At 69.8% G+C, this 57,671-nt stretch carries 53 protein-coding genes and 3 pseudogenes (2 of these 56 running past the window's edge); 37 read left to right on the top strand and 19 right to left on the bottom strand.

Annotated features, from left to right (window positions below):
• From ACQPY0_RS42960 to ACQPY0_RS42910, 11 genes are all read left to right on the top strand, one after another.
• Positions 1-680 carry the 3' portion of an ABC transporter ATP-binding protein gene (locus ACQPY0_RS42960; protein WP_432974421.1) on the top strand. It extends 73 nt beyond the left edge of the window, so 680 of the gene's 753 nt are visible here — the last part of the coding sequence; the start codon falls outside the window, past its left edge; the stop codon is at positions 678-680.
• Positions 681-691: 11 nt separating this feature from the next.
• Positions 692-2,278, top strand: coding sequence for an ABC transporter substrate-binding protein (locus ACQPY0_RS42955; protein ID WP_432974419.1), 1,587 nt, complete (start codon positions 692-694; stop codon positions 2,276-2,278).
• A gap of 24 nt (positions 2,279-2,302) precedes the next feature.
• Positions 2,303-2,914, top strand: a complete 612-nt coding sequence (locus tag ACQPY0_RS42950; protein WP_432974417.1) for a cysteine hydrolase family protein — start codon at positions 2,303-2,305, stop codon at positions 2,912-2,914.
• Positions 2,914-4,338 (top strand): aldehyde dehydrogenase family protein, encoded by a 1,425-nt coding sequence (locus tag ACQPY0_RS42945; RefSeq protein WP_432974415.1) that lies wholly within the window; start codon positions 2,914-2,916, stop codon positions 4,336-4,338. The genes ACQPY0_RS42950 and ACQPY0_RS42945 overlap by 1 nt, the downstream gene beginning before the upstream one ends.
• 13 nt (positions 4,339-4,351) lie before the next feature.
• Positions 4,352-5,329: an aldo/keto reductase gene (locus ACQPY0_RS42940; protein ID WP_432974413.1), complete on the top strand. Its 978-nt coding sequence runs from the start codon at positions 4,352-4,354 to the stop codon at positions 5,327-5,329.
• A gap of 16 nt (positions 5,330-5,345) precedes the next feature.
• A complete protein-coding gene (locus tag ACQPY0_RS42935) occupies positions 5,346-6,956 on the top strand; it encodes an amidohydrolase (protein WP_432974411.1) in 1,611 nt (536 codons plus the stop codon).
• A gap of 16 nt (positions 6,957-6,972) precedes the next feature.
• Positions 6,973-7,578 (top strand): amino acid synthesis family protein, encoded by a 606-nt coding sequence (locus ACQPY0_RS42930; RefSeq protein WP_432974409.1) that lies wholly within the window; start codon positions 6,973-6,975, stop codon positions 7,576-7,578.
• Positions 7,575-8,168, top strand: a complete 594-nt coding sequence (locus ACQPY0_RS42925; protein WP_432974407.1) for an amino acid synthesis family protein — start codon at positions 7,575-7,577, stop codon at positions 8,166-8,168. Before ACQPY0_RS42930 ends, ACQPY0_RS42925 begins: the two co-directional genes overlap by 4 nt.
• Entirely contained in the window at positions 8,165-8,554 is a 390-nt protein-coding gene (locus ACQPY0_RS42920; RefSeq protein ID WP_432974405.1) for a carboxymuconolactone decarboxylase family protein, read from the top strand. The genes ACQPY0_RS42925 and ACQPY0_RS42920 overlap by 4 nt, the downstream gene beginning before the upstream one ends.
• A complete protein-coding gene (locus tag ACQPY0_RS42915; protein ID WP_432974403.1) occupies positions 8,551-9,303 on the top strand; it encodes a glutamine amidotransferase in 753 nt (250 codons plus the stop codon). The genes ACQPY0_RS42920 and ACQPY0_RS42915 overlap by 4 nt, the downstream gene beginning before the upstream one ends.
• A gap of 235 nt (positions 9,304-9,538) precedes the next feature.
• Entirely contained in the window at positions 9,539-10,438 is a 900-nt protein-coding gene (locus ACQPY0_RS42910; protein ID WP_432974401.1) for a hypothetical protein, read from the top strand.
• Positions 10,439-10,457: 19 nt separating this feature from the next.
• Here the strand turns inward: ACQPY0_RS42910 and cydD are convergent, their stop codons facing one another.
• From cydD to ACQPY0_RS42895, 3 genes are read right to left on the bottom strand one after another with little or no spacing between them, the layout of a single operon-like run.
• Complete coding sequence (gene cydD / locus ACQPY0_RS42905; protein WP_432974399.1) at positions 10,458-13,913, bottom strand: thiol reductant ABC exporter subunit CydD; 3,456 nt, start codon at positions 13,911-13,913, stop codon at positions 10,458-10,460.
• The gene (gene cydB / locus ACQPY0_RS42900) at positions 13,910-14,926 is read right to left on the bottom strand and encodes a cytochrome d ubiquinol oxidase subunit II (protein ID WP_432974397.1); all 1,017 of its coding nucleotides are present in this window, start codon (positions 14,924-14,926) and stop codon (positions 13,910-13,912) included. The genes cydD and cydB overlap by 4 nt, the downstream gene beginning before the upstream one ends.
• Before the next feature lie 10 nt (positions 14,927-14,936).
• On the bottom strand, positions 14,937-16,385 hold the full coding sequence (locus tag ACQPY0_RS42895; RefSeq protein WP_432974395.1) for a cytochrome ubiquinol oxidase subunit I: 1,449 nt from the start codon (positions 16,383-16,385) through the stop codon (positions 14,937-14,939).
• An 86-nt stretch (positions 16,386-16,471) separates the two neighbouring features.
• Between ACQPY0_RS42895 and ACQPY0_RS42890 the strand changes: the two genes are divergently transcribed.
• From ACQPY0_RS42890 to ACQPY0_RS42875, 4 genes are all read left to right on the top strand, one after another.
• The gene (locus ACQPY0_RS42890) at positions 16,472-16,840 is read left to right on the top strand and encodes a BlaI/MecI/CopY family transcriptional regulator (RefSeq protein WP_432974393.1); all 369 of its coding nucleotides are present in this window, start codon (positions 16,472-16,474) and stop codon (positions 16,838-16,840) included.
• Positions 16,837-17,775: a M56 family metallopeptidase gene (locus tag ACQPY0_RS42885; RefSeq protein ID WP_432974391.1), complete on the top strand. Its 939-nt coding sequence runs from the start codon at positions 16,837-16,839 to the stop codon at positions 17,773-17,775. The genes ACQPY0_RS42890 and ACQPY0_RS42885 overlap by 4 nt, the downstream gene beginning before the upstream one ends.
• Before the next feature lie 93 nt (positions 17,776-17,868).
• Positions 17,869-19,065: a sensor histidine kinase gene (locus tag ACQPY0_RS42880; RefSeq protein WP_432974389.1), complete on the top strand. Its 1,197-nt coding sequence runs from the start codon at positions 17,869-17,871 to the stop codon at positions 19,063-19,065.
• Positions 19,066-19,136: 71 nt separating this feature from the next.
• Positions 19,137-19,736, top strand: coding sequence for a response regulator (locus ACQPY0_RS42875; RefSeq protein WP_432995595.1), 600 nt, complete (start codon positions 19,137-19,139; stop codon positions 19,734-19,736).
• 22 nt (positions 19,737-19,758) lie between these two features.
• Here ACQPY0_RS42875 and ACQPY0_RS42870 read toward each other — a convergent pair whose 3' ends face one another.
• Together ACQPY0_RS42870 and ACQPY0_RS42865 are read right to left on the bottom strand one after the other, a co-directional pair.
• A complete protein-coding gene (locus tag ACQPY0_RS42870; protein ID WP_432974387.1) occupies positions 19,759-21,357 on the bottom strand; it encodes an alpha/beta fold hydrolase in 1,599 nt (532 codons plus the stop codon).
• 369 nt (positions 21,358-21,726) lie between these two features.
• Positions 21,727-23,082 (bottom strand): hypothetical protein, encoded by a 1,356-nt coding sequence (locus tag ACQPY0_RS42865; protein WP_432974385.1) that lies wholly within the window; start codon positions 23,080-23,082, stop codon positions 21,727-21,729.
• A 162-nt stretch (positions 23,083-23,244) separates the two neighbouring features.
• Here ACQPY0_RS42865 and ACQPY0_RS42860 point away from each other — a divergent pair, with 162 nt between their 5' ends.
• Positions 23,245-23,595, top strand: a complete 351-nt coding sequence (locus tag ACQPY0_RS42860) for a hypothetical protein (RefSeq protein WP_432974383.1) — start codon at positions 23,245-23,247, stop codon at positions 23,593-23,595.
• Positions 23,596-23,758: 163 nt separating this feature from the next.
• Here ACQPY0_RS42860 and ACQPY0_RS42855 read toward each other — a convergent pair whose 3' ends face one another.
• Positions 23,759-24,277: a hypothetical protein gene (locus ACQPY0_RS42855; RefSeq protein WP_432974381.1), complete on the bottom strand. Its 519-nt coding sequence runs from the start codon at positions 24,275-24,277 to the stop codon at positions 23,759-23,761.
• 188 nt (positions 24,278-24,465) lie between these two features.
• Here ACQPY0_RS42855 and ACQPY0_RS42850 point away from each other — a divergent pair, with 188 nt between their 5' ends.
• Positions 24,466-24,624, top strand: a complete 159-nt coding sequence (locus ACQPY0_RS42850; protein WP_432974379.1) for a hypothetical protein — start codon at positions 24,466-24,468, stop codon at positions 24,622-24,624.
• 71 nt (positions 24,625-24,695) lie between these two features.
• On the opposite strand, the gene ACQPY0_RS42845 is transcribed toward ACQPY0_RS42850, so the two are convergent.
• The 6 genes from ACQPY0_RS42845 to ACQPY0_RS42820 all read right to left on the bottom strand — a co-directional run bounded on the left by ACQPY0_RS42845 (position 24,696) and on the right by ACQPY0_RS42820 (position 33,030).
• On the bottom strand, positions 24,696-25,280 hold the full coding sequence (locus tag ACQPY0_RS42845; protein WP_432974377.1) for a hypothetical protein: 585 nt from the start codon (positions 25,278-25,280) through the stop codon (positions 24,696-24,698).
• Between the two features lie 464 nt (positions 25,281-25,744).
• Entirely contained in the window at positions 25,745-26,695 is a 951-nt protein-coding gene (locus ACQPY0_RS42840) for a hypothetical protein (protein WP_432974375.1), read from the bottom strand.
• 178 nt (positions 26,696-26,873) lie between these two features.
• Positions 26,874-29,561, bottom strand: a complete 2,688-nt coding sequence (locus tag ACQPY0_RS42835) for a bifunctional YncE family protein/alkaline phosphatase family protein (protein ID WP_432974373.1) — start codon at positions 29,559-29,561, stop codon at positions 26,874-26,876.
• Positions 29,562-29,640: 79 nt separating this feature from the next.
• A complete protein-coding gene (locus tag ACQPY0_RS42830; RefSeq protein WP_432974371.1) occupies positions 29,641-31,008 on the bottom strand; it encodes an ABC transporter permease in 1,368 nt (455 codons plus the stop codon).
• Entirely contained in the window at positions 31,005-31,946 is a 942-nt protein-coding gene (locus ACQPY0_RS42825) for an ABC transporter ATP-binding protein (RefSeq protein ID WP_432974369.1), read from the bottom strand. Before ACQPY0_RS42825 ends, ACQPY0_RS42830 begins: the two co-directional genes overlap by 4 nt.
• Positions 31,947-32,394: 448 nt before the next feature.
• Positions 32,395-33,030 (bottom strand): TetR/AcrR family transcriptional regulator, encoded by a 636-nt coding sequence (locus ACQPY0_RS42820; protein ID WP_432974367.1) that lies wholly within the window; start codon positions 33,028-33,030, stop codon positions 32,395-32,397.
• A gap of 132 nt (positions 33,031-33,162) precedes the next feature.
• On the opposite strand from ACQPY0_RS42820, the gene ACQPY0_RS42815 reads away from it, so the two are divergent.
• Entirely contained in the window at positions 33,163-34,653 is a 1,491-nt protein-coding gene (locus tag ACQPY0_RS42815) for an FAD-dependent oxidoreductase (protein WP_432974365.1), read from the top strand.
• A gap of 177 nt (positions 34,654-34,830) precedes the next feature.
• Here ACQPY0_RS42815 and ACQPY0_RS42810 read toward each other — a convergent pair whose 3' ends face one another.
• Together ACQPY0_RS42810 and ACQPY0_RS42805 are read right to left on the bottom strand one after the other, a co-directional pair.
• Positions 34,831-35,040 (bottom strand): ATP-binding protein, encoded by a 210-nt coding sequence (locus tag ACQPY0_RS42810; protein WP_432974363.1) that lies wholly within the window; start codon positions 35,038-35,040, stop codon positions 34,831-34,833.
• Between the two features lie 247 nt (positions 35,041-35,287).
• Positions 35,288-35,518, bottom strand: a pseudogene (locus ACQPY0_RS42805) (transposase); the annotation flags it as partial.
• A gap of 592 nt (positions 35,519-36,110) precedes the next feature.
• On the opposite strand from ACQPY0_RS42805, the gene ACQPY0_RS42800 reads away from it, so the two are divergent.
• Positions 36,111-36,632, top strand: a complete 522-nt coding sequence (locus ACQPY0_RS42800) for a transposase family protein (protein WP_432974360.1) — start codon at positions 36,111-36,113, stop codon at positions 36,630-36,632.
• Here the strand turns inward: ACQPY0_RS42800 and ACQPY0_RS42795 are convergent.
• The 3 genes and pseudogenes from ACQPY0_RS42795 to ACQPY0_RS42785 form a co-directional block, all read right to left on the bottom strand.
• Positions 36,625-37,797 (bottom strand): ISAs1 family transposase, encoded by a 1,173-nt coding sequence (locus ACQPY0_RS42795; protein ID WP_432974358.1) that lies wholly within the window; start codon positions 37,795-37,797, stop codon positions 36,625-36,627. The two genes, ACQPY0_RS42800 and ACQPY0_RS42795, sit on opposite strands and share 8 nt — an antisense overlap.
• Before the next feature lie 551 nt (positions 37,798-38,348).
• Positions 38,349-38,558, bottom strand: a pseudogene (locus ACQPY0_RS42790) (transposase); the annotation flags it as partial.
• Between the two features lie 280 nt (positions 38,559-38,838).
• The gene (locus ACQPY0_RS42785) at positions 38,839-39,201 is read right to left on the bottom strand and encodes a hypothetical protein (protein ID WP_432974356.1); all 363 of its coding nucleotides are present in this window, start codon (positions 39,199-39,201) and stop codon (positions 38,839-38,841) included.
• Between the two features lie 267 nt (positions 39,202-39,468).
• Between ACQPY0_RS42785 and ACQPY0_RS42780 the strand changes: the two are divergent.
• The 3 genes and pseudogenes from ACQPY0_RS42780 to ACQPY0_RS42770 all read left to right on the top strand — a co-directional run.
• A pseudogene (locus ACQPY0_RS42780) lies at positions 39,469-39,643 on the top strand (transposase family protein); the annotation flags it as partial.
• A gap of 190 nt (positions 39,644-39,833) precedes the next feature.
• Positions 39,834-40,205 (top strand): YciI family protein, encoded by a 372-nt coding sequence (locus ACQPY0_RS42775; RefSeq protein WP_432974354.1) that lies wholly within the window; start codon positions 39,834-39,836, stop codon positions 40,203-40,205.
• Positions 40,206-40,248: 43 nt separating this feature from the next.
• Complete coding sequence (locus tag ACQPY0_RS42770; RefSeq protein ID WP_432974352.1) at positions 40,249-41,475, top strand: RNA polymerase sigma factor; 1,227 nt, start codon at positions 40,249-40,251, stop codon at positions 41,473-41,475.
• A 98-nt stretch (positions 41,476-41,573) separates the two neighbouring features.
• Here ACQPY0_RS42770 and ACQPY0_RS42765 read toward each other — a convergent pair whose 3' ends face one another.
• Together ACQPY0_RS42765 and ACQPY0_RS42760 are read right to left on the bottom strand one after the other, a co-directional pair.
• Entirely contained in the window at positions 41,574-42,302 is a 729-nt protein-coding gene (locus ACQPY0_RS42765; protein WP_432974350.1) for an MBL fold metallo-hydrolase, read from the bottom strand.
• An 80-nt stretch (positions 42,303-42,382) separates the two neighbouring features.
• The gene (locus ACQPY0_RS42760; protein WP_432974348.1) at positions 42,383-42,979 is read right to left on the bottom strand and encodes a dihydrofolate reductase family protein; all 597 of its coding nucleotides are present in this window, start codon (positions 42,977-42,979) and stop codon (positions 42,383-42,385) included.
• A 73-nt stretch (positions 42,980-43,052) separates the two neighbouring features.
• On the opposite strand from ACQPY0_RS42760, the gene ACQPY0_RS42755 reads away from it, so the two are divergent.
• From ACQPY0_RS42755 to ACQPY0_RS42685, 15 genes are all read left to right on the top strand, one after another.
• Entirely contained in the window at positions 43,053-43,550 is a 498-nt protein-coding gene (locus ACQPY0_RS42755) for a winged helix-turn-helix transcriptional regulator (protein ID WP_432974346.1), read from the top strand.
• Positions 43,551-43,982: 432 nt separating this feature from the next.
• Positions 43,983-44,243 carry a hypothetical protein gene (locus tag ACQPY0_RS42750; protein WP_432974344.1) on the top strand — a complete coding sequence of 87 codons (261 nt, stop codon included), beginning with the start codon at positions 43,983-43,985 and terminating at the stop codon, positions 44,241-44,243.
• 348 nt (positions 44,244-44,591) lie between these two features.
• Positions 44,592-45,974 (top strand): aldehyde dehydrogenase family protein, encoded by a 1,383-nt coding sequence (locus ACQPY0_RS42745; RefSeq protein WP_432974342.1) that lies wholly within the window; start codon positions 44,592-44,594, stop codon positions 45,972-45,974.
• A 48-nt stretch (positions 45,975-46,022) separates the two neighbouring features.
• Positions 46,023-47,021, top strand: coding sequence for a ketol-acid reductoisomerase (gene ilvC / locus ACQPY0_RS42740; RefSeq protein WP_432974340.1), 999 nt, complete (start codon positions 46,023-46,025; stop codon positions 47,019-47,021).
• Complete coding sequence (locus ACQPY0_RS42735) at positions 47,018-48,025, top strand: DUF1152 domain-containing protein (RefSeq protein ID WP_432974338.1); 1,008 nt, start codon at positions 47,018-47,020, stop codon at positions 48,023-48,025. Before ilvC ends, ACQPY0_RS42735 begins: the two co-directional genes overlap by 4 nt.
• Positions 48,025-49,449, top strand: coding sequence for an amidohydrolase (locus ACQPY0_RS42730; RefSeq protein WP_432974336.1), 1,425 nt, complete (start codon positions 48,025-48,027; stop codon positions 49,447-49,449). Before ACQPY0_RS42735 ends, ACQPY0_RS42730 begins: the two co-directional genes overlap by 1 nt.
• Before the next feature lie 30 nt (positions 49,450-49,479).
• Positions 49,480-50,523, top strand: coding sequence for a BMP family lipoprotein (locus ACQPY0_RS42725; RefSeq protein ID WP_432974334.1), 1,044 nt, complete (start codon positions 49,480-49,482; stop codon positions 50,521-50,523).
• Entirely contained in the window at positions 50,516-52,042 is a 1,527-nt protein-coding gene (locus ACQPY0_RS42720) for an ABC transporter ATP-binding protein (protein WP_432974332.1), read from the top strand. The genes ACQPY0_RS42725 and ACQPY0_RS42720 overlap by 8 nt, the downstream gene beginning before the upstream one ends.
• Complete coding sequence (locus tag ACQPY0_RS42715; protein WP_432974330.1) at positions 52,042-53,205, top strand: ABC transporter permease; 1,164 nt, start codon at positions 52,042-52,044, stop codon at positions 53,203-53,205. The genes ACQPY0_RS42720 and ACQPY0_RS42715 overlap by 1 nt, the downstream gene beginning before the upstream one ends.
• Positions 53,202-54,419 carry an ABC transporter permease gene (locus tag ACQPY0_RS42710; protein WP_432974328.1) on the top strand — a complete coding sequence of 406 codons (1,218 nt, stop codon included), beginning with the start codon at positions 53,202-53,204 and terminating at the stop codon, positions 54,417-54,419. Before ACQPY0_RS42715 ends, ACQPY0_RS42710 begins: the two co-directional genes overlap by 4 nt.
• Positions 54,416-55,072, top strand: a complete 657-nt coding sequence (locus ACQPY0_RS42705; protein WP_432974326.1) for a GntR family transcriptional regulator — start codon at positions 54,416-54,418, stop codon at positions 55,070-55,072. The genes ACQPY0_RS42710 and ACQPY0_RS42705 overlap by 4 nt, the downstream gene beginning before the upstream one ends.
• A complete protein-coding gene (locus tag ACQPY0_RS42700) occupies positions 55,073-56,002 on the top strand; it encodes a DMT family transporter (RefSeq protein ID WP_432974324.1) in 930 nt (309 codons plus the stop codon).
• Positions 56,002-56,817 (top strand): cyclase family protein, encoded by an 816-nt coding sequence (locus ACQPY0_RS42695; RefSeq protein ID WP_432974322.1) that lies wholly within the window; start codon positions 56,002-56,004, stop codon positions 56,815-56,817. Before ACQPY0_RS42700 ends, ACQPY0_RS42695 begins: the two co-directional genes overlap by 1 nt.
• Positions 56,814-57,566, top strand: coding sequence for an SDR family NAD(P)-dependent oxidoreductase (locus ACQPY0_RS42690; protein ID WP_432974320.1), 753 nt, complete (start codon positions 56,814-56,816; stop codon positions 57,564-57,566). The genes ACQPY0_RS42695 and ACQPY0_RS42690 overlap by 4 nt, the downstream gene beginning before the upstream one ends.
• Positions 57,563-57,671: the 5' portion of a glycerate kinase gene (locus tag ACQPY0_RS42685; RefSeq protein WP_432974318.1), read on the top strand. Its footprint extends 1,001 nt past the window's final position; 109 of the gene's 1,110 nt are visible here — the first part of the coding sequence; it begins with the start codon at positions 57,563-57,565; the stop codon falls past the right edge of the window. Before ACQPY0_RS42690 ends, ACQPY0_RS42685 begins: the two co-directional genes overlap by 4 nt.

Genomic DNA, 57,671 nt, shown 5'->3' with positions numbered 1-57,671 from the left:
CGGCCCGCGAAGGCACGACCCTCGGCATCGTCGGCGAGTCCGGCAGCGGCAAGTCCACGCTCGTGCGCGCCGTCCTCGGCCTGCAGCGCCCCGACTCGGGCACGCTGCGCGTTCTCGGCCGGCCCGTCGACATGGGCCGCCGCATGCCCCGGGATCTGCGCCGGGCCGTGCAGCTCGTCCCGCAGGACCCGAAGCACACACTCAACCCCGCGCGGACCGTCCGCAGCTCGCTGTGGTTCCACATGGCGGCCCAGGGGATTCCGCGCTCGCAGCGGCAGTCCCGTGCGGCCGACGTCCTCGCGATGGTGGCCCTCACCCCCGAATACCTCCACGCCTATCCCAACGAGCTCTCCGGCGGTCTTGCCCAGCGAATCGCGATCGCGCGGGCACTGGTGGGTGACCCGAAGGTCCTCATCTGCGACGAAGCGGTGTCCGCCTTGGACAAAGGCGTCCAGGCCCAAGTGCTCAACGTGCTCTGCGACCTGCAACGCGAACGCCGGCTCTCGATCGTCTTCGTGAGCCACGATCTCGCGGTCGTCGAGCACATGTCCGACGAGATCGCCGTCCTGCGTTCGGGACGGGTGGTCGAGTCCGGACCCACCAACAGCATCCTCCGCGACCCCGCGGACCCCTACACGGCAGAACTTCTCGCGGCTCGTCACGCCACCTCCCCGGCCTGAAACGGAGCATCATGCGCCTCAGAACAGCGGGCCTCGCCGGCACCGCGCTCGCCACAGTCTTAGCCCTTGCCGCCTGCGCGGGCGGCGACGGCACCGCCGGCTCCTCGGCGAGCAGCCAGGTGCTGCGAATCGGCTCGAGCATGCCGTCCTTCCCCAACCTCGACACCGGTGGCATCACCAACGGCGGGTACGAGGGCCAGCGGCTGATCGGCAACAACATCTACGACGGCCTGACCCGCTGGGACGTGTCCGACACCTCCCAGCCCCGCAAGATCGGCCCCGGCCTGGCCACCGCGTGGAAGGTCAGTGCCGACAGCACGGTCTACGACTTCACCCTGCGCGAAGGCGTCACGTTCACCGACGGCACCCCGTGGAACGCCGACGCGGCGGTCTACAACTTCGACCGGTACATGAACAAGGCGAACCCGGCCTATTCCACGGCGGTGATCGGCAACTACCCGGTGCTGAGCCGGATCAAGTCGGTGGAGAAGACCGGCGACTACGGCCTGCGGATCACCGTGAACCAGCCGTACGCCTACCTGGTCGACGATCTCTACAACGTCTACATGGCGAGCCCGACCTCGCTGAAGAACAGCGGCGCCCAGGGCCAGTCGCAGCGCCCGGTCGGCAGCGGCCCGTTCAAGTTCAGCTCGATCAGCTCCCAGGAGCTCGTGCTCGAGAAGAACGACAAGTGGTGGGGCGGAGCGCCCAAGCTCAGCAAGATCACCATCACGCTGCTGCCGGACAACTCCGCCCGCGCCGCCGCGCTGCGCGCCAAGCGGGTCGACTGGATCGAGGGCGCCGACCCCGACGACCTCGCGAGCCTGAAGTCGGCCGGCTTCGTCACCACCCAGAAGGAGTTCGACTGGATCTGGGGCTGGGTGCTCGACGTGTCCAAGAAGCCGTTCGACGACGCGAAGGTCCGCCGGGCGCTCAACTACGCCATCGATCGCAAGGCCATCGCGAACGACCTGCTGCTCGGCACGGCCGTGCCGGAGACCCAGACCGTGCCGGAGGCCAACCCGGCGTACGACGCGAAGGACAACACCTACACGTACGACCCGGACAAGGCCAAGCAGCTGCTGGCCGAGGCCGGCTACCCGAACGGCTTCTCGTTCAGCCTCGGCTACATCTCCTCCGGCTCCGGCACGATGAAGCCCAAGGCCATGAACGAGGCGCTGCAGGCCCAGCTCGCCAAGGTCGGCGTCAAGGTCAACCTCGTGCCCACCGACTTCTCCGTCATGATCACCTCGATCTGGGTGAACAAGAAGATCCCGGCCGACTGGGGCGGCTACAACGCGCCGTTCAGCATGGGCAACTTCTCGGAGTGGGGCACCTTCAACTTCGGTTGCGACGGCCAGTCGGTCTCGCACTACTGCAACCCCAGCGCCCAGAAGCTGATGGACCAGGCCCAGGCCACGGCCGACGACACCGCGCGGCTGGGCCTGCTCACCCAGGCCGCCCGCATCGTCACCGCCGACGCCCCCTGGCTCTACGTCGTCAACGACACCGCCCCGCGCGCGATGACCAAGTCCGTGACCGGCTTCCAGCAGCCCATGTCGTGGTGGATCAACTTCAGCACGATCTCGATGTCCTGATCCGACCGGAGGAAGGAGACACCCATGGCGGACAAGACCGCTCTGGTCGTCATTGACATGCAGAACGGCTTCTGCTGGCGCCCGGCCGGCGGCCTGCAGGAGAAGATGGGCTGGCCGGCCCTGATCAACGTCCCGGCCGTCGTCGAGCACAACGCGGCGCTGATCGCGGCCGCCCGCGAGCGCGGCATCCCGGTCGTCTACGTGCGCTACGAGACCCTGCCGGACATGCTCAACGCCATGCGGATCCATCGCGAGGCGGCGGCCGCGGTCGGCCTGCCCGCCGGCACGTCGTTCGCGATGGAGGGCAGCGAGGGCGAGATCGTCGCCGAGATCGCTCCGCAGCCCGGCGACTACGTCGTCAGCAAGACCCGCTGGGACGCCTTCCTCTACACCAACCTCGAGCCGCTGCTGGCCGGCCTCGGTGTGGTCAATCTCGTCATGTCGGGCGTGCTGACCAACGCCTGCGTCGAGACGACGGCCCGGGCCGCCCTGCAACGCAACTTCCGGGTCTGGGTGGCGAAGGACTGCGTCACCAGCGAGACCGAGCAGCTGCACGAGAACGCCCTGCTGAGCATGAGCAGCCTCGGCGCGGTGATCGCCGACGGCAAGCGGGCCCTCGACGAGGCGACGGCCTGATGTCGCACAGCACCGATTTCTACATCGACGGCGCCTGGGTCACCCCGCTCGGCGCTGACCGTATCGAGGTGGTCAACCCCGCGACCGAGCAGGTCGCGGGGGTCGTCGCCCAGGGCACCGCCGCCGATGTCGACCTCGCCGTCGCCGCCGCCCGCCGGGCCTTCGAAACCTGGGGCCGCACGGCCCCGGACGAGCGGATCACCTTCCTGCGCGCCGTGATCGACGGCTACACGGCGCGCCTCGACGAGGTCGCGGCCACCATCTGCGCCGAGATGGGCGCGCCCATCACGTTCGCCCGGCAGGCCCAGGCCGCCAGCCTCATCGGACAGTTCGAGCGGGCGATCGCCACCCTCCAGAAGTACGAGCTGACGACGCCGCTGTCCGGCACGGTCACCGTACGGCGCGAGCCGATCGGCGTCGCCGGGCTCATCACCGCCTGGAACTGGCCGCTCAACCTCATCGCCGGCAAGCTCGCGTACGCGCTCGCCGCCGGCTGCACGGTGGTGCTCAAGCCCAGTGAGGTGGCGCCGCTGTCGGCGGTGCTGCTGGCCGAGGTGATCGACGAGGCCGGGCTGCCGGCCGGCGTGTTCAACCTGGTCAACGGCGACGGCGCGACGGTGGGGCAGCGTATCTCGGCGCACCCCGGCGTCGACATGGTCTCGTTCACCGGCTCGACCCGGGCCGGGATCCTGATCGCCAAGGCCGCAGCGGACTCGGTCAAACGCGTCCACCAGGAACTCGGAGGCAAGTCCGCCAACATCATCCTGCCCGACGCCGACCACGAGCAGGCGGTCGCGGCAGGGGTACGCCGGGCGTTCAAGAACTCCGGGCAGTCCTGCCAGGCGCCCACCCGCATGCTGGTGCACCGCAGCCGGTACGACGAGGCCCTCCGGTACGCCCGCCGGACCGCGGAATCGATCCGCTACGGCGACCCGGCCGACCCCCGCACCGAGATGGGCCCGGTCGTCTCCGGCGCCCAGTTCGAGCGGGTGCAGTCGATGATCCGCAGCGGCATCGAGCAGGGCGCCCGGGTCGTCACCGGCGGGCTGGGCCGGCCGTCGGATGTGGGCACCGGCTGGTTCGTCCGGCCGACGATCTTCGGCGGCGTCGACAACAGCATGACGATCGCCCGCGAGGAGATCTTCGGGCCGGTGCTGCCGATCATCGCGTACGACACCGAGGACGAGGCCGTCGCGATCGCCAACGACACCCCGTACGGGCTGGCCAACTACGTCCAGAGCGCGGACCGCGAGCACGCCCTCGCGCTGGCGCCGCGCCTGCGCTCCGGGCGGGTCTACATCAACACCATGGACGCCACCGAGACGGCGCCGTTCGGCGGCTACAAGCAGTCCGGTAACGGCCGTGAGGAAGGCGAGTTCGGCCTGGAGGAGTACCTCGAGACGAAGGCCGTCATCACCGGCTGAGCGGGGGAGAGACATGAAGTACACACGCCTGGGCCGCTGCGGCCTCGAGGTGTCCCGGCTCAGCCTGGGATGCATGGGCTTCGGCCACGCGGACCGGGGCACCCACCCGTGGACGGTCGGCCTCGACGAAGCCCGCCCGATCGTGCGGGCCGCCCTGGACGCCGGCATCACCGTCTTCGACACGGCGAACATGTACTCGCACGGCACGAGCGAGCGGATCATCGGCACGCTGCTCAACGAGTTCGGCGTACGCGACGACGTGGTGCTCGCGACCAAGGTGTTCGTCCCGATGGGGCCGGGTCCGAAGGGCCGCGGCCTGTCCCGGGCGGCGATCTTCGCCCAGGTGGACGCCAGCCTGCGCCGCCTGGGCACCGACTACATCGACCTCTATCAGATCCACCGGTACGACCCCGACGTGCCGATCGAGGAGACGATGGAGGCGCTCAACGACCTCGTCCGCTCCGGCCGGGTCCGCTATCTCGGTGCGTCCTCGATGTTCACCTGGCAGTTCGCCCGCGCTCAGTACACGGCCGCGATGCACGGCTGGACCCGGTTCATCGCCATGCAGGATCAGTACAACCTGCTCATGCGCGAGGAGGAGCGGGAGATGCACCCGTTCTGCCTCGCCGAGGGCATCGGCGTGCTGGGCTGGAGCCCGCTCGCCCGCGGCCGGCTCGCCCTGGAGTGGGGCGCGGTCAGCGAGCGCATGGAAACCGACGAGTACGGCAAGACTCTCTACACCTTCGACGAGGAGTCCAACCGCGAGATCGTCGACGCCGTGGGCCGCATCGCCGGCCACCACGGCGCCAGCCGCGCACAGGTAGCCCTCGCCTGGACCCTGTACCAGCCGGCCGTCAGCACCTCGATCGTGGGCCCGACCCGGCCCGAGCACCTCACCGACGCGCTCGGCGCCCTCGACCTCGTCCTCTGCGACGAGGAGCGCAAGCAGCTCGAGGCGCCCTACACGCCACGGCTGCCCGTGGGTTTCTGACACTGAGGAGTTACGCATGACACGCAACCATGCGGGCGCGAGCCTGCGCGGACCCGCCGATCTGGTCCTGCTCAACGGCCGGATCACCGCCGGCGGTCACGGCCCGGAAGCGGTCGAGGCGCTCGCGATCCGCGGCGACCGCATCGCGGCGACCGGCACCGCCGACGAGATCGGCGAACTGGTCCAGCCGCACACCACCGTGGTCGACCTCGGCGGCCGGCGGGTCATCCCCGGCCTGTACGACTCGCACATCCACTTCGTGCGGGCCGGGCGCGCGTGGATCGACGAGGCCCGCTGGGACGACGCCAAGTCCGTCGAGCAGGCCCTGGAGATCATCCGCACGGCGGCACGCAACCGCAAGCCGGGAGAGTGGATCACCGTACTCGGAGGCTGGCACCCGTTCCAGTTCGCCGAGGGCCGGGCACCGTCGCGAGCGGAGCTCGACGCCGCCGCGCCGGACAACCCGGTCTACGCACAGGAGATCTACACCCGGGCCACGCTCAACACCCCGGCCATGAAGATCTGCGGCGTCACCGCCGAGGACGGCGTCATCAGCGGCATCCCGCAGTTCAACCACTGCCTGCGGTACACCATGATCGACGACGTCGAGCGGGAGATCCGCTCCACCCGCACTCTGGTCGCCGAGTTGGCGGCGCTCGGCCTGACCGGCGTGGTCGACATGGGCGGCCGATCCCGGATGGGCGTCGACGCCTACCGCGGCCTCTACGAGCTGCACCGCCGCGGCGGCCTCGACATGCGCGTGCGGCTCTACACGCACGTCTTCGGCGACGACGAGACCAGCGAGTTCGACAACACCATGGCATACGTCCGCCCCGGCTTCGGCGACGACCTGCTCCGGGTGGTCGGCATCGGCGAGATCATGAGCCACTCCTGGTACGACGCCGACGGTCTCGAGGACCTCGAGCTCGCAGCCGTTCACCGCGCCGAGCTACGCGAGATGACGCTGCGCGCGATCGACCGCGGCTGGGCGATCAACATCCACGCGGTCGGCGACAACGCGATCCGCCAGATCCTCGACGTCTGGGACACCATCCCGCGCTCGCAGTTCGCGGCGGCCCGGCGGATGTCCTTCTCGCACGCCGACTTCGCCGGCGAGGACACCCTCAAGCGGATCCAGGGCTTCGGGTTCGGCATCACCGTGCAGCACTGGATGTCCACCGGCGCCGCCGATCTCGCCGCCCGCCTCGGCCCCGAGCGGGTGAGCCAGCAACCCAAGCTGCGCACCATGCTCGACCTCGGGCTGCCGCTGGGCGCCGGCACCGACGCGATGGTCGCCGCCCCGGCCAACCCCTGGCACGCGCTGCACTGGCTGGTCACCGGCATCAACGGCGGCCGCGGCCCCTCCCGTACACACGAGCAACTGCTCACCCGCGAGGAGGCGCTGCGGGCGTACACCGCCGGAAGCGCCTGGATCGGGCTCGACGAGACGAGGACCGGCGTCCTGCGCCGCGGCATGAAAGCCGATCTCGCCGTGCTCAGCGACGACTACTTCGAGGTCCCCGACGAGCAGATCACCTCCATCACCTCCGAGCTGACCCTGCTCGACGGCCTCCCCAGCCACGAGGGCCAGGCGTTCGCCGGCCTGCGTTCCACCCTCGACTCCTGAGCAGAAAGGAACCCGCATGCCCGTCCGGATTCGCAACACCATCGTCCACACCGAGGACCTCTTCGAGGAGGAAGACCGCGTCCTGGACACGCCGTGGCGCACCGCGGTCGTCGCCGCCGTGATCGAGAACCCGTGGTACGGCACCGGCACCGACGCCGATCTGTCCGCGGGGCTCGAGATCGGCGAGGAGCTCGGCGTGCACCTGGCCGAGGCCCTGTGCGCCGCGCTCGGCGGCCCCGACCAGGTGCAGGCCTACGGCAAGGCCGCCGTCGTCGGCCTCGGCGGCGAGATCGAGCACACCTCCGCCATCATCCACACGCCGCGATTCGGCAAGGGCGCACGCTCGGTGATCGGCTCGACCGGCCTGATCTACTCCACCAACAGCCGGGGCCCAGCCGGCGCGATCATCACCGTTCCGATCACCCACCGCGACGACGACGCGCTGCGCGACTACTACATGTCGTTCGACATCGTCCCGGCCGAGTCGCCGGCCCCCGACGAGATCGTCATCGCCCTCGCCGGGGCCACCGGGCCGCGGCCGTTCGCCCGCCTCGGCAGCCGCGCCCAGGACAAGGCCGCCATGGATGCCGAAGCTCGTCTGCTCGAAGGAGTGTCCCAGTGACCGCCCCGTTCTCCGTGCGCAAGGTCGTCGTGCTGGACAACACCGCCCGTTACGAGGCCGGACGGCCGATCGAGGGCGACCCGTGGCGCACCGTCGTCGTCGCGGCCGTCGTCAAGAACCCCTGGTACGGGCGCGGCTACGTGGCCGACCTCGACCCCGAGGTGCGCGAGTGGGCGCCCGCGGTCGGCCGGCTCATCGTGCCCCGCCTCATCGACGCGTTCGGCGGCCACGAGAACATCGAGTCGTACGGCAAGGCCGCCCTCGGTGGCGACGGCGCCTCGATCGAGCAGTCCGCCGCGCTGATCCAGACCCTGCGGTTCGGCAACGTCCTGCGCGACCTGGCCGGCGGCGAGACGTACATGACCTCGACGTGCAAGCGGGGGACCTGCGGCGCTGCGGTGACCGTGCCGCTCGGGCACAAGAACCAGCCGCGCTGGCGCTCGTTCAACGCCACCACGGTCGTCACCATCCCCGACGCGCCGCGCTCCGACGAGATCGTCGTCGCCGTCGCCGGGTGCAACGCGGGACGCCCGTTCGCCCGCCCGCCGGGAATGGACGCCGACGAGGGATCGCGGGTCGTGCCCGCATGAGCGAGCGGTACGAGGCGGGCATGGCCGTGCGCCGGGAGGTGCTCGGCGACGCGTACGTCGACCGGGCGCTGGCCAACGCGACCGAGTTCTCCGCCGAGCTCCAGACGTTCGTCACCGAGTACTGCTGGGGCGGCGTCTGGACCCGCGACGGCCTCCCGCGCGCCACCCGCAGCCTGCTCAACCTGGCGATGATCACCGCGCTGAACCGGCCGCACGAGCTGCGCGCCCACGTCATCGGCGCGCTGCGCAACGGCTGCACCGAGGAGCAGATCCGCGAGGTGCTGCTGCAGGCCACCGTCTACTGCGGAGTCCCGGCGGGCGTGGACGCCTTCCGAGTCGCCTCGGCGGCCATCACCGAACACACGAAAGAGAGCCAAACCCCGTGACCCGCAAACGCGTGCTCATCGCCGGTGAGTCCTGGACCGTCCACAGCATCCACCAGAAGGGCTTCGACAGCTTCACCACGACCGAGTACGAGGAGGGCGTCGGCGCCTTGCGTGACGCGCTGCTCGAGGGGGGCTGGGACGTCGCCTACCAGCCCTCGCACGTCGCGGCCACCGACTTCCCCGCCACACCCGAGGAGCTCGGGGCGTACGACTGCGTGATCCTCAGCGACATCGGCGCCAACACGCTGCTGCTGCACCCGCGGACCTTCAAGTACGCCGAGGCGCGCCTCGACCGTCTGGCGGCACTGCGCGAATGGGTCGCCGGCGGAGGCGGACTGATCATGGTGGGTGGCTACCTGACGTTCCAGGGCGTCGACGCCAAGGCCCGCTACCACGGCTCGGCGGTCGAAGAGGCGCTGCCGGTCACGATTTCGCCGTACGACGACCGCGTCGAGCGGCCCGCCGGTGTCCAGCCCGAGGTGACCCTCAAGGACCACGAGGCCGTCGCCGGGCTCGACGCGACCTGGCCGGCGCTGCTCGGCTACAACGCCGTCACCCCCAAGCCCGAGGCCGAGGTGCTGGCGACCGTCGGCGCCGACCCGCTGCTCGTGGTCGGGCATTACGGCGCCGGGCGCTCGGTGGCCTTCACCTCGGACTGCGGCCCGCACTGGGCGCCGCACGAGTTCCTGTCGTGGAGCGGCTACAACCGGCTCTGGCAGCAGATGGCTGCCTGGAGCATCGGGGCATGACGCACCTGGGATGCCGGACACCGCCCAACGGCGGCTCCGGCATCCCTCCGACAGCCGCGCCCCGGGCTACCACGCTCTGGTCCTCGCCCCGCCCAGACCGGCCCGTCGCTCAGGATCTGAATCGGATTACGGCCGATCGGCCCGTGGAATAATCGGTCGGATGTGGCAACTCCCACCCGGCTGGTGGCACGAAGGCTGGTCCGCCCTGCCGAATGGCGGACTTGTCGTCCTCGGCGTGCACATGGACGGGGCGGGAGGCTACGTCCGCCGGCTGGTCTGGCTCCAGGGCGCGGACGCCGTGCTCGATCCAGTTCCGGCCCTGACGATCGAGACCTTTGCGGATCACGAGCCGTTCCTCCTCGCTGTGCATGGCGGGTCCTGCGCGGTCATCGCCGATCCGACCGAGCTCTGGCTGCACACCGATCCCGGCCGGGAAGCGGATCGGATTCCGATCACCGATGCCGAACTGGTCGCTGCGGTGACGCCTCCTCCGCGGCTGCAGGGCGGGAACGCTGTGTCAGCCGACGGGACCTTCTCCGTCGTCTTCAGTCACGGCATCCTCACCCAGGAGCGTCGGTATGTCGCCGACCTCGAACTCGACACCGGCCATCGAACGGCCCGGTGGACGAGCGCGCCGCGCCCGCTGCACCCCGACGACTTCCCACACGACCGGTTCGGCGACGATGCCTTCGATGACGACGTCGAGCGCGCGGTCAGTCTCACAGCGTCCCTGCGACGCGACGGACTGCTGACGATCTGTTCGGAAGGCTCGGACCTCGGGTCCATGAACCGATACGGAGCCGACTTCTTCACCGTCGCGACGATCGCGTCGGACGGATCAGTCGCTGAACGGCTGTGGGAGCGAGCCGGCTGGAAGCGACAGCCAGGAAAGCACGGCCTCCACGGCCGATTCACCGCCGACGGGGAATACGTGATCCTCACGCCGAACTTCCGCACCGGCGAATGGAAAGGGCGACAGCGCCTGCTCCGGCTCGACGACCGACAGCTCCTCGCCCCCCGAATGCCACGCGGCAGAACGACGGCTGCCATCCTCGACGGCAGCAACGGCCGTTGGTGGCTCGAACACGATGGCACCCTTCTCGCCGTGGACGACCTTGGTTTGGCGGGAGCCTGACCGCTGCTGCCTTCGTCCACTACGCCAGGTACTCCGCGCGGATCGGTGGGCTTTGCACGTCTTCCGGGTGCGAACCAGCCAGAACGGATGAGCTGGACCGGCTCCGTTCGGCGCGCCGGACCAGGTGGCCGTCGATGAGGTCGTACACCTCGTCGACGTGCTCGAGGCCGTCGCGGCGGTGGGTCAGCAGCAGCACGGTACGATCCGACGCCGCCGCCAGCAGGTCGGTCATGAGCGCGGCCGCGGCCGGCTCGTCGAGTCCTTCGGTCGGCTCGTCGAGCACGAGCAGTGCCGGGTCGGCGAGCAGCGCGCGGGCCATGGCCAGGCGTCGTCGCTGCCCGCCGGAGATGGTCGTGCCGCCCTCGCCGAGCCAGGTGTCGAGCCCGGCCGGCAGGGTGTCGAGCCACGGTCCGAGGTAGGCGCGGGCGAGCGCGGCGCGGAGTTCGTCGTCGGTCGCCGACGGGCGGGCCAGGCGCAGGTTGTGCCGCACGGTGGTGGCGAAGACGTGGTCGGCGCCGTCCCCGACCAGCCCGACGTGGCGGCGGACCGCGGCGTCGGGCAGGGTCTGCAGGTCGGCACCGCCGAGGCGGACGTGGCCCTGCCGCGGGGTGAGTAGGCGGACGAGCACGGCCGCGAGTGTCGACTTGCCGCTGCCCGAGACGCCGAGGACGGCCACCCGCCGCCCCGCGGGCAGGTCGAGGTCGAGGTTCCGCAGCGGCGGGTCGCGGTGTGGGTCCCAGCCCGCGGTGAGCCCGGTGAGGGTGACGTCCACGCAGGACAGTGGCGGGGCTTCGGCCGGCGGGTTCGCTGTGGCCGGTGGGGCCGGGCAGGGCTCGGCCGCGATCGCCTCGAGGCGCCGGCGGGCACCGGCCGCGCCACGGCGTGCGACGGCCGCGTCCGGCAGGGTCAGTACCGGTTCCGCGAGCGCGACGGCGCCGAGCAGCAGGACGGCGGCGAGCTCGGCGTGGTACGGGCCGGTGGCCACGGCGAGGGCGGTGCCAACGACCGCGGTGCCCCAGCCGAGCTGTGCCAGGGCCGCCGCGGCGCCGGCTGTGACGGCGGATCTCGCCTCGACGCGTGACAGGGCCCGGCTGCGCCGGTCCGGCACGGCGAGCGCCGCCGTTGCGTCTCGAGCGGCGAGGTCGTCGACGCCCTCGACAGTCTCGACGACCGCGTCGTGTATCTCGGCGCGCGCCCGGCTGGTGGCGGCGTCGGCCCGGGCCGTGTGGCGGGCGGCGAGCCGTGGCGCGACCAGTCCGGCGAGGAGCAGCCCGGCGACGAGGGCTGCGGCGACCGTGGGAGCCGCGAGCGCCGCGGCCGCGACGGTGACGGTGATCGCGACCCAGGCGGCGGCGGCCGGTAGGCGTCCGCGCAGCACACCGTTGACGCGCGCGTCGACGTCGTCGACGACCCGGGTGAGCAGGTCACCGCGGCGGCGGAGCGCGGGACCGGGCACGCGCGGTACGAGATCGGCGAAGGCCTTGGCGCGCCAGGCGCCCAGCCGCGCGAATCCGACCTCGTGCGAGACCAGCCGTTCCAGGTACCGCAGCAGCGGCCGGGCGACGGCGCTGGCGCGCACCAGGACCACCGCGGTGGACAGGGTGAGGACCGGCGGCAGGCTGGACGCGCGGACCAGCAGCCAGACCGCCGCGCCGGTGAGGGTGATGCCGGCCAGCCAGGATGCCGCACCCAGCGCGACCGCCGTCGCGGGCCGCCGCCCGAGAGCCTGGGCGAGCCGTACGATCCGGCCGCCGCCCGTGCCGCGGTCGTCCGTGGCGGGTTCGCCGGCGCCGGTACGTGTGGGCTCGGGTGCCGTGGCCGGGCGGGTGCCGGCGGGCGGCTCGACCGGCACGGACCGCTCCACGGCGGCGAGGACCGCCGGCCGGTGCGCGACGACGAGCACGGCGCAGCCCCGGTCCGCCATCGCCCGCAGTTGCGCGACGACGAGTTGTTCGGTGCCGGGGTCGAGGTGGGCGGTGGGCTCGTCGAGCAGGACGACGCACGGGCCGGTGCGGGCCTGCCGTAGCAGCCGGGCCAGGGCGAGGCGCTGGCGCTGGCCCGACGACAGGCCTTGGCCCCGTTCCCCGAGCGGGGTGTCCAGGCCGTGGGGCAGGGCGGCGATCTCGGCGTCGAGCCCGACGGTGCGCAGCGCCTCGATGAGGGTCCGTTCGTCCGGGCGTGGCTCACCGTCGAGGGTCAGGGCCTCGGCCACGTTGCGCACGTGCGGCAGGGTCGGGTCCTGTGACTGGTACAGCGGGCGGCCGCCGGTGACCACGACGGTGCCGGCGAGCACCGGCTGCAGTCCGGCGAGCACGCGCAGGGCGGTGGTCTTCCCGGCGCCGGACGGGCCGCACAGCGCGACGAACTCTCCACTGTGGACGGTGAGGGCGGGCAGGTGGAGTGCGTCGACGACAGCGCCGGCGTGCCGTACCCGCACGCCGGCCGCCAGCACGGCGGGTCGTTCGGCGGGGGCTTCCGCCGATGCCGGTCGCTCGCCGGTGGGCAGCAGGATCTCGTCGACGTCGGCGATGACCGCACTTGCGTCGGCGCTGGCGTGGAAGCGTGCTGCGACCTCGCGCAGCGGCCGATACGCCTCCGGTGCGAGCAGGATGACCAGCAGTGCCGGGCCGAGGTCGAACCGGCCGGCGGCCACCCGCAGCCCCGCCTCGACCGCGACGAGACCGACCGACAGGGTACCCAGCAGGTCCAGCGCGGTCGAGGACAGGAACGCGATGCGCAGCACCCGGACGGTCGCCGCGCGGTGCCGGTCGGTCATCCGCTCGACCACCCGGGCCTGCCGTTCGGCCCGGCCGAACAGGCGCAGGGTGGCGATGCCGCGCACCGCGTCGAGGAAGTGTCCGGCGAGGCGGGCCGCGGCCTGCCAGCGCTCCTGCGCGCGGCGCTGCGTCGCCCAGCCGACAAGCGCACCCAGCAGCGGCACGAGCGGCAGGGTCAGCAGGACGATCACCGCCGACATCGGATCGACGAGCAGCATCGTGACGACGACGAGCAGCGGCAGGACCGCGCCAACGACCAGCGAGGGCAGGTAGCCGCTGAACCAGGGGCGCAGCGCGTCGAGGCCGCCGGTGAGCACCGCGGCCAGCCGGCCGGTGCCGAAGCCCGCGACCCAGGCGGGCCCGCGGCGCAGCGCCGCGTGCAGGACCGAGCGGCGCAGCTCGTCAGTGACGGCCGCGGCGGTCCGCTGCGCCACCACCTGCCCGGCCCACGCCAGCGCGGCCCGGGCGATGAACACCCCGGCGAGCGCGACGAGCAGCAGCGGCGCGGGCCCACCGGTACCGTCACCGGCATGTGGGCCGGCGAGCGCGACCACGACGCCGGCCAGGACCACGGCGAGCACGATCGTGGCGGCGGCCTGAGCGGCGCCGATGACGGTGAGCACCGCGATCCCGGCGCGGCTCGTGCGGGCGTGGCGCAGCAGCCGCGGATCGACCGGCCCGCGGGTGGTGCGGCTCACGTCGTGATCCGGTCGCTGGCGACGCGCTGCCGGAACACCCGGTACGACCACGCCTGGTAGACGAGCACCCCGGGGAGCACGACGAGTCCGGCCACGCTGATGACCCGCAGCGCCGAGTCACCGGCGGCTGCGCCGTCCATGGTGAGCGACCAGGCGGGGTTCAAGGTGCTGGGCAGCACGACGGGCCCGTTCGCGGTCAGCACGGCGACGACCGCCGCAGCCACCACCGCCGTCGTGAGCCCGAACGCGAGGGCCTCCCGCCCGGCGGAGGTGCGCCGGGCCAGCACCGCGATGCCGGTGAGGGCGCCGGCCACGGCCAACGCGACCACCGCGGTCACCGTGGCGCCGGCCGGTGCGGCGACCACGGCGACGACGAGCCCGGCGACAGCGCCACCGGCGGCCACGCGCCGGGTGAGCCGGCCGGCGCGGGCCCGCAGCGCTCCTGTGGTACGCAGCGCGAGGAACGCCGCACCGAGCAGCACGGCCATGCCCAGTGCCAGCAACGCCCCGAGTCCCGCGACGGGCGTCAGCAGCGGCGCCACGGTGCGCCGCAGCCCGCCACCGACGACCTCGCCGTCGGCGCCGAGCGCGAGACCCCGGACGAACACGGTGAACACCGCACCCCACAGCAGCACCACACCGGCGGAGCATCCGGCCAGCACCTCGTCGCACCGGCGGCGCCAGCGCGGATCGTCGTGCTTACCGCGGAACTCCAGCGCCACACCGCGCCCGGCCAGCAGCAGCAGGATCGCGACCAGGGGCAGGTAGAGGCTGGACAGCAGCGCGGCGTACCACTGCGGGAAGGCCGCGAACGTGACGCCGATCGCGGCGACGAGCCAGACCTCGTTGCCGTCCCAGAACGGGCCGATGGTCCGCACGGCGGCGGCACGCTCGTGCTCGTCGCGGCTGAGCAGCGGGCTGAGCAGCCCGACACCGAAGTCGAAGCCCTCCAGGACGAAGAACAGCACCCAGCAGAGCACGACGAGTCCGTACCACACGGTGACCAGGTCCATCGGGTGCTCCTCAGTAGGTCAGGGCCAGGTCGGCGTCGGTGCTGGGGCCTTCAGGGTCTGCGGGGTCCGGCTGCGCGGCGGACCGTGAGCTGCTCAGCGGCTGGCTGCTCAGGTGGCGTACCAGGCGGAGCCAGACGACCGCGAGGATGCCGTAGACGGCGGTGAAGGCGAGTAGGGAGGCGAGCACCTCGCCGCTGGTGAGCCCGGGGGAGATGCCGTCGGCGACCTTGGACAGCCCGAATGCGATCCACGGCTGGCGTGCGGTCTCGGTGAACAGCCAGCCGAAGGTGTTGGCGGCCGCCGGCAGCAGCGGCACGAGCACCGCGAACCGGACCAGCCAAGGGGCGGGCGTGCGGCCGCGCCGGGTCCGCCACAGATAGACGAGTGCGAACAGCATCGCGACCATCCCCGCGCCGATCATCGCGCGGAAGGTCCAGAACGCGACCGGGATCATCGGGATGTAGCTGCCGGGGCCGTAGGCGGCGGCGTACTGGGCCTGCAGGTCGTTGATGCCCGCGACGGTGGCGTTCGGGTCGCCGGTGGCGAGGATGGACAGCAGCCGGGGCACCTCGATGCTGAAGAACGGCTCGCCGCCGCCGGGGCGGCCGACCGCGAACACGGAGAACGGCGCACCGGTGGTCGTGGAGTACAGGGCCTCGGCCGCGGCCATCTTCATCGGCTGGACCCGGGTGATGACCTTGCCGAGGTGGTCACCGGTCAGCGCGGTCAGCGCGCCGCCGGCCAGGGTCATCCAGGCCCCGAGGCGGGCGAGCGTGGCGAACGCGGGCGCGTCGCGATGCCGCTGCTCGTCGTCCGGTGCGCTGCGCCGCGGCCAGGCCCGCCACGCGCCGACGGCCAGCAGCAGTGCCCCGCCGACCATGACGGCGCCGGCTGCCGTGTGCGGGAAGGCGGCGAGGTTGACCTCGTTGAACAGCAGTTCGCGGAAGCTGGTCAGGTGGGCACGGCGGGTGACCGGGTCGAGCTCGTAGGCGACCGGGTGCTGCATGAAGGAGTTGCCCGCCAGGATGATGAAGGCCGACAGCAGGGTGCCGACCGCGACCACGACGATCGTGGCCAGATGGACCTTGCGGGGGAGCCGGTCCCACCCGAAGTACCACAGGGCGAGGAAGGTCGCCTCGAGGAAGAACGCGAGCATGCCCTCGATGGCCAGGGTGGGGCCGAAGACGTCGCCGTAGAAGCGGGCGAACTCGCTCCAGGCGAGGCCGAACTGGAACTCCTGTACCAGGCCGGTGACCACGCCGACGGCGAAGGTCACCATCAGCAGCTTGCCGACGAGGAGCGTCAGTTGCCGGTAGCGGTCGTGGCCGGTGCGCATCCAGGCGATCTGCAAGCCCGCAGCGGCCGCCGACAGGCTGATCGACAGTGGCACGAACAGGTAGTGGTAGATCGTGACCACGGCGAACTGCAGCCGGGTCAGGTCGAGCACGTCGAGCCCCATGATTCCCCGTCCTTGATACGACAGCCTGTAGTACACACTACATGGTGTAGTACTACCTGCTACGTAACCTGGCTTACACTTGGGGCATGGCTGGACTGGGAGCGCTCGAACGGGACGTCATGACGCAGTTGTGGGATGCGGACGGCCCCCTGACCGTCCGGCAGGTCCACGAGCGGCTCAGCCGGCACCGCGACATCGCCTACACCACGGTGATGACCGTGCTCGACCGCCTCGCCAAGAAGGGTGTCGTCGCCCAGCAGAAGGCCGACCGGGCCTACCGCTACACGGCCACCCAGACCCGCGAGGAGATGACCGCGGCGCTGATGCTCGACGTGCTCAGCGCCACCCCCGACGGCCCGGCCCGCGACGCGGCCCTCGCGCACTTCGTCGGACGTGTCGGCCCGGCCGGGGCGGCAGCGCTTGCCGCAGCACTCAAGGCCGCCGAGAACCGGTGACCGCAGTCCTGCTCGGCGCGCTCGGCCTGACCCTGTCGCTGGTCGTGCCAGGGCCACTGGCCCGGGCCCGCTGGACCGCGCGGGCACCCGTCGCCGCGGTCGTGCTCTGGCAGGCCGTCACGCTCGCGGCCGTCCTGTGCGCCCTGGGCGTGGTCCTGGCCGGCCCGGAGGAACTCGTCCGCTCCGTGGGCGCCGGCGCTCACCTGACGGTCGCCGCGCTCGTCGTCGCCCTCGCCGTCGCCGCCGTTGTCGTCCTGCGCCTGCTGGTGTCCCTGGCGCAGGTGGCGTACCGATCGCGGGTGCGCCGCGCCCGGCACCGTCTCCTGCTCGACCTGCTCCACGGGGTCGAGGAACACGGCCGGTTCGACGAGGACGTCCCGCCCGGCGTGCTGCGCGTCCTCGACGGCAACGTGCCCTTCGCGTACTGCCTGCCCGGGCGATCGCCCCGCATCGTGCTCAGCCAGGGCACCCTGCGGGTCCTGACCACGCAGCAGATCGCCGCGGTCCTGGCGCACGAACGCGCCCACCTGCGTGCCCGCCACGACATCGTGCTCGAGTCATTCACCGCCTTCTACCGGGCCGTGCCGAGCCCGCTGCGCAGCCGCGCCCCACTCGACGCCGTGCACCTCCTGCTGGAGGCCTGCGCCGACGACGTCGCCGGCCGCCGGCACGACACCGCATCCCTGTGCGGCGCACTGCTCACGCTCGGCGGCTCCGCCGACGCGCTCATGGGTGACATCGAGCCGGATGGTCAAGGCCGCGACGTCGAGCGGGAGCGCCAGTGGCGACTCGACCGGCTCGCTCCCGGCGCCCCAGGCCCGGACTTGCGGCTCAGCATCGCGGTGTACGCCGTCGCCGCGGCGATCCTCGTGCTGCCGACCGTGGTGCTGGTCGTGCCCTGGCTCGATCAGGCACTGCGAACCTGGCCGCTGTGACCGGGTCGCTCCGTCTGGAGGAGTACTGCGGCGGTGTTGTCCTCTGCCTGCGGACGGAGGTCGTGGGGCCTGCGGGGTGTCTATCGTCGGGGCGTGGCTTTGGTGGATGCGACGCCTGGCGAGCGGCTGGTTGCCTGGCTGCGTGCTCGGGTCCTCGCCGTTGACTGTGCGGTTGCAGTAGGGCTGGCCGTGGCGTGTGCGGTGTTCGGGTTGGTGACGCGGGCCGGTGCCGGGTATCTGACGCTGTCGTTGTTGCTGTTGGCTGCGCTGGCGCTGCGTAGGGTGCGTCCCGAGGTGTGTCTGGTGGCGGTGGCCGCGGTCATGCTGCTGCAGTGGTTGACCGTGGGTGGCAGCAGCGGCGCGCTGCCGGCCGATGTCGCGGTGCCGATCGCGATACACGCCGCCGCGGCGTACGGGAGGGCGTGGGCGGGCTGGGCGGGTTTGGCGGTGGCGTTGGTCGAGGCGGTTCTCGCCGGGGTGATGCTGCCCCTGCTGCCGAGCCCGGCCTGGGCGCATCTGCTGGTGGGTGCCTTCTTCGCGAGCAGCGGGTTGGCGGCGTGGGCGATCGGTAGCCTGCAGTGTGTGCGGCGCCGCCAGGTCGATGCGCTCGCCGAGCGGGCACGGCTGTTGGAGATCGAGCGCGATCAGCAGGCCCGGCTGGCCGTTCTCGGTGAGCGGACCCGGATCGCCCGGGAGATACACGACGTGGTCGGGCATTCGCTCGCGGTCGTGATCGCGCAGGCCGATGGTGGCCGGTACGCCGCAACGGCGGAGGCCGCGGCTGCGGCGCTGGCCGCGATCGGTGAGCACGCACGGCGCGCGCTGTCGGAGACCCGCCGGGCACTGGGTGTGCTGCGCGACGGCGACGAGTCCGCCGGCCGGCCCGAGGGCTTCGAGGCGCACCAGGCCGGTGTGGATGACCTGCCCGGTCTCGTGGAGCGGATTCGGGTCGGCGGGCTCGCGGTCGACCTGACCCTGGACCTGCCGCCTGCGAGCCTGGAGCCCGGGCTGTCGCTGGTGGCGTACCGGATCGTTCAGGAAGGATTGACCAACGTGATGAAGCACGCTGGTTCGGACGCATGTGCCGAGGTCGCGGTGCGCTGGAGCCGGCGGTTGCTGGAAATCGACGTGCTGGACAACGGACGGGGTCCGGCCTACGCGTCGTCCGGCGCCGGCTACGGGTTGGCGGGCATGCGCGAGCGCGTCTGTGCGTTCGGTGGGACGGTGACCCTGGCGGCCCGGCCGGGCGGTGGGGCGGCGTTGCGCGCCCGGATTCCGGTGCCGCGGTGACCGGCTCGGCGGTGCGGCCGGTGCGGGTGCTGCTGGTCGAGGACCAGGCGCTGCTGCGCGCTGGGCTCCGGATGGTGATCGACTCGCAGCCGGACCTGCTGGTGGTCGGCGAGGCCGGCGACGGGCTGAGCGGGGTGCACCAGGCGCGGGTGTCGGGGCCGGACATGGTCGTGATGGACGTGCAGATGCCGGTGCTGAACGGGATCGAGGCGACCCGGCGTATCCAAGCGCTGCCCTCACCGCCCAAGGTCGTCGTGCTCACCACGTTCGACCTCGACGAGTACGCGGTGGCGGCGATCCGGGCCGGTGCCAGTGGCTTCCTGCTCAAGGACGCGCCGCCGGAGGAGATGCTCACCGCGTTGCGTGCGGTGCACTCCGGCGACGCGGTGCTCGCGCCGTCGACGACCCGTCGTCTGCTCGACCAGCTCGCGCCGGCCCTCGACCCGCACGCCGTGCGGCTGATGGCCGCGCTGACCGCACGGGAGCGGGAAGTGCTCACCGCGATGGCCCGCGGATGGCGCAACGCGGAGATCGCCCAGCGGTTCAACGTCACGGAGGGCACGGTGAAGACCCACGTCAGCCAGATCTTGGCGAAGCTGGGCGCACGGGACCGGGTGCGGGCGGTGGTCCTGGCGTACGAGGCGGGGGTGGTCCGGCCCGGCGAGCGGTAGGTCGGGGGCCGGACCACACCGGTCAGCTGCGCGTGCAGGTGCGGTCGCCGGCCGGCAGCACACCGTCGAGCAGGTAGCGCTCCACGGCGGTATCGACGCAGGCGTTGCCGTCCGCCAGGTACACCCCGTGCCGGAACGCACCGGCGAGGGTGAGCATGCGGGAGCCGTGCAGGGCAGCGTGCATGGCGAGTTGTTCCGAGTACGCCGCCACCGGGTCGCCGCCGGCGCTGACGATCAGGGCGGGGTGGTTGTTGTCGACCGTGGTCGCCGCCTCGATCGGGTTCGTCGGCCAGAACGCACACGGGGTGATGTTGCGGAACAGCGGTCCGTAAAGCGGTTCGGTCGCGAGGTGTTCGCGGATGTCGCGCCAGTAGGTTTTCGGGTCCCGCGAGGCCGGGCGCTCCGCGCACTGGTTGGCGGTGGTCGCGCTCATGCCGAGCTCGGCAAGCACGTCGGTACTGGCGTAGAGGGCCAGCGTCTGGTCGAGGTCGGAGCTCGGGGTGACGCTCACGCCGTTCGCGGCGTCGCGCAGGTTGCGGACCTTGGCGCTGAAGCCGGCGTAGGCGGCGTCGGTGTCCTCGACGGTGAGCAACAGCCCGGCAATCTCGCTTCCCTCGACCTGGTGGGAGCCTACCTGCAGGGGGCGCCGGCGAGCGGCGGCATAGATCCGCTCGACGCCGGCCAGCACCGCCTCGGTGGTGGCGCCCAGACCGTACTGGCGGTTGCGCTGCGCCGCCCATGCCGCCCAGTCCTCGAGCGCGGCGGCGTCCGCCACGCCGAGGGGGCGAGTCAGGCCGGGGCCGTAGATGCCGGGGTCGAGCGCACTGTCCAGCACGATCCGGTCCACCCGGTCCGGGAACATCTGCAGGTATACCGCGCCGAGATAGGTGCCGTAGGACCAGCCGAGGTAGGAGATTCGGGGTTCGTTGAGGGCGGCGCGCACCAGGTCCATGTCCCGGGCGATGTGACGCGTCGAGGCGAACGGCAGCCGATCGCCGTAGGGTGTGCAGCGCGCCGCCAGTTCCTTGGCGTTGGCCACGCTCGCCTCGAAGCTGCGCTGGTCGGGGGCGGCGAACTGCCTGGCGCGCAGGGCGAGATTGGTGGGCCAGCCGCACTCCAGCGGGGTGCTCAGCCCGAAGAACCGCGGGTCGATCCCGACGAGGTCGTAGCGGGCCGCGACGTTCGGTGCGCCGCGCGGCGACAGCCCCGGCAGCCCCACCGCGATGGCGGTCACTCCGTCCCGGGACGGGCCGGGCCCGCCGGTGTTGACGATCAGCGTGCCCAGCCTGTGCGCGGTGTCCGTGGCCACGCGCCGGGCCAGCGCGACCGTGATCGTCCGGCCGCCGGGATCGCGATAGTCCAGCGGAGCCCGGATCTCGCCGCATTGCGCGCCGGCGGCCGCCAGCGCCGCGCCGGTCTCGTCATCCGGCCCGGTCGCGCAGGCGTGCCACGCAATGCTCTGCCGTTCGAACGTGGGTCGTTGGCCTGGCTCAGCGCCACCGCCGGTGCCGGCACGAGCCGACCCAACCGAGACCACGGCCGTGACCGCGGCCAGCAACGCGATCCACAAGATCCAGCGGCCGCCGAAATGTCGGTTCGCCGCGGTCCTGGATTGGTTCATCGTGACCTGCCCGTTCCAAACGTTGACGAGGTCCGCGCGAACCAGCGCGGACGCGGCGGGAAGGCCGCCGCAAAACGCTATGGCGCATTGCGTGCGCGGGTCATCGCACACCAGACCGAAGTCTGTCGCGGACATCTCCGTCCCGCGACAGACGCCCCCAGACTCAAAGACAGAGACGACACCCACGGCCGCTGACCGCCCGGCCCCTCGACTCCAGGGAACCCGTCAGCACCGCAGTCCGCGATGTCGCCGCCGCGGACGCCGGCCCGACCGTGCGGTTGCGGTGGCCGCCCTACACGTCCGAATTCGTTGCCACAGGCGTGTGCGGCCACTCGGACCGCTTGATCAGCTGCGGCGCGACATGAGTCTTTAGAGGCTGCGCAGCCACTGGCGGAAGCGGTCCAGGCCGGTGGACGGCGCGCGCGGGGGCGCCACGGACAGCCCGCGGCGCAGCTCGTCATCGGTGGCCGGTCGGGCGTCCAGGACGGCCTGGCGCAGCAGCGCCCGGTCGACCCGCAGGCCGCCGAGCACCGCGACGTCCACCGAGCCGCGGTGCATCACGTAGCCCTGCTGCTCGTGGCGCCGGAAGTAGGTGAGATCCGGCCCGTCGGCGGCGCACTCGTCGGTGCCGAAGCACAGGTCGCCGGAGCGTGCCCCGCTCACCCGCAGCTCGATGCCGACGCTCAGCGCACCGCCGCCGGTGAGGTCCGACGGGGCGTACAGCATGCCCGGCGGGATGCCCATCGGCTGGCCGGTGTAGCCCGGGACCGTGGCCGCGTACACGTCGGTGAGGCTCGCACCGGCCGGCCCGAGCTCGGCGGCGGTGGCCGGGTGCAGGCTGGTCACCGCGGCCCGCAGCGCGTCGTGGGAGACCCCCGGGGTGCCCAGGACGGTCACGTAGTAGCGGCCGGCGGTCACCTGGTACCCGTGCTGGATCTCGTTGTGCCGGTACACCAGCCCGCCGTCCTCGACCGTGCAATCGCCCCACGCCAGGCGCGAGTCCTGCGCGGTCACCTGCCCGCACAGCTGCTCGCCCGTCATCGCCTGGTCGGTGGCGGTGATGGAGATGTACCGGTCGGGCGGGATCTTGGCCGGGTCGGCCGGGCGAAAGCTCCCGACGCCCAGCCCGTGCCCGAAATCGCGGTCGGGCGCGTACCCCGGGATCGCCACCACGTAAGCAGTGTCCCGCGACAGCCCGGCCGCCCTCAGCCGCGCGTCCAGATCCTCCCCGGGGTCGCGGCGCAGCGCCACCAGCCCGGCCGCGAGCAGCATCACAACGGTCCCAGCGGCGGCGGTGCGCACCGCCCAGCCGCGCACGAACAGCGCTGCGGTCAGGGCGAACGACACACCGCCGAACAGCACCCACAGCTCATGGCTGTCGCTCACCCGCGGCCCGACAGCGTCGGTGACCGCCCAGCCGGCGACCCAGCCGATCGTGCCGAACACGGCGACGAGCACCGCCCAGAACACGCGGCCGACGACGGTCCTGCCCAGCGGCGACGCGTCCCGGGTGACGGTGACGACGCCGGTCAGGGCCGCCACCACGACCACCGCAGCGATCGCGAGGGCGGCGACCCCCGCACCCTCGTTGCGGCCGAACGCCGCGCTGAGCACGGCCCAGAGCGTCATCGGCAGCGCGGCCGCGCCGACCGCCCCGGCCCCGACAAGCTGGCCGGCGATCAGCACCCTCTCGTTGCTTGGCTCGGACAAGCTCGGCTCGGACACGTATCAAGCATTCCAGCCGCCGCGCGCCCGAGCCGCCGTGCAGATACTCAGTTCTGGCTGAGTACCGCGACCGGGCCGCCCCGAGGCTCCGGCCTCTCACCGGCCCTGACGCACGAGCCGGCGCGCTCGTGCTGCGTCGCCCACGTGCTCACGGTCAGCTCGGTGGCCGACGTCCAGTTGAGCGACTATCGCAAGCGATGGGTCATCCTCCACCAGGTGGACCATCGCGTCGATTACGCAAGCACCGTCGGGATTCGGGTCCTTGACCCCATCGAGGACTACCCACGAGTTGTCGACCGTGTGAATCACTGTGAGCGCGGGCATCTCGCCGTCAGCGACCGTCCGCTGCACCGTAGCGCCGAGTTGGGGCGGGAAACGGCCGTCCGGGAACGGGAACGGCACGTGTCGGAACACTTCGTGGGCCACGACCGTTCATCCTCGTATGCGCCCGCTGACTGCAAACGACGTCACCAGTTGGTCATGCCAGCTCATCAACTCGGCGGTATTCGGTAGGGAACCTCGACGTGCCCGATGTCGTAGTGCAGCACGTCGAGGCTGATCATTGCAGGAGCGCGCCCCGACCTGTTCTTTCAGCCCGGTCGCGGCGCACGCCTCCAGGGCTGCCGGGAGTTCGGTGCGAAGACCGGCCAGGTCGCGCGCAACAATATGGTGCGGTTCATGTGGCTCGGCCGATGGCGTGGCCTTGTTTGCGCAGTTGCTGGGCCCAGCCCTGCGCGGTGTACCGGGGAACGTTGAAGTGATCGGCGAGGCCGCTGATGCTACCGACCTGCTGGTAGGCGGCCATGACATCCTCGGCGGGTGGCATTCGCCGGTAGGCTCGCTCCCGGCTCTCCACCGGCATGGCGGCCCGTCGGGCCGCTCGGACTCGCCGTGGACGGCCTTCCGCGATCTCCGTCGCCGGCGTCTCCGCTGCTGCGGCCTCGGCGGTGGCGGGTCGGCGCCGGGATCGGGTCGGCGCCGCCTTGGTGGCGGGTGAGGGTTCCGGCTCAGGGTCACCGCTGCCCTGCCCCGCCGCCGTGGCGATCTCGGGTTCGGCTTCCATGACTGGTCCTTCGGCGCCCAACGCGTCGGACAACCACTGCAACGCCCGCCGACGGCCGGCGGCATCCAGTGAGTGCAACACCTGATACGCCGCTTCCACCGCAGCAAGCTCTGACAACGCCATCGCGAACACACTCCAGATCGATGATTGTCGGGCAAGCCTAACCGAATACCTGAAGCAGGCGAAAACTGCCGCCCGGCTCGGCCGTTCCAGGTCACCGATCCCAGTCCAGCGGCGTCACGTGACCCAGCGGGCGACACGATCCGCGTGGGATGAGCACAAAGCCTTGCTAGCCTTCGCACGCTATGGTCTTGGCCCACTTGACGAGCGTGCCGGCGACCCCGCCGTCAGCGATGACGAACCGGACAGGGCTGGCCGCGTCCATGCTCAATATCGTGATCTTCGCGCCTGTCGCGGTTCTCGACGCCGGCGGCCAGCACAACCTCAATTGCCGCAATCCGTGTGTCGTTATGGATTGAAGTAGTTTGAAGCCCGGTTGAGGCGGCTGCTGGCTGCCTCTACCGGGCTTCGGGGCTGGGTTGTGCGGGATTCAGATGAGCCAGCGGTTGCGCTGGACGATGCTCAGCTTGGCCCAGCGGCGGCCGAGGCCCCAGGTGTGGCCGGCGTAGGCGGCGGCCAGGACGATGAGCACGACGGCGTAGACGACGTGGTAGTCGGTGAGCGGGTTGGTCGAGCCGGTGGGGGCGCCCTTGGCGGTGTGCTGGGCGAGGGGCCACTCGGCCAGCCACATGCCGGCCATGATGAGGGTGCCCGAGGCGGCGGCGACGCGCAGGCCGATCCCGGCGATCAGGGCCAGGCCGATACCGAGCATGCCGAACATGAACAACCAGTTGGCGTACCAGGTGCCGGCGATGGTGTGGAAGAAGCCCTGCAGCGGTCCGGCGTCCACCGAGGCGAGGAAACCCTTGGTGGGGTTGCCGCCGTTGATCCACGCCTTGGCCTCAGGAGTGCTGTAGCCCAGGCCGAAAGTCTTGTCGAGGAACGCCCAGAGGAACACGAACCCGGTGGCGTAGCGCAGCACCGCCAAACCCTTGGCAGCCGTCTTGGTGAGCATGCTGCCCGGGGCCTCGACCCGCTCAAGGTGGTTGACCCGGTGAATGTGTGCGGTGCTCATGGCTCTCGGCCTCCTGCCGTCTCCCTGTTGACACACACATCGTCATCCCGGACCGGCACCAGACGCCCGGGCCGAACCTCCCCAATCACACGGGACCGAAGTCACCCCACCACCGGGACAACAAACCCGCCACCACCTGATCACCAAGGCCGGCACCAAGGGCATCGTGAACCTGACCAAGCTCGCACCTGTCGTGGTCGGGATGATAGGCGGGCGGGATCAACCGTCACGACAATGCTCGCCGACGTCAGACTCCGCGACGTGCAGATCGCCGCCCGCCACGCCGATCCGCGAACGACCATGCGCTACGACCGAGCCCAACAACCTCGACCGGCTACGGCATCGCCACCTGCATGGCCCCAGGCACATCGCCACGGCTCGCACGTGATCATGGCTGGGTGGTTCATTCGACGGTACGTCAACGCCGTCACCGGTCGCGCTGCGGTATGCCCAAGGCTTGCCGCTCATGCTGGGAACACCGTGATGCGGCGTAGGCCGTTGTGGTAGTCGACGGCGGCGACCCGCCGGCCGTCGGGCGACAGTCCAGCGCCCGCGAACTTTCCCGCTCGCACCAGCCGGGCAGCGCGGGCTGCGACGTCGACCATCCAGAGGCCCTCCGTGTCGTCGTGCGCGGCCTGGATCAAGAACAGTGAGCCGTCCGGCGTGGCTGAAACCCGGCCGACGTTCGAGAACCCGCCGACGACCGCGGTTGCCGCGCCGGTGAGGCCGGCTGGGGCGAGATACAACGTCCACTCCGCCGCGTCGCCGGTGTCGTCGGTAGCCAGGGCGGCGATCTGTGCGGGATCGTCAAGCGTCACCGGGAACCTGACCCGGCCGGTGTCCGGACAGGCCGTCGTCCCCTGGACGGACCAGCGACTGGACGGCCAGGGCCGTCCATCGAACGACGGCCCGGTCTCCATCGCCTCGACGCGTTCACCGACGACGCGGACGACACCAGCGCAGGGACCGGTGGCGACAGATTCGTACGCCGTCTGGCCGGACCACACCACGTCCAGCCCCGGCGGCCCGACCAGAGCCGAGGTAGCGCCGGTGACGCGGTCTACGGCGAGCAGGCGGACCCTGAGCTCGTCAGCCTCGAAGCAGCCGGCCGCCACAGCGAGTTCACCGCCGGGCCGGCGCTCCGGCCGCAACAGCGCGGATCGGCAGTCGGCAGCCTGGACGGCGACCGGCTCAGCGGCCGCCCGCCCGTCACGCCACCGCCACAGCTCATCTGGGCCGTCACCGTGCAGCGGGGCGACCGCGAAGTACAGCCCATCATCGAGCCAGACCGGCCAGTACGGCTGGCCACTGCCGCTGAACCGCACGACGTCACCGTCGTTGTCGCCCTTCGGTGACATGCCGCAGCCGGCCAACGTGAGCCCCAGGAGTACCGCCATCCAAATAGCCCGTTTCACGACCGACGAGTGTAGGCACCGTACGGGCGAGGCCACGTCCCCGCTGGCCGGTCGGCAGAGGTGCACGTCTTGCAGATTCGGCCGTCGAGCGCCGGGACAAGATAACCCGCGGGGATCAGCAGAGCCCCTGGTCAGCGGGTGACGCCGGCCAGGGGCCCCGTTATGCGATCACCCTACTTCAGCCGTCGGACTCCGCCGCCGGGATGTAGGCGCCCGGCACGTCCTCCGGCGCGACGATCTTGTCCTCGCCCGGGTACGGCTGGGTCCAGTCGTGCGCCTCGTACCACGTGAGGTGGTTCATCTGCGCGGGGTTCGCGGAGTCGGCCTTGGCGTCGGGGCCGGTGAGCCGCTGCTGCGACTTCCAGTTGTCCCACTTCGCCGCGACCGCCTGCTTGTCCGCCGGTACCGTCGCCAGCGGTGCGGCCGCGGCGATGGGGTTCTGCGCCGCGGGAACGTCCGCGCCGCAGGTCGGCAGAGTCTTCAGACCTGCGGTCAGCGAGGTCCGGTTGGGCACCGCGGTGAACGGCGTGAGGTCCGCGCTCTGGGTGAACGCCCCACGCATCGGGCTGGCCGCGCTGTCCTTCTGGTTCATCGGCTTGATCCCGAGGATCTGCTCGATGGTCCGGATCATCGTGATCTGCGAGTAGTAGTGGCTGTCGACGACGCCGTGCCGGGCCCAGGGGCTGATGATCTGGATCGGGGCACGGTGGCCGTCGACGTGGTCGAGGCCGGCCTGGGAGTCGTCCTCGACGACGAAGATCGCCGAGTCCTTCCAGTACGGGCTGTGCGAGATCGTGTCGACGATCTTGCCGACCGCGAGGTCGTTGTCGGCGACCTGAGCGGCTGCGTTCGCCGGACCACCGGTGTGGTCGCTGGACAGCCAGAACATGTTCAGGTTCGCCGGCCCGTTCTTCTCGAAGTCACGCTTCCAGATCTCGGACCGGTAGATGTCCGGGACGTTGAGGTCGTACTTCGGGTAGCCGGGCACCGACACGTTGTTGAGCGACGGGATCGGCGACGACGACACCAGGCGGTAGGCAGTGTCCTGCCCGGTCGCCGCCATGTTCTTGGTGTCGCAGTACAGGTTCTGCCAGCTCGCGCCGGCCGGCTTGGTCAGGAACTGGTGGAACTCACCGAAGTTTCGCACGGTCTTCCCGGCCGCCTGCGCACCGGTCCAGATGAAGCCGGTGGTCTGGTGGCCGAGCGCGTCGTCCTCGGTGTCGTAGCTGCGCAGGTACTCACCGGCCGAGGACTCGGTGTACTCCGGGTTGTCGGCCTGCATCAGCCAGTTGTGACCCTCGGCGGAGTTCGTGCCGATGTCGTACGTGTTGTCGTACAGCCCGAACTGCTTGGCCAGCGCGTGCTGGTTCGGCGTCACGTTCTCGCCGAACTGGGCCAGTGCCGGGTCGCCGTTGCCCTGTGGGATGTCACCGAAGACCTGGTCGTAGGTCCGGTTCTCCTTGACGATCAGGAAGACGTGCTTGATCGTCGAGGGCTCGCCGAGCTTCAGCGGGACCGGCACCGGCTTCTTGCCGGCGTCGCCCTCGGTCAGCGTGACCGAACCGCCGTGCCAGCCGTTCTGGGTGAAGACCTTGCCGGTCTCGGACTTGATGACGTCGTCGCTGGGCAGCTTGAACCGCTGCAGGCTCGACGTCGTGTCGTGGGTGCCGCGCCCGGCGCTGCTGGTGGGGCGGCGAGCGTCGATACCGCGGGTGTTGGACACCACCACGTCGTCGCCGACGGTGGTGATCTCCGCGGGGAAGTAGTCCGTCGGGAGCAGACCGACGTAGCTGACCGGCTCCAGCGGGGTCTTGTACCGGTAGACGGCGACCGCGTTGGCGCGGCCGAGCGTCACCAGCAGGTGACCGTCGTCGGTGAGCGTCACCGCGTCGGGCTCGTAGCCCACCGAGGCCTCCGGCCACGGCTGGGTCGCGATGGTCTGGACCACCTTGTCGCTGGCCGTGTCGATGACCGACACGTCGTTGGTGGCCGTGTTGGTGACGAACAGCGCCCCGTTCTTGGCGTACAGGGCGGTCGGGTGCAGGCCGACGTCGATGCTCGCGACGGCTGCCGCCGGGTTCGCCAGGTCGATGACGCTGACCGTGCCGCTGAGGGTGGCAGCGGTCACCTGGTCGGCCAGCACCTGGGTGCCGTAGGAGTTGATCGTCGGCTCGCCCGGCTTCGCCGGACGGCCGCCCTCGTTGCTGATGTAGAGCTTGTTGCCGACCTTGAGCATGTCACGCGGGGCGTTGCCCACGGCCCAGCTCTGCTTGACGGTCCCGGTCGCCGTGTCGATGGCGACCACGCGGTTCTGGCCGTTGACGGCCGAGTACACGGTGGAGCCGTCGGGCGAGAAGACCGCCTCGCCCACCAGTGCGCGCTTGGACCCGTCCTGCGCGATCTTGATGAACGTCGGGTTGGCGAGGCTGCCGTCCGGGTTCACGGTGAACTTGCGGTAGCCGTCGGCCTGGCCCAGCCACAGCTGCGAACCGTCGGGCGAGTACGTGGGGCCTTCCTGGCCCACGTCGTTGCCGCTGATGCGCAGGTTCGCCGCCGCGTTGTTGCCGACGAGCTGCTGCACCTTCCAGTTCTTGAGATCCACGATGGCGAGCGCCATCCCACCGTCGGTGACCGAGGCCGCGAGGTGGGTGCCGTCCGGGCTGACCGAGGACGACATGATCTTGCCGTTGTTGATGACGAGGCGTTCGCCGATCGGGTCGATGTACTGGTCGCCGGATACGACCAGGCCCTTGTCGGTGTTCTGACCGACCTGGTCGGTGCCGAACTCGTGCGTCTGGGCGAAGCCGATGCCGGTGCCGGTGGCGACAACGGCAACAGCGGTGGTGCCTGCCGTTACGAGCGGCATCCGGCGGATGATGCGTCGACCGAGAAGGCCTAGAGGGTCCTTCTCGACACGCCGACGACGGCGTGTTACTTGCATTGAGCTATCCCTTCCGGGTGGTGTGGAGCAGTTCGACGTTGCCGTCGAACTGCCAGAGCGGGTTCGGTGCGTCCCCGGTAGGGGTGCGCACCAGGAAGTAGCCGTTCACTTCCTTCGGTCCGTCGCCGTCAGCGACGAACCGCCCGTCTGCGGTGACGTCGAGTTGGTAGATGGCGGTCCCGGTGGCCTCGACGTCGGGGAGATGCCATGAGACGATGCAACGCCAGTCGTTGCCCGGTCCCTGGGCGGCGACCTTGCCGCCGCCCTTGGTGCACGCCGCCGTCACCATCAACTGCGCTTCGGTGACGTCGGGGCGGTTGAGCTGCCTGGTCTGGATGCGGTAGAGATGGGCGAACGCCGTGGCGACCGAGCGCTGCACCTTGTCCTGCTCGATCCCGGAGCCCGTGGCCGGGGTCGCCTCGGCGACGACCGCGACCGTCACGGCGAGCAGCCCGGCCAGCGGCAGGACTCCGGCGGCGACCGTGCGGCGCCCCGAGCCGTCGTAGCTCGGGTTGGTGAAGTCGCGCCGCAGGAAGAGCAGGTAAGCCAGCGCGGTCGCGGTCACGGCCCACGCCAGGCTGACCATGATGCCGATCAGGAGCGGCCCGAGCTGTGCCGGGCTGGTGAACAGGCCGTTCCAGGCGATGAAGGCGTAGCCGGGCAGGGCGAGGCGTACGGTGACGGGCAGCGGCAGCATCTGGGCGAGCTGCATCGCGAGCGCGACGAGCGCGGGCAGCAGCAGTCCCATCGGGGACCGCCCCAGCGCGACCGACCCGAGCAGTCCGATCGCGGCGAGCGCCAGGGTCGGGGCGAGCACGCAGACCCAGGCGAGCAGGACCTTCCCGGCGGTATCCGCCGGCGTCAGCAGGTGGCCGTCGAGGCCGACCAGCGGCAGGTTGCCGACCGCCGCGAGCCCGCCGGCCGCGCTGGAACAGGCCAGCCCGGCCACGAGGAGCAGGATGACGGTGAGGCTGGCCAGTGCCTTCGCCGCGAAGATCCGCCGCGGCGACCGAACCGCCACGAGCAGGTGGCGCCAGGTGCCGAGCCGGTCCTCGGAGGCGAACACGTCGCCGGCGACCACCGAGGTCAGCAGCGGGAGCGCCCAGGTGCCCGCGAAACCGAGCACCACCAGCGGCCCGGCCCACCCCGTGGCGTGCATCCAGCGGCCGAAGAGGGTGTCGACGGGCAGCGTACTCTGCTGGCTCACCGCGGCGACGAAGAGCGCCGGCGCGATCCAGCAGGCGAGGACCAGCAGCCGGATCCGCCATTGCGAGACGAGCTTGACCAGCTCGAAGCGGTAGCCGCGCGCCACCGAGACGGGGCGGGCACCGGGGTCCTTGTCGACGTCGTCGAGGGCGACGGTCGCGGTCATCGTTCGGCCTCCTGCTGCTCGGTGAGGGCCAGGAACGCGGCCTCGAGCGGCGACACCACTGGTGCGAGCTCGCGCACCCCGATGCCCGCGTGCACGAGCCGCGCCACCAGTTCGTCAAGGGCGGGCACCAGCGCGCGCACGACGAGCACCTCGCCGTCCTGCCGTGCCCCGGCGTCGTCGGCGACGCGGATCCCGGCGGTGCCGGCCGCCAGCGGGCGGGCGGCCTGCGGGTCGGAGGTGATCAGCCGGTAGTCGAGTTCGCGGTTCTCGGCGGCCAGCTTGCTCAGCGGGCCGGAGAAGACGACCCGTCCGGTGGCGAGGATGGTGACCTCGGAGCACAGCGCCTCGAGGTCGTCCATGCGGTGGCTGGAGAGCACGACGCTGGTTCCTTGCGCGGCGAGCCGGGTGAGGACACCGTGCACGTGCCGCTTGCCGGCCGGGTCGAGGCCGTTGGAGGGTTCGTCGAGCACGAGCAGCCGGGGCCTGGTGAGCAGGGCGGCGGCGAGCCCGAGCCGCTGCCGCATGCCGAGGGAGAAGCCGTTGGCCCGGTCGTCGGCGACATCGATGAGCCCGACCTGGTCGAGTACGTCGTCGATCCCCGCCGTCCGCGCGTCGCGGCCGCGGAGAGCGGCCAGCGCGGCGAGGTTCTGCCTGGCGGTGAGCGAGGGGTAGAGGCCGGGGCCGTCCACGAAGCCGGCGACGCCGTCGGGAGCGGCGAGCGCCCGCCCGACCGGCGTACCCAGGATCTCGAGGCGGCCGCTGTCGGCGACGGCCAGGCCCAGCAGGAGCCCGAGCAGGGTCGTCTTGCCGGCGCCGTTCGGTCCGACGAGGCCGTGGATTCGCCCCTGCGCCACATCCAGATCGATGCCGTCGAGCGCGACGACTTCGCCGAAACACTTGGTGATCCCGCGAGCCCGGACTGCGCGGACTTTGCCCATGAAAACCTTCTTTCGTTAACCGCAAAGGGAACCTAGGGACGTCAATCAACGCGATCGAGGTCGGCGGGTTGAACGTTTTCGGAACAGGAGACAACCGAAACTCGATTCGCAGCGTCAGTACTCCGGAAGCTTCGACAATTCGGAGTCTTCGCTGGTGGCAGTCTGTTTCGGCGCATTCTTGGCGCCGATTGTCACACCATTCCCCAAATAAACGGCGGGGCAGGCCGCCAATGCATTACACGATTGCGGTACATCTCACAGTGCAATGCTGGCAATTGGCGAGATTCATTCATCTTGTTCTTGCCGTCAACGGATTGTGGTCGTACGGGCACGCTGTGCATCGGTTGCGGCGAGCGGACCTGCTGCGGTTGGAGCGGTCCGGAGACGTTCCGCGGCGGCTTCTACGGCCTCGAACCCGTCATGCCGATGTCACCGTTTCGGCGGGATGTCATGCCTGATGAGCATGGCTTTGGCCGGCCTCGTGGTTCTGCGCGAGGGGCAGGAAGAGCTCGTCGACGATCGATCGGATGCGTGCGGGCTTCAGGGGTTCGAGGTTCATGAGCAGGTCGTGGCGCACCAGGTCGAACGGCAGGGCGAGCACCGCGGCCGGGATGCGTTCCAGGTCGATCTCGCCGCGGTCGTGGGCGCGCTGGTAGATGATCCGGACGGGCGAGAGATGTTCGGCGTCCATGACCTTCTCCCGGGCCTGTGCGGGAGTCAGGCCGGTGTCGGTCAGCAGCCCTGAGAAGGCGGCGGCTGCGGCGATGGCGAAGAAGCCGGCAAGGGCTTCGCTCAAGGCCGTCAGTTGGGCGAGCAGGTCGCTGCGCAGGGCGCCGGTGTCGGGGACTGCGACCGGGTTGGCGTTGCGGTGGTGCTCGATCGCGGCGAGCACGAGCTGGTCCTTGTTGGCCCAGCGGCGATAGAGCACGGGCTCGCTGGTGCGGGCGCGCACGGCGACCGATTCCATCGTCAGACGGCCGTATCCGACCTCGACCAGGTCATCCCAGGCCGCGACGAGCAGAGCGGACTCGAGCTGCTTGCCGTGCCGGCGACGGCGGACGGGCTCGGACGACTCTGCAACCACCACCCCACGATAGAAAGCGTTGACTTCCTTAGCAAGCGTCCGTACCGTGGCTAGAAAGCTATTCCTTTCTTGAATCGGGATGAGATGACCGAGACAACGACGACGAAGCCGGCACCACAGGACCGGGATTGCGTGACGGCGCTGATCGTCGGGGCCGGCCCGACCGGGCTGACGCTGGCCTGCGAGCTCGCCCGCAGCGGCGTCTCCTTCCGCCTGATCGAGGCCGCCCGCGGCCCGCAGCCCGGCTCGCGCGGCAAGGGCATCCAGCCGCGCACCCTCGAGGTGTTCGACGATCTCGGCATCGTCGATCGCGTGCTGGCGAACGGCCAGATGGCGATGCCGCTGCGTTCGATCGCTCCCGATGGGGATGTGACGCTGGGCGGCGCGGAGCCCGAGGCGTTGAGGAATCGGCCCGACATCCCGTATACGACGAGCCTGATCACACCCGAATGGCGGATCGAGGAAGCGCTACGGCTGCGGCTGGCGGAGCTCGGCGGCGCGGTCGAGTTCGGCACCGCGCTCGGCGGCTTCGAGCAGTCGGACGCGGCCGTGTCGGCGTTCGTGGTCAAGGACGGCGAGGCCGAGACGATCACCGCGCGCTGGCTGGTCGGCTGCGACGGCGGCCACAGCATCGTCCGCAGGCAGGCCGGCATTGCCTTCGAGGGCGAGACCCGCGAGGAGGTCCGGATGATCATCGCCGACGCCGAGGTCGACGGCCTCGATCGCGACGCCTGGACCATGTGGCGGCATGAGGAGGGCGTCCTCAGCCTCTGCCCGCTGCCCTCGACCAACGTCTTCCAATACGCAGCCGCCATCGTGCCGGGACAGGACACCGAGCTCAGCCTCGCGAACATGCAGGCGATCCTCGAGCGGCGCACCGGCCGCACCGACATCCGCCTCCACGAGCCGCAGTGGTCGTCGCTGTGGCGCGCCAACATCCGCCTCGCCGACCGCTATCGCGAGGGGCGCGTGTTCCTCGCCGGCGACGCGGCGCACATCCACTCGCCCGCCGGCGGCCAGGGAATGAACACCGGCATCCAGGACGCGCACAACCTCGCCTGGAAGCTCGCGGCAGTCGCAAAGGGCGCCTCGCCGGCACTGCTCGACACCTACGAGGCCGAGCGGCGACCGGTCGCAGCCGACGTGCTCGCGCTCTCCAACGCGCGCCTCAGACAGGTGCTCGAGGAGAGGGGCATCTCCACCCGCCGCGATGAGAGCACGATACAACTCGGCGTGAACTATCGCGGCTGCGCCTCGGCGCGCGACGACCGTGGCGAGACCGCCCCGCTCCGTGCCGGCGACCGCGCCCCCGATGCGACCAAGCTGATGACGGTGGACGGCGAACAACGGCTGTTCGACCTCACGCGCGGCGGACGCTTCACCTTGCTGAGCTTCGGGACCGCGCCCGCGATCGGAGCCGCTCCGGCCGCCCTCAGGACGCTCCGTGTCGTCGGACGACCGACCGGCGCCGACGACATCGCCGACACCGAAGGCCATCTCGCCGACGCCTACGGCGCGACCGACCACACCCTCGTCCTGATCCGCCCCGACGGCTACGTCGCGCTGATCTCCGACGCCGGCGACATCTCGGCAGTGTCGGACTACCTCGCCGCGATGAGCTGAGCCGTAGCGCTCGACCCGAGCGACGCGACCGATGTGCCGTCGCCGTGCGGGCACACCTCCAGCAGTACCGCATCCTGCGCCTGACGGTCGAACGCGGCCCGGGCGGTCCGCGCGAGCGCCACCTCATGGGCGAACAACCCCTCACGTCCCGCGTCGGACGGCCGGCGCGGGCCGGCATCACGCGGGGATGCCGGCGGTCAACCTCGCGCCGTGGCCGGGCTCGCTCGATACCGTGAGGTCGCCGCCGTGGGCCCGGGCGATCGACAGTCCCAGCCAGCTGCCGCCGCTGATGCGGCTGCGCGAGCGGTCGAACACCTTCGGCAGGTCCGCGGCGGCGATCCCGCGGCCCGTGTCGGCCACCTCGATCACCAGGCGCCCGTCGCACACGGCGGAACGCGGACGACGCCTGGTAGACGACGACACCGGACGCCGTCACCGCGGCCGCGACGGCCGGCGCCCGGCGCGATCGGTGCAAATGTTCGAGGGCTACGCCGGGACATCCGCATCGGGCTTCCGCGCTGAAGTCGAAGCCGAGCAAGCCCTCAGCCGCGGCGAGGAACTGGCCCTCATGGTCGAACGCCACGACCGCGGCCGCCTCGCCGTCCTGCACACCGGCCACCGGACGCCGGTGATTCCCCCTTTTCCGGGCTCCAGTCGTATGCTGGTGCGCCCGCACGAGCTCCCCGTCCGGCCGGCCGTCGTCGTGGACCCGCGCCCACGTGCCGTTCGCGGTCCACCGCCGCAACCGCTCGTGGTGGGTCTTCCACGGCCCGTACCGTTCCGGCATATCCCGCCACGGCGCACCCGTGCGCAGCTTCCACAAGATTCCGTTGATCACCTGCTGATCAACGCTACTGCCCCGACCGCACACCCGGCTCCCGACAGCACCGACTCCCGCAACGACGGCTGCACGTTCCCCGTCCGCAGCATGACCGCAATCCCTTGCGCATGAACGACTTCTTGTCACCACCATTGTGGCGGCCAGGCGTGTGCGGCGCAGCCTGACACGCCGAGAACCGTCGATATACTTTTTCAGGTCGAAGTAGCTAAGCGCCGTGGAGCAGTGTGCCGTGCCACGCCTGCCACATCATCGCTATTCCGCTCGCCAGGAACACCAGCCCGAAGAGCCTGGCGAGGATGTTAACTATCAATCGGAGTTCAGCGCGTCGCTGCGGAGTCAACTGGGACGGCGGTCCAAACGGGTTATTCCAGGGACGGGCCGATTTAATACTCCGTTCGGCCGGGTAGTCGACGATGCCCCGAAAGTTCGCCACAAGTGCGAGGCCTGCAAGGGCCATGAGCAAGCCGATTACGACCTCGGCAGGATCCTTCGGCATCAGCGTCGTGTCCTTCCGGGGTCACCATGGGCGCTGCGGAGGCTGCGGAAGCGGGTGAGGCCGCACCGGTGATCATGGAGTTCTCGACGCCCTGTGACACCACAAGTACCTCGCCCGCCAATGGCATCATCCCTCATTCCGGCACTGGCCGTCACCGCGCCCGTCGCGAACACCGCACCCGCACCGGTCACCGGCGGTGAGCAGCACGGGCTGCTGCAAGCCCTGGCCGCGGTCCCGGACCCACGCGACCCGCACGGCATCCGCTACCCTCTGTCCGGGCTGCTCACCGTCGCGGTCTGCGCCGTCCTGGCCGGCGCGTCGTCGTTCGCCGCGATCAGCGACTGGCTCCACGACCTCGACGAACAGGCCAAGGCCAGACTCGGCTTCGCTCGCCGGGCACCCGCGGGCACGACCGTGTGGCGGCTGCTGACCCGCCTCGATGCCGGGCTGCTGACCGGGGTCCTCGCCGGCTGGCTGCGCACCCGCACCCGGCCGGGGCCACGGCGTCCACGCAGATACCGGCAGGTCATCGCCATCGACGGCAAAACCCTGCGCAGCGCGCGCCGCCCCGACGGCGGTCACGTCCACCTACTCTCCGCCCTGGACACCGCCACCAGGGCCCCGGCAAAGTCGTTTAGGTGATGCCGAGTAGGGCGAGTGGGCGGTTGGCGTTGCGGGCGTGGTGGCGGTTGGCGGCGGCGATGTTGGTGGCGCCGGCGAGGCGGAGGGCGCCGATGGCGGCGTTGCGGAGGGTGGCCATGACCTGCGGGCCGGTGCCGGTGCGGATCTGGGATCGGTCTTCGTCGTAGGTGACGTCGCGGACCCAGTGGGTCTTGTTCTCGATCGACCAGTGCCCACGGATCCAGTCGGCCAGGTGGAACGGTTTCGCTTGGTGGGCAAGGAGATCGGTGATCGCGTAGACGGTCTCGGTGGTGAAGCGCCGCGGCTCGTCGAGCCGTCGGCGGCGGCGCCGGATCCGGATGGCCTGCGCGGCGTGGGGGAAGTCGATGCCGGTCGACACGGACAGGACCTTCAGGGTGCGGATCTCCCGACGTCCGTGGCCGCGGGCGGTGTCCCGGTCGGCGTCGGGCACCAGGCTCCAGGGCAGCCCAGCCAGCTGGTGGTGGAGGCTGGGCTGGTTGCCCTTGACCGTCAAGATCCAGTGCGCGCCCCGCTGGTTGAGGTAGGCAACGTGGTCACGCTGGCAGTGCAACGCGTCTGCGGTCACCACGACATCGTCCAGGTTGTCGACCTGGTCCAGCAGGGCGGCGAAGCGGGTGATCTCGTTGGTCTTGGTGTCGACATCGGTGCTGGCCAGGACGACGCCGGTGTCCTGGTCGGCGGCGGCCAGGACGTGCCGGGCGGTGGTATCGCGGGTCCGTGAGCCGCGCAAGGTCTTTCCATCAACGGCAAGTGCCTGCCTGCGGCCGGGCGCCGGAGCCGCAATCCTTGCGGCGAGCCAGTTTCCGATGGCTGCCGCGAGCAGGTCAGGATCGATGGCCTGCAGCAGCCGGCGGATCATCGCCTCGGACGGTCGGCGGTCCGTGTCGATCCCCAGCACCACAGCCGTGTCGGTGGGGAGATCTGCGACCCATTCACCGATCGCGGTGTAGGAGCGGTAGCCGGCCACGACCGCGCAGACCGCTGCGGTGACGACGACCGTGAGCTGATGTCGGATGCCCCGGCGGGCGCGTGGATCCGGCACCCGAGCCAGGGCTGTGGGCAGGCCGCAGTTCAGTTCCTGCGTGCTCAGTCCGGCCGGTGCGGCGGACAACGAGGCGATCAGCGATGATGGCGATGCGGGCATGACTCACTTCGGAAGCGATCAACAAGGCGTAGAGAACCTCGATGATCTTCTGAAGCGGTCATGCCCGTCCTGCTGCCTCCAGAGCAGGCGCGTCTACACCAACCACCTCAAGCCGGGCACTCATCACGACTTTGCCGGGCCCCTGACACCGCCACCGGCATCGTCCTGGCGCAGGTCACCATCCACGCCAAATCGAACGAAATCCCCGCGTTCGCCCCGCGGCAGGTTAGCCCGGCTCGGCGCTCCCGCGTCCACAGGACGCCACCTGCGTGAAGCGATCGAAGCCGATCAGGTGCTATCGACCGGCATCGCCGCAGGAGCGGCATGGGTGGACCCGGACCGGCACCCACTCGCCGCAAGCGTGCACCGCTGAACGATCATCAACTTGATCACCTGGCCGATCCTCGGCAAGCTGCCGCAACATCTGCACGAGTTCGCGCCTCCTGCGTCACGACGTGGCCCTGCCCCGACACGACCAGAGCTGCCCGCGGATGAGCGAAGCCGGTTCTTCGATCATCTGCTGACTGTCGCGCAGCGCGCGGACAGCGGTTCCACTCTTCGAGGCGGCGCCAGCAGGTCATCCCGGACCCGAACCCGAGTTCCTGCGGCAGGAACTCCCACTGGATGCCGGTATGTAGCGCGAACCGGATCCCGGACAACACCTGCCGATCCGGGATCCGGTTCCGCCCCGGGCGCCGCGGATCACGCGGAACGGGCTTGGGCAGCAACGGTTCGATGCGTTGCCACAACCCGTCGGGCACGGTCCACGGCGGCTGCTCACCTCGCCGCACAGATCAAGATGCTAGATCACCGTCCACAAGAGACGCCAGACCATAGACAATCTTTGTTAGGAACTCTAAGTGGCAATGAGCGACAAACCCGAGACCGTGTGGGCCGGCTAGAACGACGACATGCGCGCTCTCGCGGCCTCACTCCGACCGCCCTGGTCACTGCGGCCAACGAGGCGGGTCCAGGTTTTTCGTCCAGTACCGCCCTTTACATCGACCGAGGGCTTTCGAGACCCGGAAGCGTCCTCGCCGCTCATCGACATCCCGCCCTAAGGTCAGCCGCGCTGAGAAGTCCGTCCCGGCGTCCGCCCCTCGCGGCGGTGTCGAGCTGATTGAAGAGCCGGGGCTGCGCCACGATGCTCGCGGAGTGTCGCACGGCCGGCGAGAAATTCGAGCTGTTTGCGACTGCGATCAGGTCGGTCAGGCCGATGAGTCCGTCGTGACGTCCATTTCGAGCGGACTCTATCTGCCGGAAATAGGCTTGGACAGTTTCGATGGCGATGACATCCGTGGTGTTGCACGACGCAGCAGAGGCGGGACCGGCCGCTATGGCAACACCGATTCCAGCAAGTGTAAACGTGACCGCAGCAGCCATGACCTTGCGGCTCTTGTGCATCTCTTTCCCTTTCGCTCGTGTTCGCAGCGGTTAACCCCCGTCAGCCCCGCGCACACTCGTGCAGTCAAGGCGCGCGCTATGGACGGACATCTGCAGCTGACGGAAATTCTAGGTACTCGCCAACAATGCCTTAGTACGGCCCTAGAAAGCAAGTAGGCCTAGCATGTATTTCCCCGTCGCGCCGACGGCCCGACCCGAAAGACTCTGACTGGAGCGGGCTAATTTTATTAGCTGGCGTGAATGTACCGGCATATCGGCGGGCTCACCAGCGCGAACGTGATGACGTTCGCGGACAAGGGTTACCAAGCAGCAGTCGGCAGCATCCGCGAGCCGTTCAAACGTCACCGGCGGCGGCCGTCACGACGGCAGAAGGCCGTCAACCGACCACGCCCGTATCCGCGCCCTCGGCGAACGCGCTGTCGCCATCCTCAAGACCTGGAGAGAGTCCTGGTCAAGCTTTCTGATCAGCAGGGCGTCCGCGTCAGCCATCGCTCGGGGCCGCTCTGGCGGGCGAAACGCGGGGCGGAGGGATCGAGCGAGAGATTTCTCCGGGGCCGTGTCGATCCGCGGGCCGCTCGTTCGACGTGTGGGTGCGAGGCCGAGAGGCGGCCCCGCCGGACGAGGAGAATGCGTTGCCGAAGTACATGCTGATCATGCGGGGCACCGACGAGTCGAACGCGGCCATGATGGCCAACATCGACGAGATGATGGCCACGAGCCGCCAGTTCATCGAGGACCTGTTCAAGGCCGGCGTCTACGTCGCGGCCGAAGGGCTGGACGATCCGGGCCAGGGCGTCGTGGTCGACTTCAGCGGCGAGATTCCGGTGGTCACGGACGGGCCGTACGGGGAGACCAAGGAACTGTTCGGGGGCTTCTTCCTGCTCGATGTCGCCTCGAAACAGGAGGCGGTCGAGTGGGCCAAGCGGGTACCGGCGGCCCCCGGGTCCAAGATCGAGGTCCGGCGGGTGCCCGGGAGCGACGAGGTCCCGCAGGTCGACAGGTGATCGTCGAGGACTGGGCCGGGCCCGAGAGCAACGGCCAGATCTGATGGGTACGGCCGATGTCGAGGCCGTCTGGCGGATCGAGTCGGCGCGGATCGTCGCCGCGCTGACCCGGTTCACCGGCGATTTCGGGCTGGCCGAGGACGCGGCCCAGGAGGCGGTGGCCGAGGCGCTGGTGTCGTGGCCGCTCGCCTCTCCGGCGAATCCGGCCGGCTGGCTCATGGCCACGGCCCGGCGACGGGCGATCGACGCGATCCGCCGCCGGACCGCCCTCCAGGACCGATATGCCCTGCTGGCGGCCGACCCGCCGGTCGGCTCGGCGGTCGACGAAGAAGTCGACCCCGACAGGATCGATGACGACGTCCTGGCGCTGATGTTCGTCAGCTGCCACCCGGTGCTCTCGCGTGAGGCCCAGGTGGCGCTGACCCTGCGCGTGGTCGGCGGCCTGTCCAGCGAGGAGATCGCCCGCGCGTTCTTCGTACCCGTGCCGACCGTGCAGGCCCGCATCACCCGGGGCAAGAAGACGATCGCGGCGGCCGGGGTACCGTTCGAGCTGCCGCCGGCCGGCGAGCGCCGGGAGCGGCTGGGCGGCGTGCTCAGCGTCATCTACGTGATCTTCACCGAGGGGTCGACAGCCACGTCGGGCGACCGGCTGCTGCGCCCAGACCTCGCGTACGAGGCGATCCGGCTGGCTCGCACGCTGGCCGCGCTGCAGCCGGCGGAGCCGGAGGTACACGGCCTGCTCGCGCTGTGCGAGCTGACGGCCGCGCGCTTCCCGGCCCGGACCGCCCCGGACGGTTCGCCGATCCTGCTCGAGGACCAGGACCGGCGGCGGTGGGACTTCTCGGCGATTCGCCGTGGGCTGGCCGCGCTGGCCAAGGCATCGACTCGCGGCCTCGGCCCCTACGGCCTGCAGGCCGCGATCGCCGCCACCCACGCGTCGGCGCTCTCCGTCGAGGCGACCGACTGGGACCGGATAGTGGTGCTCTACGAGGCGCTCGGCCGGGTCGCGCCCTCGCCGGTGGTCGAGCTCAACCGGGCCGTCGCGGTGGCCATGGCCTCGGGTCCGGCGCAGGCCCTGGCCATCGTGGACGAGCTGATCGCCTCGGACCGGCTCCCCGGTTCGCATCTGGTTCCGACCGTACGCGGTGAACTGCTGGCCCGGCTCGGACGGCGAGCCGAGGCGCGCGCCGAGTTGGAGCTGGCGGCCCGGCTGTGCGCCAACCAGCGCGAACGTTCAGTCCTGCTGCGCAAGGCGGCCATGCTGGACTGACTTCTCCAGCTCGACCAGCCGCGACTCCAGCGCGGCCCGATCACGGCATGCGACTGATGCGACGTCCTCCATCTTGGCGTCGTGTCGCACACCGATCGCTAACGGGGCGTCCCATCGTGCTCGCTTCTTTGAGCGAGGCGCTGGAGTTGCTGTTCGTGCACGCCGGCCACCCACTCCCAGCCGGGCTTGGCGGATGGGCCGACCCGCGGGTCGCTGGGATCGTGGGTGTCGCGCAGGGCGTACACGTAGGCCCGGTCCTGGTCGATCCGTGCGTGTACCTGATCGGCTCCGCCGATGGACCCGTGGCCGGGGACGACGACATCGACGTCGTCTGCCACGCCGTCGAGCAGCCGCAGCGCGGCGAAGTAGTCCTCGATCGGGTCAGCGGTGCTGTTCAGATCGAGCATCGGGATCAGGACATCGGACAGCATGTCGCCGGCGACGAGAACGCCGCGCTGCGCAATCAACAGCGCCGCATGGCCCGGGGCATGCGCCTGATGCTCGATGATCCGGACCTCAGGGCCATCCCACGGAATTCGGGCAGCATCCGCGGGCAGGCCGGTGATCAGGCCGAGCAGATCCAGCGGTACCTCGTCGGGGATGCCGAGCCGGCGTGCATCGATCCCGTTCGACAGCCGATCCCTGGCACTTTCCGCGCAGCGGGCCGTGCCGTAGCGGGGCGCCGCACCGAGCCCAGGGTGCCACAGCAGGTGATCCCAGTGCGGATGGGTCGAGAAGCCCACCACGACGGTCTGGCCCGAATCGGACAGGTCATTCGCGAGGCAGGCCAGTTCGTCGCCCAGCACCCCGGCGTCGATGAGCAACACGCCACCCCGGCCCTGCACGACAACGGCGTTGCTCTGGCAGAACTCGCTCTCGTGGACCAGCACCCCGTCCGCGACCTGCCTCAGCACGAGCTCGCCTCCTTGACATCCCGGATGGCGTACCGATGCATCGTGACGCCCTGCTCGAACGATCGCCGCTCGAGCAGGTCGAGCTCGATCGGCACGTCGTAGTCGTCGAACAGTGGCCTGCCGAAGCCGAGGATTGCCGGGTGGGTCCAGAGCAGCAGCTCGTCGAGCAGCCCTTCCCGGAGCAGCTGTGTCGCGAGCGCCGCGCCGCCCACACTGATGCTGCCGTCGGTCCCGGCCCGCAGGGCGGCGAGTTGCTCGATCGCGTCGTCGCCGCCGATGATCCGGGTGTTGTGATCGGCGCCGTGGCGGGTGCGGGAGACAAGCACCTTGGGCTTGGCGGTCCAGATCTCGCCGTACTCACGCATGTAGTCCGGCAGCGACGCGTCCTCGTGCGCCCGCGGCCAGTACTCCTCCATCGTCTCGTAGAAGACCCGACCATGGACCATGAGCGCGAGCGCCCGCGTCTGCGCATTGGCCTCGCGGTGCATCTCCTCGCCGATGCGCAGCCACTCGCCGGCACCGTTGTCCCCGGGAACTTGCTCGATCCGCAGGTCGAGGGACACGTTCATCGAGTAAACGAAGCGGCCCATCCTCTTCCCATCCCATAGTGATTGCGTTCTGCAACCACTATAGTGTGGGCGCAATACCTGTCAAGGAGGAGTCGTGGAACCACGGTCCGGGTGTCCGATCAACGCCGCAGTCGAGGTGCTCGGAGACCGCTGGTCGTTGCTCGTGCTTCGCGACGTCATCTTCGGCGACCGCCGCTACTTCCGGGCGCTGCTCACCGGGTCGCTCGAGGGCATCGCTTCGAACATCCTCGCCGACCGCCTCGTGCGGCTCGTCGACGCGGGGATTCTCACCCGCGGCGCCGCCGCCCGGGGACAGCGCGCTCGCTACAGCCTCACTGAAGCCGGCATCCAGACGCTTCCGATCATCTACGCACTCGGCAACTGGGGCCTCGACTGGCGCCCCGGCAGCGCCGAGCTGCGGAGCCGGCAGCAGCTCATGCGCGATGAAGGTCCGGCGTTCATCGACGAGCTCATGGACGAACTCCGCGTCCGCCACCTCGGCGCCCCGCCGAAGCCGTACGACGGCCCAGGCCCGTTCGAGCGTCTCGCCGCCGCCTACGCCGCGGCCGCCGAGCAAGAACACGTCGACTAACGGTGCCGGAACGCGGCCCGCCTCGGCATGGAGCTCGAGCGGGCCAAGTCGACCGGCGCGATCACCGCCGGAAAGGCATTCGACAACGACGGGTGATACGAGTGCGACGGGGAATGGCGATACGAACCCAGCCTGTTTCCGGCCAACGCGGACCCGATAGGTCCTGGGCCGTTCCCTATCGATGACCATAGGTCGGGCTCGGCATGAGTCAGCGCCCAGAAGGCGCTCCAAAGTGCCTTCTGGGCGCCGGCTTGGAGAGTGCTCAGCGTCGGGGCGCCGCCGTTGTTGCCAGCGCGGCTGACGTCCTCGCCGTCGATACCCTGTCGTTCGGATCGACGTGCGCTCCCGGGGCTGTCAGCGATTCGCGAAGGAGCACGTGCCATCGACCGTGATCATGCTGTGCTGTGGTAGTCGCGCCGCGTGCCGCACGCCGTGAGCGTCGTGCTCTCGATCCCCGCGTGGGGAAGGCGGCCAGCCTATTTTTCCGTGTTGTTCGATGCGCTGGTCAAGTCGCTGGCCGACCTGTCGGCCGGCGCGAACCTTGCGTTCGACGCCAACGTTGACGACGGCGAGTCGATCACGGGCTCGTTCCTCTTCTTCGACTTCTCGCGGATCGCCGGCGACATCGACACATGGCTCGAGCTACGCGTGCTGACACTTGGAACCCCGCACGAGTACGAGCATGCGGCCTGAGCTGCTCGGATGCCATTCTCGGCAGACGCAACGCCGTCGGTCCGGCCGCTGCGGCGCAGACGCTTCCCTGGCTCTGGGTGGGTCCCGAGCGGGTGCGCAACGAACCGCAAGTACATCGCGAAACGCCACGGGCTAGATCAAAGGCGCACGTTGGGCGCATTTCCCCGAGGGGTCTTGTCGCTCCGGCCGCCGGCCACTACTGTCCCGTCTGTCGACAGGATCCAGACGACTGTCGACGGAAATGAAGGGAAACACATGACGGACACAGCACGCCGCTCGTCACTGATCGACGGGGTTCTGGGAGGTCATGCCGCGGACGACGACTTCGTCTCGGTCAGCCCGTCGAGCTTGGAGGAGGTCGGTCGGCTCCCACACGCCAGCAGTCGGGACATCGACGACGCGGTTGCCGCCGCCCGACGTACCTTCGATTCCGGCGTCTGGCGGCGCATGTCGCCGAAGGACCGCGGTCTCCGTCTGCGTCGTCTCGCAGAGCTTCTGGACGCGCGGGCCGGCGAGCTGGCCGAACTCGAGGCGCGCGACACTGGCAAGGCCGTCTCCTACACCCTGGCCAACGACCTCGCGATCGCGGTCGAGGCGCTCGAGATGGCGGCGTCCCGGTTTCGGGTGCTGCCGTCCACGACCGGTGTCCTCGCGCCGGATCACGTGTACCACGAGTTGGTGCAGCCGGTGGGCGTTGTGGCCGAGCTGCTGCCGTGGAACGGTCCGATCTGGACGGGGGTGCAGCGGCTGGCGGCTATCCTGTCCGCCGGATGCGCCGCGGTCTTCAAGCCCTCTGAGCTGGGTTCGCTGACATTCGCGCGGATCGCCGAGCTCACCGTGGAAGCAGACCTGCCGCCCGGCCTGGTCAACGTCATCTACGGCGATGGTCGGACGGGCGCGGAGCTGGTCGCGCACGACGGCGTCGACGCGGTGTCGTTCACCGGCGGCACCGAGACCGGTGGCCGGATTCTCGCAAGTCTGGCTCGAAGCATTCGACCGGTCACGCTCGAACTCGGTGGCAAGAACGCACTCGTGGTCTTGGACGACGCAGACATCGAGGCTGCGGCGCACTGGGCTGCGATCGGCGGATTCGCGAACGCGGGCCAGGTGTGTGTCGCGTCCTCCCGCGTCCTGGTGGCGGAGACAAGGCACGACGACTTCGTCGCGGCCCTGGCCCGTCACGCCGAGGAAATACGGGTGGGGGATCCGCTCGCGGTCGACTCCGAGATGGGCACCCTGGTCGGTCGCGACCACGCCGACAAGGTCTGGGGCGCCATCGAGCTGGCCTGGCGTGATGGTCAGGTCGTCAGTGGTGGGCGTGCCTACCAGGACGGCCGCTCGGTCGGCGCCTTCGTCCCGCCAACGGTCGTCACCGACCTGCCCCGGGGGCACTCACTGCTGCGCGCTGAGGTCTTCGGCCCGGTCGTGACCATCGAACGCTTTGCCAACGTATCGGATGCGATCCATGCCGCCAACGACACCCGGTATGGGCTGTCCGCCGGGGTCTTCACCGGCAACGTGGGGTTGGCCTGGGAGGTGGCCGCAGCCCTGCGTGTGGGTGAGGTGTACGTGAACCGGTGGTTCAGCCCCGGTGTCCTGGAGGCTCCGGCCGCAGGGCAGAAGCAGTCAGGGCTGGGACCGGTCGGCCTCGACAGCTACCTCCGCCGCACCGGGGTGTTCTTCAACCGCGGCGACGACCTGTCCTCGTTCCCCGCCGCATCCGGCAATTGATCCAACCCGACCACAACGACGATTCCCTCATCGAAAGGGTTCTCTGTTATGTCACGACGCTTCACCTCGGCCGATGTCAACCCGTCGATCCTCGAGGATCGAACGGTGGCCGTGATCGGTTACGGAAACCAGGGGAGGTCGCAGGCGCTCAATCTGCGTGACTCCGGCGCCTCGGTCGTCATCGGCAATCGGGACGACGAGTACCGCGACATCGCGCGTGCCGACGGCATGGAGGTGCTCGACATCGCCGACGCCGCGGCTCGGGGCGACATCGTCATGGTCATCCTCCCGGACGAGGTTCAGCCGGGTGTCTACCGGGAGCACATCGAACCGGCCATCCGCGAAGGCAGCGCGCTCACCTTCGCCCACGGCTACGACGTGCACTTCGGGCTCATCGAACCGCGCGCGGACCTCGACGTGCTGCTGATCGCGCCGAAGATGATCGGTGACGGGGTTCGTCGCCGGTACGAGTCGGGAGAGGGGTTCGTCTCGGTCGTCGCGGCGCATCGCGACGTCAGCGGGAATGGCCTGGCAACCGCCGTCGCTCTCGCCGCGGCCATCGGCAGCGGTCAGCGGGGCATCTGGGAGACGACGTTCGAGGAGGAGACCGTCACCGACCTCTACGGCGAGCAGATCGGCGGCGCGGCGATGCTCGGAGCGTTGATGGCCTCGTTCGAGACGCTCACCGAGGCCGGCTACGACCCCGAGGTCGTTTCGCTCGAGCTGTTCGCTTCCGGCGAGCTCGTTGAAGTGCAGCGCGCGGCCTACGAGATCGGTGTCCTCGGACAGCTCAGTTATCACTCGCCGGCGAGTAGGTACGGACAGCTCTCGCGCGTGCCGCGGGTCAGCCCTCCGGAGATCAAGGAGACCATGAAGGCCGTTCTCGGCCAGATTCGCGACGGTTCCTTCGCGCGGGAGCTCGCTGAGGTCGAGTCCGGTGACTACACGCGCATCGACGAGCTGCGTGAGCGCTACGCCCAGCACCCTGTGTTCCGCACCGAGCGGGGGCTCCGCTCGGCCATGGGCCTGGATGGGCGGCAATCGTGAGCAGGCCGCCTCGCCCGTCGCTCGATGAGCTGGCTGCGGGAGCCCGGAAGGTTCTGGTCTGGGGCAACGGTGGGGGTGGGGATGCTTTCCAGGGCATTCCGATTGCGAACCACCTTCAGCGCCTGGGCGTGGGTGAGGTGATCCTGGGCGGGGTCAGCGGCGCGTGGATGACCGCTGATGGACACGTGCCGACCGATCCGGCCACCGTGCTTCTCGGCGCCGAGATCTTTGCCCTGGACGAGCTCACCGAGACCATCAAACACGCGGACCAGCTCGTCGAGGTTTCGGCCACGACCCGGCTTCGGGGCCGGCAAACCGCCGAGGCCGTGCTCGTGGAACAGAGCGGTCGGCGCGCCGTTGTGATCGGGCTCGGGGACGGCGTACCGGCAGCCCGGCGCAGCCTCGAATCGTTCGTGAAGAGCGAAGGCATCGACATAGTCGTCGCCTCCGACATCGGCTCGGACACCTTCTTCTCCGGAGAGGAACCCAACCCGGCGAAGACGGCCTTCGTCGACTTCCTTTCCCTGGGGGTGCTGCTCGGCGCCCCATGCGCCAGAGTGTTCGGATTGGGCGGCTACGGCTTGGACGGCGAGCTTCTCGAGCAGGATCTCGAGAGGAACATCGGCCGCGTTGCGGCCGCGGGCGGGTACCTGGGCGCGATCGGCGTCACCCAGCGCGACGTGATCGAGCTCGAGGCCGCAATCGCCTCGTACGCCGACCCGGTCGGTGTGCTCGTGCCAGTAGCCGCGCGCGGCGGCTTCGGATGGCACCAGGTCGCTACCGGGAGTCCCTGGGGAACACCGGTCCGGGTGAGCCCGCTTGCTGCCGTCACCTTGTTCTTCGACCCGGAGGTGATGGTCGCGGAGGTGTGTCGTGTGGTCGAGCAGCTCGCCAAGACGGCAACAGTCGCGGAGGCCGAGGACTTGTTCGAGTCGCTGCTCGGCGTTGTGCCAGAGACCAGGCTGCTGACCGAGGCGGCCTTGCGTGCCCCGCGGGCCGGCTGATGGCGGCCGTCGATCTGGTCATCCGAGGCGGGACCGTAGTGCCCGTCGATGCCGCGTGGTCGGTCTTCGACGATCACGACATCGCGATCCACTCCGGACGGATCGTTGCGATCGGATCCGAACTCGAGCACGAGGGCGACACCGAGTTGGACGCCACCGGGTGCGCCGTGATCCCCGGACTGGTCAACGGTCACACTCACGGATGCCTGTTGCGCGGCACCCGCGAGGACGAGCCACTCGAGCGCTGGCTTGAGCTGCTGTGCTTCCCGATGGAACATGCACTGCGCGCCGAGCACACCAGAGCCGCGGCGCTCATGAACCAGCTCGAGATGATCCGCGGTGGAACCACCACCTTCCTCGACATGTATCGCCATCCACGAACAGTCGTCGACGTGGTCGACCGGTCGGGCCTGCGCGCCATCCTGGCACCCCAGATCATGGACATCGGCTCGGGCATCGGAGAGTCCTGGGAAGAGGCCGAGTCGTTCGTCCGCGACTTCGCTGCTCAGCGGCATTCCCGGATCACGGCTTGGGTGGGGCCGCACGCGCCGTACACGGTGGAGGCCGAGGGATATCTGCGCGCACGTCGTCTCGCCGATGAGGTTGGCGGCCGGGTCGTCACCCATCTGTGCGAGACCCAGGTCGAGGTCGCGGGCATCACCGAGCGTGAAGGCGTCGGGCCCGTGGAGTGGCTGGCCGGCCTCGGCGTGCTGGACGGGCTCGTCGCGGCCCATGGCGTCTGGCTGACCCCGCGGGACCAGGAAATGCTCGCGCGCCATGCCGCGAGTGTCGTGCACAACCCGTCGAGCAACATGAAGCTCGCCTCCGGTATCGCCCCGATCGAGGACTTGCGCGCCAATGGTGTCGCAGTCGGACTCGGTACCGACTCGGTCCTCAGCAACAACCGACTCGACATGCTCAGCGAGCTGCGCACCGCCTCTCTGCTGCAAAAGCTGAGCCGTTCGGACGCCACTGCGCTGTCAGCCCGCGAGGCGCTACGGCTGGCGACGATGGGCAGCGCCGAGGCGCTGGGCCTGGCCGACCAGATCGGCTCTCTCGAAGTGGGAAAGCGCGCCGACATTGCCGTCATCGACCTCCGAGCGCCGCACCTCTGGCCGGTTCTGACCGGCCCGGGAGGCAACGTCGTCGAGCAGGTGGTGTTCGCCGCGAGCGCGGCCGACGTACGTCACACCGTCGTCGATGGCGTCCCGCTCATGGTCAACGGGCGGGTTCTGACCATCGAACTCGATGAGGCCCAGGAGGCTGTGCGGCGAGCCGCATCCGACCTGCTGCTGCACATCGATTCGGTGGGCACCGGGAGGTCCGCCAACCCTCCCGGGGCACTTCCCGGGCACGCAGCCGGGAACACGACGGGGGACTCGAACCGCCATTCCGACTCCCGGCCAGATCCTGGCCGGGCCTGACCTCCCGACGTGAACTGAGAGGAGCCTTGGATGCAGCATCTGTCCACGTTCACGCACCGTCTCGCTGCCGTGGCGGCGAGCGCCGCGCTGGTGCTCAGCCTCGGGGCATGTGGCGCTTCGCACGGCGGTGACTCCGCCGATGCAGACAAACTTCGTGTCGGTTTCGTCGTGGATGCCGGTGGCATCAACGACCGGTCTTTCAACAGCCTCGGCAACGAGGGGATGAAACGCGCCCAGTCGGAACTCGGCGTCGAGACCCGGGTGCTGACGTCCAAGTCGAACGCTGACTATGTCCCGAACCTGACCTCGCTGGCTCGCCAAGGGTTCGATCTCGTCATCGCCTCCGGGTTCAACCAGATCCAGGCCGTGGAAACGGTGTCGGACCAGTTCCCGGACACCAAGTTCGCCATCCTCGACGTGTCGGTGAGTGTCTTCGCGAAGAAGCACCCGAATGTTCTGGGGATGCCGTTCAAGCAGGACCAGGCCAGCTACCTGGCGGGCTACCTCGCCGCCCAGTTCGTTCAGGGCAAGGGCGGGCCCAATGCCGCACTCGGCTCAGTAGGCGGCCAGTCCATCCCTCCGGTCGAGAGCTGGATGGACGGTTTCAAGCGCGGCGCCGCGGCTGTGGATCCTGCTATTCGAGTCATCAGCGGACACTCGGAGACCTTCAGTGATCCCGCTCCGTGTCGCCAGTTGGCCGACAACCAGATCGAGCAAGGTGCTCTGGTCGTCTTCCAGGCTGCCGGCGGCTGCGGTGTCGGCGCGCTCAAGGCTGCTATCGAAAAGGGCGCGTACGCGATCGGCAGCGACGCGGACCAGTCGAACTTCGGTGACCACGTTCTGACCAGCGCCATGAAGAAGTCCGACATCGCCGTCTTCGAGGTCATTCGGGGGCTCCGCAACGGTGAGTTCAAGGGTGGCACCGACCGGCTGTTCACGATCGCGGACGGGGCGGTCGGGCTCGGGACGATCAGCCCGCTGGTGCCGAAGGACGTCCGCGACAAGGTCGATGCCCAGGAGAAGAAGCTGCGCGACGGCGCGATCGCTAAGGAAAGCGACGGTGCCAATGGCTGACTCGACCGGCACGGTCGCCCTCGCCGCGTGCGGCATCACCAAACGCTATGGAGAGGTGACGGCCAACGACGCCGTGTCCCTCGACGTGCGCGTTGGCGAGGTTCACGCCCTCCTCGGCGAGAACGGCGCGGGCAAGACGACTCTGATGCGCATGGCCTATGGCATGGAGCAGCCCGACGAAGGCCACTTCGAAGTGGGTGGACACCGAGTCGAGTTGTCCTCACCCCGGGCGGCGATCAACGCCGGTATCGGCATGGTGCACCAGCACTTCATGCTGGTGCCGACCCTCTCGGTCGCCGAGAACATCGTCCTCGGCGCTGAACCGCACGGAGCGCTTGGTCGCCTCGATCGCAGAAGGATCGAGGACACCGTCGCCGAGTTCGCGCAGCGGCAGGGCCTGCCCGTGGACCCACGCCGGGTGGTGAGCGGACTCGCAGTGGGCGAGCAGCAGCGTGTCGAGATCCTGCGGACGCTGTTTCGCGGTGCTCGGGTCATCGTGCTGGACGAGCCGACGGCCGTGCTCACCACGGCAGAGACCGAGAGCCTGTTCGACGTTCTCCGGTCGCTCCGAACGCGGGGTCACTCGGTCGTGCTGATCACCCACAAGATGCGCGAGGTGATGAGCGTCGCCGACCGGATCTCCGTACTTCGCCGCGGAGCACTCGTCGGCACTGTCGACAGATCCGAAGCCACCGTCGACGGCTTGGTGACGATGATGGTGGGACGTGCTGTCGACCTGGAGAAGATCAAGAAACCGGCGGCCGCCGGTGAGGCGCGGCTACAGGTTCGTGATCTCGTGGTGAGCGGTGCGCATGGCGACCGGGCAGTCGATTGTGTGAACCTCGAGGTGGGCACGGGCGAGATCGTCGGTATCGCCGGCGTCGACGGCAACGGTCAGGGTGAGCTGGTCGCTGCGATCGCAGGAATGAGCTCCTGCGTCTCAGGCACGATCCGGGTAGACGGGCAGGCACTGATCGGAGGTGTCCGAGGCGCTTTGCGTGCGGGTGTGCGCTACATCGCCGAGGACCGGCATCGACGTGCGCTGTTGCTGCCGTTCTCGGTCGCCGAAAACCTGGCCCTGCGCCGCTACCGCTCCCGGCCGCTGTCCTGGCGCGGGTGGCTCTCGCCGAGGAAGGTGAACATATTCGCCAAAGGACAGCTCGGCCAGTTCGACGTCCGCGGCCCGAGTCCGCAAACACCGGTGTCGGCCCTGTCGGGCGGCAATCAGCAGAAGGTGGTCATTGCCAGAGAGCTGGAATCCTCTCCAGCTGTGCTCATCGCGGCGCAGCCCACGCGCGGCCTCGACATCGGCGCGATCGAATTCGTACACGGCCAGCTACTCGAGCAGCAACGGGCCGGAACGGCGATCCTTCTGGTGTCCTTCGAGTTGGACGAGCTGCGAGCACTCTCCGACAGAATCCTGGTGATGTACGAGGGGCGCATCGTCGCGGAGTTCCCTCCAGACGTCGCAGACGAGCTGATCGGCCTTGCCATGGCCGGCATGACAGGGGCGGCGTGATGGGCGCGCACATTCGTGGCCGGGCCGCTGATGGGTTCCGGATCGCACTGGGCTCCCTGAGCGTGGTCGCGATCGCGGCGCTTGCCGGTGCGGTCCTGATCGCGTTGACCGGCGGCAACCCGATCAAGACATACGGAGCGATCCTGTCCGGTTCCGGCCTGCAGTGGTTCGTCCCTTGGCTCGGTGCCGGGGAAAGAACGTCGGCGGCCTTCGGACTCCAGCAGACTCTGATCATGTTCGTACCACTGGTGCTGCTCGGCGTCGCGGTGGCGATTCCGCTGCGGGCGGGACTGTTCAACATCGGAGGCACCGGCCAGTACCTGCTCGGATCGTTCTCCGCGGCGCTGGTCGGCTCGTGGTTCACAGGTCTGCCCGCGCTGATTCACCTTCCGCTCGCGGTGCTCGCCGGTGTCGCCGCGGGTGCAGTGTGGGCAGCCGTCGCCGGCGTACTTCGCGCCTACGTAGGCACCAACGAGGTCGTGGTGACGATCATGCTCAACTACGTGGCGATCTGGGCAGGCAGCTACCTCTTTGGTCTCGGTGGCCCCTTTCAGAACTCCGCCCAGCCGACGCAACCGGTCTCTGAGGACGTCGTCCGCCAGGCGCGGATTCCCGTGATCTGGGGCAGTTCGGCTCTGCAGGGCCTGCATGCCGGTATCGTCGTTGTACCGGTCGTGCTGTTCCTGATGTGGCTGCTCTACCATCGCAGCACCGTGGGCTTCGAGACTCGGGCCGTTGGGGTCAACGTCGAAGCATCGCGATACCTCGGTATCCCCGTAGCACGGCGCTACGCCGGTGCCATGGTGGTCGGAGGCGTATTCGCAGGTCTCGCTGGAGCGATGGATGTACTCGGGTGGCAGTTGCGGATCGTGACCAGCGACCTCCAGGGCGTCCAACTGGGCTTCGTCGGCATCGCCGTTGCTTTGCTCGGCCGCAACAGCCCGGTCGGGATCTTTTTCAGTGCCGCGTTGTTCTCGGTGCTCCTGTCCGGCACGTCCGTACGCAACCTCGACCCGACCGTCTACCCTGTCGAGCTCGCCGGGTACCTGGCAATGGTGGGGCAGGGCCTCATCATCGTCCTGGTGAGCCTCGATGCGGCCCGGGCCAACGGGTTCATCGCCCGTGTGCGCTCCCGCCTCATGCACAGGAAGGTCCAGGCATGACCTCGTCGCCGCTCGATATCACAAGCGTCATCAAGAAACGCGCGGTGATGGACCCCCGTCGCTCTACCGTCACGGCGTTCGCGCTGGCCGTGGTCGCACTGTGGGTGAGTGTACCGCCGGCTGCGGTACGGACTCCGCTGATACCCGCGGTCCTCGGCGCTACTGGAGCGATCGCCGGTGTCGTCGGCTTCCGTGCCGGCCAAGGTCGACGCGCGCTGCTCGCGGCCGGAGTCGCGATCGCTGGTGGCGTCGTCGGCACGCTGATGACCGGGGTGGACCTGAACACCCTCGAGGTCGTGTTCGGGTGGCCGGCTCTCCTGGCTTCGACGCTGGTCGTGGCGACCCCGATTGCCTTCGCCGCCCTCGGCGGAGTCGTCAGCGAACGGGCCGGCGTCATGAACATCGGTCTCGAGGGCATGATGCTCAGTGGCGCGTTCTCGGCCGTGCTCGGCGCGCACTACAGTGGCAGCTGGCTGGTGGGCGTGCTGGCGGGCGTCTCCGCGGGAACGGTTCTTGCCGCCTTCTTCGGGCTGTTCACGGTGCTCTTTGGCGCTAACCAGGTGGTGGCCGGTATCGGCGCCAACTTTCTGGCGATCGGCCTCACCGGGTACGGGATCGCGCAGGCATTCGGCACTGGTGGATCGCCGGACGAGTTGGACAAGATCCCCAACATCTCGCTGCCCATCGCGTCGTGGGGCTCGTGGGGGCGCGCCTTCGCCGACGTCAACCTCATGATTGTGATGTGCCTGGTATCCGCCGTGGCCATCCACATGTTCCTGTTCCGTACCTCGGGCGGACTGCGCGTGCGAGCGATCGGTGAGAAGCCATCCGCCGCCGACACCGTCGGTGTACCTGTCATCCGCACGCGGTTCCTCGCCGTGCTCGTCTCCGGCGGCCTCGCCGCGCTCGGCGGAGCCTACTTGTCCCTGGGATTTGTCGGCGGGTTCAACGAGAACATGACCAACGGTCGAGGCTACATCGCGCTGGCAGCGATGATCCTGGGCGCCTGGAGACCGTTCGGCGCACTCGCCGCATCGTTGCTGTTCGGATTCGCTCAAGCTCTCGTGCTCCGGGTGCCGGACCTCACGCCGGCGGCATCCTCAATTTTTCAAGCACTGCCGTACCTAGTCACCATTGTCGCTGTCGCCGGAGTCGTGGGCCGAGTCGTCGGGCCGGCGGATGTCGGGCGGCCTTACCGAAGAGGAGAGCGGTGACCAGCAATCTCGATGTGCCCTTCGCACGGACGAGCCTGCGCGAAGAGGTCTACAAGCGTGTGCGCAATGCCTTGCTCAGCGGCGAACTGACCAGCCGCGATCGGATCACCGAGAGCAGCCTGTCCGAACGCCTCGGTACCAGCCGGGCACCGGTGCGCGAGGCACTGCGCCAGCTCCAGCAAGAGGGTCTCATCGAGCAGCTCGGAACCCGCGGGTATCAGGTGGTCACGACGCCGGACGTCCGCGAGATCTCGTTGCTGCGCATCGCACTGGAGAAGCTCGCGGTCACCCTCGTCATCGACCGCGGCACACCACAGGACCTGTCGGATCTGCGGGCGATCGTGGACCGGATGCGCGACGCCGTGCAAAGCGGCGACGCTCACCAGGCCCGTGAGCTCGACATCGAGTTCCACGAGCGCATGTGCCAGGCGGGCCGGCACGACCTGCTCATGGCGACGTGGAACTCAATGCGAGCGCAGCTGACCCTGGCAACCCTTGCGGTCAACCGCTCCTACGCCGATCCGGAGGGCCTTCCGGAGCGACACCTGCGCATCATCGAGGTCTTGGAGTCCGGCAACCACGCGGATGCCGAGCGTGAGATCGCCACGCACATCAGCACCGGTGTCGAATCCTTCGTCGGAAGGAGCGACTAGGTGGCCGAGGCGGCTGTGTCGGCTCGGTATTTCGGCCGCGGCGGGGTGACCACGGCAGCCGGCATTGTGGCCGTCGGGTCGATGTGGGGGGTTGCCTTCCTGTTCACGGCGGTGTCGCTGCGCCAGTTCTCCTTCATGCAGGTCGCCTCCGGGAGGCTTGCGATCGCCGCGTTCGTGCTGGCGGTTTTCGCCACATTCACGAAGAGTTGGTCATCGCTGGCATCGGTGCCAGTGCGCCTGCTACTGGCCATGGGCATCCTGAACGCTGCGCTACCGGTCACCTTGGTGACTCTGGCGCAGCGGCAGGTTCCATCCTCAACCGCGGCTCTGTTCAATGCGACGGTCCCGGTGCTGACCGTCGCGCTTGCGCTGGTCAGCGGTGCGGAACGACGACCGGGTGCCGCCAGGTTGATCGGGACCGGGGTGGGGTTCATCGGCGTGGTCGTGATGGTCGGAGTCGCCGGCGACGGCTCGTGGGGTGCACGAGCGGCTCTTTTCGGCGCTGCCCTGTCCTACGCGTCCTCCTTCGTCCTGGCCGGTAGGTCCCGGCTGAGTGCCGCCTCCGGCGTAGCGACTGCGGCTGTGCAGATGATGATCGGCGCCGCGGTGGTGGGCGTGGTGATGCTCGTGCGGGGATGGTCGCCGGTCGGTGCGCCAGGTGCGCCCGTGATCGCCCTGTTCACGCTCGCCGTCGTCAGCACAGCACTCCCGGCCGGTCTCTTCTACTGGCTGGTGCGTGAAGCGGGCCCGGGCCGAGCCTCGCTGACGACGTACATGGTGCCTGTGGTCGGGGTGATGGCGGGCTGGGCCGTATTGCAGGAGACGCCCAGCCCGCAGGCCGCAGTCGGGGCCGCGATCGTGCTCGCCGGCGTTGTCGTTGGCCAGCGCCGTGGCCGGCCGGCGAAGAACCAAGCAGAGGAGGTGCGTTGATGTCTCTCCTGGAGACCCTGACGTCGAGCGAGATCGTCGACCTGTCACTTGAGCTGGCGCAGGACCTGCCGTGTGTGTGGCCCGGCCACATGCCGTTCACCCATCAGATCGGCAACTGGTTCGAACACCGGCCGGACGCCGACCCGCCACTCAGTGGTCGACTTGGGTCGTATCAGACGCGGTGGATGACGATCGACGAGCACACCGGAACGCATCTGGATGCACCGACCCACGGCGTGGCACCGCCGGACTCGGGGCTGCCGAGTGCAGGTGTGCACGGTGACGTCTCGGTGCGGGAGGTTCCATTGGACCAGGTGCGAGGCGAAGCGGTAGTGGTCGACGCGACCGGAATGGGCGGCAGCGCCGATGCGCCGGCACCAGTGGTGAGCGCCGAGCTTCTCACTGCTTTCGAGCGGGCCCATGGGCGCTTCGGACCCAAGACGGTGCCCCTGATGCGCACCGGCTGGGACGTGCACTACCGCGCGGACGATGCCGGCCGCCGCTACGTGCGAGATCCTCTCGCGGGGGCGGCCCCGGGGTGGCCGGCGCTGACCGAGGCGGCCATGCAGCTTCTTGTCGAGCGTGGCGTCAGGTGTGTCGGTACGGACGCTCCGAGCATCGGTACAGCAGGCAACGGCGGCCCGGTGCACGATATCGGCTTCGCGCACGGCCTGGTCTTCGTGGAGGGCCTGGCCAACTTGGCGGCACTGCCGGTGCGGGGCAGCTACTTCATGGCCATGCCGTTGAAGCTTCGCGGTGGTACCGGCTCCCCGGTTCGCGCTATCGCGGTCGTTGCGGGGCAGGCGGCCCGATGACCGCCCCCATCGATCTGACCGGAAAAGCGAGTGTCATCACCGGCGCAGCCCGGGGGATCGGCGCAGCCACCGCCCGCTACTTCGCGCGTGCCGGAGCGCCGCTGGTTCTGACAGACGTCGACGAAGCGGGACTCGACCGTCTGTGTCGCGCCGTACGCGACACCGGCGGCCAGGCGGTTGGCGTGGTCGGCGACGTCGCCGAGGAATCCCACACCCGAGACGCGGTAGCGGCGTGCGTTCGCGCCTACGGCCGCATCGATGCTCTCGTGGCCAACGCCGGCGTGGTCGTTCCGGGCTCGGTCCTCGAGATCAACGCCGCGGACTGGGACCGAATCCACGCGATCGATGCCCGTGGCATGTTCCTCAGCTGTCAGGCGGCCATCGCCGAGATGCAGCACCGTGGCGGCTCGATCGTTTGCCTGTCATCGATCTCCGGGCTCGCGGGTCAGGCCTCGCAGGCCGCCTACGGACCCGCGAAATTCGTGGCCAGCGGCCTGGCCAAACATCTCGCCGTCGAATGGGCCCATCGCGGTATCCGGGTGAACGCGGTCGCACCCGGAACGATCGCGACCGAATCCGTGCTCGCCCTGGACAACGAGTTCCGCGAGCGGATGGCGGGTGCCCACCCGATGGGCCGGCTCGGGGAGCCCGACGAAGTGGCAGCAGTGATCGCATTCCTGGTCTCGGACGCGGCATCCTTCGTCACCGGCGTCGTGCTCCCCGTCGACGGAGGCTACCTGGCGCGATGAGAGTGCTCGTAGCTCCGGACTCTTTCAAAGGTACATTCAGCGCGACCCAGGTCGCGCAGCTGGTGGCGGACGGTCTGCGCGCGGCCGGTGCCGAGGCCGTCGAGC

Origin of the sequence: Dactylosporangium sp. CA-233914 (genome assembly GCF_050942935.1) — a bacterium.
Lineage (GTDB): Bacteria > Actinomycetota > Actinomycetes > Mycobacteriales > Micromonosporaceae > Dactylosporangium.
The sequence above is the reverse complement of the archived record's forward strand: the minus strand, read 5'-3'. Positions and strand labels throughout refer to the sequence as shown.

Coding starts and splice junctions, on each gene's coding strand:
- ACQPY0_RS42955 (WP_432974419.1), top strand. CDS start 692: ATGCGCCTCAGAACAGCGGGCCTCGCCGGCACCGCGCTCGCCACAGTC.
- ACQPY0_RS42950 (WP_432974417.1), top strand. CDS start 2,303: ATGGCGGACAAGACCGCTCTGGTCGTCATTGACATGCAGAACGGCTTC.
- ACQPY0_RS42945 (WP_432974415.1), top strand. CDS start 2,914: ATGTCGCACAGCACCGATTTCTACATCGACGGCGCCTGGGTCACCCCG.
- ACQPY0_RS42940 (WP_432974413.1), top strand. CDS start 4,352: ATGAAGTACACACGCCTGGGCCGCTGCGGCCTCGAGGTGTCCCGGCTC.
- ACQPY0_RS42935 (WP_432974411.1), top strand. CDS start 5,346: ATGACACGCAACCATGCGGGCGCGAGCCTGCGCGGACCCGCCGATCTG.
- ACQPY0_RS42930 (WP_432974409.1), top strand. CDS start 6,973: ATGCCCGTCCGGATTCGCAACACCATCGTCCACACCGAGGACCTCTTC.
- ACQPY0_RS42920 (WP_432974405.1), top strand. CDS start 8,165: ATGAGCGAGCGGTACGAGGCGGGCATGGCCGTGCGCCGGGAGGTGCTC.
- cydB (WP_432974397.1), bottom strand. CDS start 14,926: ATGGACCTGGTCACCGTGTGGTACGGACTCGTCGTGCTCTGCTGGGTG.
- ACQPY0_RS42895 (WP_432974395.1), bottom strand. CDS start 16,385: ATGGGGCTCGACGTGCTCGACCTGACCCGGCTGCAGTTCGCCGTGGTC.
- ACQPY0_RS42890 (WP_432974393.1), top strand. CDS start 16,472: ATGGCTGGACTGGGAGCGCTCGAACGGGACGTCATGACGCAGTTGTGG.
- ACQPY0_RS42875 (WP_432995595.1), top strand. CDS start 19,137: ATGGTGATCGACTCGCAGCCGGACCTGCTGGTGGTCGGCGAGGCCGGC.
- ACQPY0_RS42870 (WP_432974387.1), bottom strand. CDS start 21,357: ATGAACCAATCCAGGACCGCGGCGAACCGACATTTCGGCGGCCGCTGG.
- ACQPY0_RS42845 (WP_432974377.1), bottom strand. CDS start 25,280: ATGAGCACCGCACACATTCACCGGGTCAACCACCTTGAGCGGGTCGAG.
- ACQPY0_RS42835 (WP_432974373.1), bottom strand. CDS start 29,561: ATGCCGCTCGTAACGGCAGGCACCACCGCTGTTGCCGTTGTCGCCACC.
- ACQPY0_RS42830 (WP_432974371.1), bottom strand. CDS start 31,008: ATGACCGCGACCGTCGCCCTCGACGACGTCGACAAGGACCCCGGTGCC.
- ACQPY0_RS42825 (WP_432974369.1), bottom strand. CDS start 31,946: ATGGGCAAAGTCCGCGCAGTCCGGGCTCGCGGGATCACCAAGTGTTTC.
- ACQPY0_RS42800 (WP_432974360.1), top strand. CDS start 36,111: ATGGCATCATCCCTCATTCCGGCACTGGCCGTCACCGCGCCCGTCGCG.
- ACQPY0_RS42795 (WP_432974358.1), bottom strand. CDS start 37,797: ATGCCCGCATCGCCATCATCGCTGATCGCCTCGTTGTCCGCCGCACCG.
- ACQPY0_RS42785 (WP_432974356.1), bottom strand. CDS start 39,201: ATGCACAAGAGCCGCAAGGTCATGGCTGCTGCGGTCACGTTTACACTT.
- ACQPY0_RS42770 (WP_432974352.1), top strand. CDS start 40,249: ATGGGTACGGCCGATGTCGAGGCCGTCTGGCGGATCGAGTCGGCGCGG.
- ACQPY0_RS42760 (WP_432974348.1), bottom strand. CDS start 42,979: ATGGGCCGCTTCGTTTACTCGATGAACGTGTCCCTCGACCTGCGGATC.
- ilvC (WP_432974340.1), top strand. CDS start 46,023: ATGTCACGACGCTTCACCTCGGCCGATGTCAACCCGTCGATCCTCGAG.
- ACQPY0_RS42730 (WP_432974336.1), top strand. CDS start 48,025: ATGGCGGCCGTCGATCTGGTCATCCGAGGCGGGACCGTAGTGCCCGTC.
- ACQPY0_RS42725 (WP_432974334.1), top strand. CDS start 49,480: ATGCAGCATCTGTCCACGTTCACGCACCGTCTCGCTGCCGTGGCGGCG.
- ACQPY0_RS42720 (WP_432974332.1), top strand. CDS start 50,516: ATGGCTGACTCGACCGGCACGGTCGCCCTCGCCGCGTGCGGCATCACC.
- ACQPY0_RS42715 (WP_432974330.1), top strand. CDS start 52,042: ATGGGCGCGCACATTCGTGGCCGGGCCGCTGATGGGTTCCGGATCGCA.
- ACQPY0_RS42710 (WP_432974328.1), top strand. CDS start 53,202: ATGACCTCGTCGCCGCTCGATATCACAAGCGTCATCAAGAAACGCGCG.
- ACQPY0_RS42695 (WP_432974322.1), top strand. CDS start 56,002: ATGTCTCTCCTGGAGACCCTGACGTCGAGCGAGATCGTCGACCTGTCA.
- ACQPY0_RS42690 (WP_432974320.1), top strand. CDS start 56,814: ATGACCGCCCCCATCGATCTGACCGGAAAAGCGAGTGTCATCACCGGC.